The 57,671-nt window shown below is 41.1% G+C and carries 47 protein-coding genes and 1 pseudogene (1 of these 48 running past the window's edge); 13 read left to right on the top strand and 35 right to left on the bottom strand.

The window, feature by feature from the left end:
- The 4 genes from fabZ to purC all read right to left on the bottom strand — a co-directional run.
- Positions 1-177 carry the beginning of a 3-hydroxyacyl-ACP dehydratase FabZ gene (fabZ, locus tag I8752_RS03755; RefSeq protein ID WP_214430992.1) on the bottom strand. 354 nt of this gene lie to the left of the window's left edge, so the window shows 177 of its 531 coding nt (coding positions 1-177); its start codon is at positions 175-177; the stop codon falls past the left edge of the window.
- A 93-nt stretch (positions 178-270) separates the two neighbouring features.
- Positions 271-1,122, bottom strand: coding sequence for a UDP-3-O-acyl-N-acetylglucosamine deacetylase (gene lpxC / locus I8752_RS03750; protein WP_214430991.1), 852 nt, complete (start codon positions 1,120-1,122; stop codon positions 271-273).
- Between the two features lie 261 nt (positions 1,123-1,383).
- A complete protein-coding gene (locus I8752_RS03745) occupies positions 1,384-3,843 on the bottom strand; it encodes a BamA/TamA family outer membrane protein (protein ID WP_214430990.1) in 2,460 nt (819 codons plus the stop codon).
- A gap of 271 nt (positions 3,844-4,114) precedes the next feature.
- The gene (gene purC / locus I8752_RS03740; protein ID WP_214430989.1) at positions 4,115-4,852 is read right to left on the bottom strand and encodes a phosphoribosylaminoimidazolesuccinocarboxamide synthase; all 738 of its coding nucleotides are present in this window, start codon (positions 4,850-4,852) and stop codon (positions 4,115-4,117) included.
- 658 nt (positions 4,853-5,510) lie between these two features.
- On the opposite strand from purC, the gene I8752_RS03735 reads away from it, so the two are divergent.
- Positions 5,511-5,774, top strand: a complete 264-nt coding sequence (locus tag I8752_RS03735) for a DUF7219 family protein (protein WP_214430988.1) — start codon at positions 5,511-5,513, stop codon at positions 5,772-5,774.
- A 51-nt stretch (positions 5,775-5,825) separates the two neighbouring features.
- Here the strand turns inward: I8752_RS03735 and I8752_RS03730 are convergent, their stop codons facing one another.
- The 5 genes from I8752_RS03730 to I8752_RS03710 all read right to left on the bottom strand — a co-directional run bounded on the left by I8752_RS03730 (position 5,826) and on the right by I8752_RS03710 (position 12,463).
- On the bottom strand, positions 5,826-8,429 hold the full coding sequence (locus I8752_RS03730; RefSeq protein WP_214430987.1) for a GAF domain-containing protein: 2,604 nt from the start codon (positions 8,427-8,429) through the stop codon (positions 5,826-5,828).
- A 334-nt stretch (positions 8,430-8,763) separates the two neighbouring features.
- Entirely contained in the window at positions 8,764-9,900 is a 1,137-nt protein-coding gene (locus I8752_RS03725) for a glycosyltransferase family 4 protein (RefSeq protein WP_214430986.1), read from the bottom strand.
- 6 nt (positions 9,901-9,906) lie between these two features.
- The gene (locus I8752_RS03720) at positions 9,907-10,551 is read right to left on the bottom strand and encodes a DUF4291 domain-containing protein (protein ID WP_214430985.1); all 645 of its coding nucleotides are present in this window, start codon (positions 10,549-10,551) and stop codon (positions 9,907-9,909) included.
- A gap of 105 nt (positions 10,552-10,656) precedes the next feature.
- Positions 10,657-11,811 carry an NAD-dependent epimerase/dehydratase family protein gene (locus I8752_RS03715; RefSeq protein WP_214430984.1) on the bottom strand — a complete coding sequence of 385 codons (1,155 nt, stop codon included), beginning with the start codon at positions 11,809-11,811 and terminating at the stop codon, positions 10,657-10,659.
- A gap of 127 nt (positions 11,812-11,938) precedes the next feature.
- On the bottom strand, positions 11,939-12,463 hold the full coding sequence (locus I8752_RS03710; RefSeq protein ID WP_318780809.1) for a hypothetical protein: 525 nt from the start codon (positions 12,461-12,463) through the stop codon (positions 11,939-11,941).
- 262 nt (positions 12,464-12,725) lie between these two features.
- On the opposite strand from I8752_RS03710, the gene I8752_RS03705 reads away from it, so the two are divergent.
- The 3 genes from I8752_RS03705 (at position 12,726) to I8752_RS03695 (ending at position 15,168) form a co-directional block, all read left to right on the top strand.
- Positions 12,726-13,073, top strand: a complete 348-nt coding sequence (locus I8752_RS03705) for a hypothetical protein (protein WP_214430982.1) — start codon at positions 12,726-12,728, stop codon at positions 13,071-13,073.
- Positions 13,074-13,165: 92 nt separating this feature from the next.
- Positions 13,166-14,677: a stress-responsive protein Ycf46 gene (ycf46, locus tag I8752_RS03700; RefSeq protein WP_214430981.1), complete on the top strand. Its 1,512-nt coding sequence runs from the start codon at positions 13,166-13,168 to the stop codon at positions 14,675-14,677.
- A 140-nt stretch (positions 14,678-14,817) separates the two neighbouring features.
- On the top strand, positions 14,818-15,168 hold the full coding sequence (locus tag I8752_RS03695; protein ID WP_015136553.1) for a DUF1257 domain-containing protein: 351 nt from the start codon (positions 14,818-14,820) through the stop codon (positions 15,166-15,168).
- Positions 15,169-15,601: 433 nt separating this feature from the next.
- On the opposite strand, the gene I8752_RS03690 is transcribed toward I8752_RS03695, so the two are convergent.
- From I8752_RS03690 to lepB, 10 genes are all read right to left on the bottom strand, one after another.
- Positions 15,602-16,207 (bottom strand): Uma2 family endonuclease, encoded by a 606-nt coding sequence (locus I8752_RS03690; RefSeq protein ID WP_214430980.1) that lies wholly within the window; start codon positions 16,205-16,207, stop codon positions 15,602-15,604.
- Between the two features lie 660 nt (positions 16,208-16,867).
- Positions 16,868-18,487, bottom strand: a complete 1,620-nt coding sequence (locus I8752_RS03685) for an ArnT family glycosyltransferase (RefSeq protein ID WP_214430979.1) — start codon at positions 18,485-18,487, stop codon at positions 16,868-16,870.
- A gap of 572 nt (positions 18,488-19,059) precedes the next feature.
- Complete coding sequence (locus I8752_RS03680; protein WP_214430978.1) at positions 19,060-20,010, bottom strand: class I SAM-dependent methyltransferase; 951 nt, start codon at positions 20,008-20,010, stop codon at positions 19,060-19,062.
- Between the two features lie 125 nt (positions 20,011-20,135).
- On the bottom strand, positions 20,136-21,869 hold the full coding sequence (locus I8752_RS03675; protein ID WP_214430977.1) for a R3H domain-containing nucleic acid-binding protein: 1,734 nt from the start codon (positions 21,867-21,869) through the stop codon (positions 20,136-20,138).
- Positions 21,870-21,909: 40 nt separating this feature from the next.
- Positions 21,910-23,073, bottom strand: a complete 1,164-nt coding sequence (gene ldpA / locus I8752_RS03670) for a circadian clock protein LdpA (RefSeq protein ID WP_214430976.1) — start codon at positions 23,071-23,073, stop codon at positions 21,910-21,912.
- Positions 23,074-23,456: 383 nt separating this feature from the next.
- Positions 23,457-24,902: a hybrid sensor histidine kinase/response regulator gene (locus tag I8752_RS03665; protein WP_214430975.1), complete on the bottom strand. Its 1,446-nt coding sequence runs from the start codon at positions 24,900-24,902 to the stop codon at positions 23,457-23,459.
- A 302-nt stretch (positions 24,903-25,204) separates the two neighbouring features.
- The gene (locus I8752_RS03660; RefSeq protein ID WP_214430974.1) at positions 25,205-27,040 is read right to left on the bottom strand and encodes a two-component system response regulator; all 1,836 of its coding nucleotides are present in this window, start codon (positions 27,038-27,040) and stop codon (positions 25,205-25,207) included.
- A 164-nt stretch (positions 27,041-27,204) separates the two neighbouring features.
- Complete coding sequence (locus I8752_RS03655; RefSeq protein WP_214430973.1) at positions 27,205-27,438, bottom strand: hypothetical protein; 234 nt, start codon at positions 27,436-27,438, stop codon at positions 27,205-27,207.
- A gap of 560 nt (positions 27,439-27,998) precedes the next feature.
- Positions 27,999-28,817 carry an MOSC domain-containing protein gene (locus I8752_RS03650; protein WP_214430972.1) on the bottom strand — a complete coding sequence of 273 codons (819 nt, stop codon included), beginning with the start codon at positions 28,815-28,817 and terminating at the stop codon, positions 27,999-28,001.
- A 111-nt stretch (positions 28,818-28,928) separates the two neighbouring features.
- Positions 28,929-29,570: a signal peptidase I gene (lepB, locus tag I8752_RS03645; RefSeq protein ID WP_214430971.1), complete on the bottom strand. Its 642-nt coding sequence runs from the start codon at positions 29,568-29,570 to the stop codon at positions 28,929-28,931.
- A gap of 242 nt (positions 29,571-29,812) precedes the next feature.
- Between lepB and I8752_RS03640 the strand changes: the two genes are divergently transcribed.
- Positions 29,813-31,132: a dihydroorotase gene (locus I8752_RS03640; protein ID WP_214430970.1), complete on the top strand. Its 1,320-nt coding sequence runs from the start codon at positions 29,813-29,815 to the stop codon at positions 31,130-31,132.
- Positions 31,133-31,443: 311 nt separating this feature from the next.
- On the top strand, positions 31,444-31,671 hold the full coding sequence (locus tag I8752_RS03635; RefSeq protein ID WP_214430969.1) for a hypothetical protein: 228 nt from the start codon (positions 31,444-31,446) through the stop codon (positions 31,669-31,671).
- A gap of 41 nt (positions 31,672-31,712) precedes the next feature.
- Here I8752_RS03635 and I8752_RS03630 read toward each other — a convergent pair whose 3' ends face one another.
- From I8752_RS03630 to I8752_RS03615, 4 genes and pseudogenes are all read right to left on the bottom strand, one after another.
- Positions 31,713-34,025 (bottom strand): alpha-glucosidase, encoded by a 2,313-nt coding sequence (locus I8752_RS03630; protein ID WP_214430968.1) that lies wholly within the window; start codon positions 34,023-34,025, stop codon positions 31,713-31,715.
- 227 nt (positions 34,026-34,252) lie between these two features.
- Positions 34,253-35,608: a UDP-N-acetylmuramoyl-tripeptide--D-alanyl-D-alanine ligase gene (locus I8752_RS03625; protein ID WP_214430967.1), complete on the bottom strand. Its 1,356-nt coding sequence runs from the start codon at positions 35,606-35,608 to the stop codon at positions 34,253-34,255.
- A 328-nt stretch (positions 35,609-35,936) separates the two neighbouring features.
- Positions 35,937-36,335, bottom strand: a pseudogene (locus I8752_RS03620) (tellurite resistance TerB family protein).
- A 175-nt stretch (positions 36,336-36,510) separates the two neighbouring features.
- A complete protein-coding gene (locus tag I8752_RS03615) occupies positions 36,511-36,648 on the bottom strand; it encodes a hypothetical protein (protein ID WP_214430966.1) in 138 nt (45 codons plus the stop codon).
- Between the two features lie 279 nt (positions 36,649-36,927).
- Between I8752_RS03615 and I8752_RS03610 the strand changes: the two genes are divergently transcribed.
- Complete coding sequence (locus tag I8752_RS03610) at positions 36,928-37,464, top strand: GNAT family N-acetyltransferase (RefSeq protein WP_214430965.1); 537 nt, start codon at positions 36,928-36,930, stop codon at positions 37,462-37,464.
- A 193-nt stretch (positions 37,465-37,657) separates the two neighbouring features.
- Here I8752_RS03610 and I8752_RS03605 read toward each other — a convergent pair whose 3' ends face one another.
- The 3 genes from I8752_RS03605 to I8752_RS03595 form a co-directional block, all read right to left on the bottom strand.
- Positions 37,658-38,128: a BON domain-containing protein gene (locus I8752_RS03605; protein ID WP_214430964.1), complete on the bottom strand. Its 471-nt coding sequence runs from the start codon at positions 38,126-38,128 to the stop codon at positions 37,658-37,660.
- A gap of 242 nt (positions 38,129-38,370) precedes the next feature.
- Complete coding sequence (locus I8752_RS03600; RefSeq protein ID WP_214430963.1) at positions 38,371-39,255, bottom strand: hypothetical protein; 885 nt, start codon at positions 39,253-39,255, stop codon at positions 38,371-38,373.
- Positions 39,256-39,303: 48 nt separating this feature from the next.
- Positions 39,304-39,582 carry a GlsB/YeaQ/YmgE family stress response membrane protein gene (locus tag I8752_RS03595; protein ID WP_214430962.1) on the bottom strand — a complete coding sequence of 93 codons (279 nt, stop codon included), beginning with the start codon at positions 39,580-39,582 and terminating at the stop codon, positions 39,304-39,306.
- 707 nt (positions 39,583-40,289) lie between these two features.
- On the opposite strand from I8752_RS03595, the gene I8752_RS03590 reads away from it, so the two are divergent.
- Complete coding sequence (locus tag I8752_RS03590) at positions 40,290-40,472, top strand: CsbD family protein (RefSeq protein ID WP_214430961.1); 183 nt, start codon at positions 40,290-40,292, stop codon at positions 40,470-40,472.
- Positions 40,473-40,785: 313 nt separating this feature from the next.
- On the opposite strand, the gene I8752_RS03585 is transcribed toward I8752_RS03590, so the two are convergent.
- Positions 40,786-41,916 carry a sensor histidine kinase gene (locus tag I8752_RS03585; RefSeq protein WP_214430960.1) on the bottom strand — a complete coding sequence of 377 codons (1,131 nt, stop codon included), beginning with the start codon at positions 41,914-41,916 and terminating at the stop codon, positions 40,786-40,788.
- 303 nt (positions 41,917-42,219) lie between these two features.
- Between I8752_RS03585 and I8752_RS03580 the strand changes: the two genes are divergently transcribed.
- On the top strand, positions 42,220-42,933 hold the full coding sequence (locus I8752_RS03580; protein WP_214430959.1) for a response regulator: 714 nt from the start codon (positions 42,220-42,222) through the stop codon (positions 42,931-42,933).
- 167 nt (positions 42,934-43,100) lie between these two features.
- On the opposite strand, the gene I8752_RS03575 is transcribed toward I8752_RS03580, so the two are convergent.
- Positions 43,101-43,313 carry a hypothetical protein gene (locus I8752_RS03575; protein ID WP_214430958.1) on the bottom strand — a complete coding sequence of 71 codons (213 nt, stop codon included), beginning with the start codon at positions 43,311-43,313 and terminating at the stop codon, positions 43,101-43,103.
- A gap of 535 nt (positions 43,314-43,848) precedes the next feature.
- On the opposite strand from I8752_RS03575, the gene I8752_RS03570 reads away from it, so the two are divergent.
- Positions 43,849-45,960: an SPFH domain-containing protein gene (locus I8752_RS03570; RefSeq protein ID WP_214430957.1), complete on the top strand. Its 2,112-nt coding sequence runs from the start codon at positions 43,849-43,851 to the stop codon at positions 45,958-45,960.
- A 49-nt stretch (positions 45,961-46,009) separates the two neighbouring features.
- Positions 46,010-47,761 (top strand): serine/threonine-protein kinase, encoded by a 1,752-nt coding sequence (locus I8752_RS03565; RefSeq protein WP_214430956.1) that lies wholly within the window; start codon positions 46,010-46,012, stop codon positions 47,759-47,761.
- Positions 47,762-47,771: 10 nt separating this feature from the next.
- Here the strand turns inward: I8752_RS03565 and I8752_RS03560 are convergent, their stop codons facing one another.
- The 5 genes from I8752_RS03560 to I8752_RS03540 all read right to left on the bottom strand — a co-directional run bounded on the left by I8752_RS03560 (position 47,772) and on the right by I8752_RS03540 (position 51,306).
- Positions 47,772-48,071 (bottom strand): 30S ribosomal protein PSRP-3, encoded by a 300-nt coding sequence (locus tag I8752_RS03560; RefSeq protein ID WP_045870192.1) that lies wholly within the window; start codon positions 48,069-48,071, stop codon positions 47,772-47,774.
- Between the two features lie 30 nt (positions 48,072-48,101).
- Positions 48,102-48,446: a hypothetical protein gene (locus I8752_RS03555; protein ID WP_214430955.1), complete on the bottom strand. Its 345-nt coding sequence runs from the start codon at positions 48,444-48,446 to the stop codon at positions 48,102-48,104.
- Positions 48,409-49,083 carry a DUF2834 domain-containing protein gene (locus I8752_RS03550; protein WP_214430954.1) on the bottom strand — a complete coding sequence of 225 codons (675 nt, stop codon included), beginning with the start codon at positions 49,081-49,083 and terminating at the stop codon, positions 48,409-48,411. Before I8752_RS03550 ends, I8752_RS03555 begins: the two co-directional genes overlap by 38 nt.
- 357 nt (positions 49,084-49,440) lie before the next feature.
- A complete protein-coding gene (gene hrcA, locus I8752_RS03545; RefSeq protein ID WP_214430953.1) occupies positions 49,441-50,517 on the bottom strand; it encodes a heat-inducible transcriptional repressor HrcA in 1,077 nt (358 codons plus the stop codon).
- A 429-nt stretch (positions 50,518-50,946) separates the two neighbouring features.
- Positions 50,947-51,306 carry a rhodanese-like domain-containing protein gene (locus tag I8752_RS03540; RefSeq protein ID WP_214430952.1) on the bottom strand — a complete coding sequence of 120 codons (360 nt, stop codon included), beginning with the start codon at positions 51,304-51,306 and terminating at the stop codon, positions 50,947-50,949.
- A 183-nt stretch (positions 51,307-51,489) separates the two neighbouring features.
- On the opposite strand from I8752_RS03540, the gene I8752_RS03535 reads away from it, so the two are divergent.
- Positions 51,490-53,154: a DUF3352 domain-containing protein gene (locus I8752_RS03535; protein ID WP_214430951.1), complete on the top strand. Its 1,665-nt coding sequence runs from the start codon at positions 51,490-51,492 to the stop codon at positions 53,152-53,154.
- A gap of 402 nt (positions 53,155-53,556) precedes the next feature.
- Positions 53,557-54,045, top strand: a complete 489-nt coding sequence (locus I8752_RS03530) for a hypothetical protein (RefSeq protein WP_214430950.1) — start codon at positions 53,557-53,559, stop codon at positions 54,043-54,045.
- 70 nt (positions 54,046-54,115) lie between these two features.
- Here I8752_RS03530 and I8752_RS03525 read toward each other — a convergent pair whose 3' ends face one another.
- Both I8752_RS03525 and I8752_RS03520 read right to left on the bottom strand, forming a co-directional pair.
- Complete coding sequence (locus I8752_RS03525; RefSeq protein ID WP_214430949.1) at positions 54,116-56,179, bottom strand: ATP-binding protein; 2,064 nt, start codon at positions 56,177-56,179, stop codon at positions 54,116-54,118.
- A gap of 163 nt (positions 56,180-56,342) precedes the next feature.
- Positions 56,343-57,608, bottom strand: a complete 1,266-nt coding sequence (locus tag I8752_RS03520; RefSeq protein WP_214430948.1) for a DUF4255 domain-containing protein — start codon at positions 57,606-57,608, stop codon at positions 56,343-56,345.
- Positions 57,609-57,671: the final 63 nt, after the last annotated feature.

Raw genomic sequence — 57,671 nt, 5'->3', positions numbered from 1 at the left:
GTCAATTATTTTGTCTACAAGTAAAAATGGATAACGGTGGGGTAGTAGTCGCTGAATTTCTTCCGATGTGAGAGTAGTTTTGACCTCGGATGTGGTTTTAGTCTCATTAGTAGCCTGTTGTTCGTCAGATGTAGGAGCAGTAGTATCAGTATTATTTACTTGGGTAAGGATTGACATGGGCAGTGTGGTTTTTTGAATCTGGGATTTAAAGTAGTTGTACGCTGAAACCTTTAATCATCTTGGATTTTAAATTAAATCCAAATCCAAAATCTAAAATCCAGAATCTAAAATTTTCTGGGCCAGTTGAATATGTAAATTATGGCTGGCTTTGTACGCTAAGAAATGAGCCTGAGGAAAAGTTCCCAATAAACTCAAATCTCCTACTAAATCCAAGATTTTATGACGGACTGGCTCATTTGCAAATCTTAATGGTGGATTTACCCAACCTTCAGGGCCGCAAACGAGTGCATTATCCAAACTGCCACCTTTAATTAATCCTGTTTTTTGTAAGTATTCAATTTGATGCAGTAAACCAAAAGTACGGGCGGGAGCAATTTCCGTAGCAAAGCTAGCAGCAGCTTTTTCTAGCTCGGCAGGAAGCGACCAACTATGCCATTGATTACCAATAGCGGACAGATCGAAGTCGATACCGTAACTAAAGCGAGTTTCCGTTGCTGGGAGGGCACAAACAAAGGCATCGTCTTGATAGATCCATATCGGCTCTTTAACAGCCAAGTTTCTTTGGCTGTTAGTAACTGGTTGTGAGACTAAGCCAACTTGAGCGATGCTGGCTGTCCACACTTGTGCCGAACCATCTATAAGTGGTAATTCAGGGCCATCAATTTCAATGCGGGCGTTATCCACACCCATACCTACTAGCGCTGCCAATAAATGCTCTACTGTGCGAACATATGTCTCACCTTTACCTAACTGAGTTGAAAGAACAGTCTGGTTTACTGCCGCAACTTGGGCTGGAATTATCGGTAAATCCGGCAAATCCACCCGCACAAAGTAGCGTCCGCTTCCAGCATCAGCTGGTAATATCCGCACATGGGTATTGACACCGCTATGCAGTCCCACTCCAGTTGCGGCGATTTCCGCTGCTATAGTGTGCTGTTGCATGAGTGAAAAGTAAGTATATTTAGATTTGTATCATTCATGTGAAGTTTTGGCAAAGCCCCTGATTAGTCAATGGTCAGTTGTCAGTCGTCAGTCGTCAGTTGTCAGTAGCAAATAACGCCTAATGTGAATTAAAAAAGTCTCTTTTTCCATAAGGGTTTCAAGACTTGTTAAAAATCTTGGTTTTGGAACCATCGACGAATTTACAAGGATTTCATCACTCAATTCACATTACACATAAATAATTACTGACAACTGACAATGTTAAAACCTTTCACCAATACCAAAGTTAATGCGGCTATCACCGTCATCGTTGATACCATAGTCAATGCGAATAGGGCCTAATGGTGACTGTACGCGCACCCCTAGACCATAGCCGTAGCCTGTACCATTTTTTTCTAACAATCGGGCTGCTTCAGTACTGGTTCCTAGGTCGCTGCCCACATCAAAGAATAGTGCGCCACTGACGACTGAGAAAACTGGGAAGCGATACTCGACAGATGCTTGTACATAACTGCGTCCGCTACTTAATGCACCTTCTTCATAACCCCGAACGGAGTTGCTACCACCGAGGGTAAAGGCTTCGTAGGGAGGCAAGTCACCAAGGATAGTTCCTCCTTGCAAGTTAAATGCCAGGGTTTGTGGCCCTTTGCCGAGTCGAATAAAGTTGACAGGGAAATATTGACTGTAACTACCTCGCAATCTGGTAAGCAAAATGTTACCTGTTCCTATGGGTACTGACTGATCGACACCGAAGCGGAGATAAGAACCGTTGGTGGGTTGCAAAGGATTGTTGCGGCGATCGCGTTGTGCCCCCAATTGCAATAGCAGTAAATCGTCTTCGCCTTCCCCAGAAAAGCTGAGGTCGATTGGTTGTCCCCTAACAATATTTCCGTTATCATCAAGAATCGCTCCCTGTTTTCTGATGTTGCCATCGGCATCGCGGGTGGAAACTCTTTGATATTGCAAACCTGCTGAAGCTGTCCATTCGGATCTTTCGTAGGGATTGCCGGAAAGAGGACGAGTAAAAGTGACACCGCCACCTAGACGCAGAACGCGGGGGCGATCGCCTTCATCTGTCTGTCCGACTCGATAAGTTCTAATATCCTCGTCTTGACCGTCAAAAATCAACGAAATGGAACTGCGACGGAAAACATTAGTTGTGTAAGAAGTTCGGTAGCGATCGCCTGCAATCCAAGGGTCGGTAAATCGCAAATCAAATAGTAGTTCCCGCTGTCCTACTTGTAACTCTGCTCCTAGTTTTTGGTTTCTACCATTGAGGTTTTGCTGCTGGTAGCTAACAGTACCAAACAGTCCGCTGGCAGAACTAATACCAGCACCGGCGGCGATGGAACCACTGCTGCGTTCAGCCACATTTACGACCACATCCACCTTACTAGGGTCAGTACCAGGATCGAGGGAGACATTTACATCTTCAAATAATCCCAGTCCATACACTCGCTGTAGGTCTTTTTGGACTGTGTTGCGGTTGAATACTTGTCCTGGCTTTAACTCTAATTCTCGTTTAATAATATACTCTTGTGTCCGACCCCGAATTGGTCGTCCCTTTTCGTCTGTTTCCTGGCCTTCTTTATTGCGGAACCGGACTTTGATGTTTTCTACTACCCCTTCTGCTACTTGCAAGGTAACAACTCCATTTGGAGAGACTTGCGGCGCTCCAATCACGTTTGCCAGTACGTAACCTTGGTCTTGATAGCGCTTAGTTAACTGCTTAATACCTTCCTGTAAGTCACGCAAGTTGAGGATTTTACCATACTGGTTGCGGAAGACTTCATCTGTGGTTGTAGCAGGAAGTACGGAAGCAACACCAGTGCCAGGATTTGCTTGCACTTCCACTTTTGTCAGCACGGGGTTGGGTTGGACAATAAAGCTGACTCGCACTCCTAAAGGAGTATCTTCTGGCACTGCCTGGACGTTGGAGAAGAAACCAGTACCAAATATGGCATTAATGTCTTCTTGCAGCTGGGAACGGGTTGTTGTCCGTCCTGGTTGAGTGCGAATTACTTGGTAAACTTGGTTCTCCAGTTCCGTTGGTAGTTGTCCTGTCTGAGGTCTAACTAATACTTCCGACACCAGTACGCGGGGTTCTTCCGCTTCTGGGGTAGCATTTGGAGATTCCTGACTGGGAAAAGTTCCAGGTGTTGTTCCAGGCGTTGGTTGTCCGGTTGCTGGGGGTGAAATCTGGGGAGTGGAGTTAGGCTGTTGTTGAACTGGAGCGTTTGGGGTTGTTGTTCCAGGCGTTGGTTGTCCGGTTGCTGGGGGTGAAATTTGCGGAGTGGAGTTAGGTTGTTGTTGAACTGGAGTGTTCGGGGTTGTTGTCCCAGGCGTTTTTTGCTCAGTAGGTGAGGGCAAAGTTTCGGGAGTGGAAGTTGGAGGATTTAGGATTGTCCCCGGATTTTGTGCAGTTGTAGGAATTGTTAAAGTGGGCAGTATTTTGGCTGTTGTTGCTGACTTACCAGGGATAACTCCCAATACTTTGAACTGAGTATCCTCAAGGGTTTTAACCTCTGTTGATTGAGAAGGAGATTTGTCAATCTCGTTAGCTAAATTTTGACTGGTATTCTTTTCTAGCTGCTGATTTGTCGCGGCTGTGAAAACTGCTGTTTGTTTTAGACTGTCGGCGGTTTGTGCATTTGCACTCAGCGAACCACCTAAAGGCGCTGTAATTGCTACAGCCGCCATCAATACGGGAGATAAACGCATTTTATTTACATTCCTCTTCACATCCACACACCATCACAAACTAGTAATTAGTCAGTGGTCAGTAGTCAGTGGTTAGACAGTTCGGTTTTAAAGGTTTCCTTTATGAGCATACGAAGGAGCGTCACCCGTTCGGCAAAGCTGTTCTCGTTCGACGAAGTCTTCCCGTTCGCGTAGCGTCTCCGTTAGGAGAAGGGTAGAGTAGGCTCAGTAGCAAATGACAACTGACAACTGACAACTGACGATTCACACGAGTTTAATTTATTTTGCCCACTTAATTTTGACTTTCTACTGCTTGTAGTACTCTTTGTAAAACCTCCTGGTAAGCATCTTCTACATTTCCTAAATCTCGGCGGAAGCGGTCTTTATCCATTACCCGGCGGTTTGGGTCTGCTTCTGCTGTGTTCCACAAACGGCAAGTGTCGGGGCTTATTTCATCTGCTAAAAGCAACTGCTGTTGTGAGTCCAAACCAAATTCTAGTTTGAAGTCTACTAAGGTAATGCCACACTGCCACCAAAAACTAATGAGAAATTTGTTGATTTGCAATGCAAGATTGGTAATTGCATCTACTTGTTCCGCAGTGGCTAGTTCCAACAACAGCAGGCGATCGCGTGTTAATAGCGGATCGCCTAATGGGTCATTTTTGTAATAGAACTCTACCAAAGGCGGTTGCAAAATTGTACCTACTGCTAATCCTGTCTGCTGACACAGACTACCAGCAGCAATATTTCTCACAACTACTTCTAACGGCAAAATCTTGACTGACTTGACCCGCATTTGATTTGGGGACGGGCTGTCAATATAGTGAGTTTTTATACCATTTAATTCCAATTGTTTAAATAGCTGGCTGGAAATGCTACAATTAATTTGTCCCTTGCCGAGAATAGTACCGCGCTTTTGGGCGTTGAAGGCAGTGGCATCATCTTTAAAATCAGCTAGCAAGACTTCCGGATCGTCTGTGGTATAAAGAATTTTTGCTTTGCCTTCGTATAACTTAGAATGAACAGACATGGTGGGAAGTTAAGTTTTAAGCGATGGACAGCTTTTGTCTTTCGGGCTTAACCATTTTATCTTTAGTTATTCAAGATTGGCCATTAGAAGCTAATCAGCCATCAGATCGCAGTAACTAAAGTGACAAAAAAATCACAATCAAGCTCTCACTGATGACAGAAGACAATTACTTTTCACATGTGCTAGGGTGTTAGCAATGTAGTTTTTGACGATTTAATGTAAAAATTTTTACTTAATAAACTGCAATATTAGTTTGATAAGTATATTTAAGTACTAAAATTTTGGCAGTTTTGGACTAAGTAAATTTAATTACAATCTAAATTTCATAAATTATTAAATATACTGAAAATCGCAAGGAAAGCCAAATTTTGGGTCTTTTCAGTTTTACAAACATATTATTTGTCAGGCTTACTATAAAAGCATTTCTCAATTTATCCTCTGGTCTCAAAGTTCAGAATAAATTGATTTCTGGACAAACAATATTGAAGAGGATATCAAAAATTTATATCTCTGCTAGTCTAACAAAAGCGTTTGAGGAAAACGATTGCGTTTTTAATGAATGTAAAGAAACGTTTCTGTTTGCGAGGAGAGAGATAAGGCTAGCTAGTGGTTCAGCTTCAGAGATAAAAAGGTAAGGGATTAAATAAGTGGGGAAAAAATGGTAAACAAAGATGATTTTCTCTATCCTCGTGGTCGTTACTACGGTCAAGTAAAGCCAGAGAACTTGGTATTCAATGCAAATCTCCAGGAATTTGCCCAGCGAGTGAGTTACGTTTGTAACTTAGAAACAGGTGGGAAAATATCACCAGATGAAGCTTACGAACAAATAAAGGGTCTGTGGAAACAGTTAAAACACACGAAAAAAGAACTAAAAATTGGTGAAAATCCCTTTCAAGCAAGTGATGGCGACGCTGAAATTTGAGAAAGACTCAAGGATAAAACTTCACAAGAAAATTTTCTACTTCTCTAGAGACTATTTAGCTATTAGTGTCCAACCACCATCCCAGGAGTCTGGAGGTGGTATTTGTTGGTGATTATAAGCGCGTTCTAGGTGAATGTTAACAGCTTGGTCTGTAGGTCGAATGCGTTTAGCAGCTGCAAAACAAGCGATCGCTTGTGAGAAATTGCGGGATAAATAAGCAGTACGTCCAGCATGGTAATGGGATAAAAACTCTTGCGTGCTTGCATCTAGGGGAGTAGTGCGATCGCCAATTAATTCATAGATATTCACTGCTTGATGTTTACCTTTTACCCGAATTTTATCTAACTGACGTACCCAAATTAAATCGCTGCATAGCTGGTAAGTAAACTCGCTCAAAATAATATCGCAGCCGTATTCCTTAGTAACTCCTTCCAAACGGGAACTTAAATTGACACTATCCCCAATGACGGTATAATCCATACGCTTGTGGGAACCAATATTGCCTGAAACCACTTCCCCAGAACTAATTCCAATACCTATATGGATTTGGGGTTGCGCTTGCACGATGCGACGTTGATTAAATTCTGCCAAACGTTGGCGCATATCTAACGCTGACTGCACCGCCCTCCAAGCATGATTTTCTGTCAGTGGTAGGGGCGCACCAAACACTGCCATTAAGGCATCACCGATAAACTTATCTAGCGTACCTTCGTAGTTAAAAACTGCCTCCACCATTGTTTCAAAATATTGGTTTAGCAGTGATACCACCTCAGCAGCACCGAGATTTTCCGTAAGTGTGGTGTAACCTCGAATATCAGAAAATAAAATAGTAACTTCCTTACGTTCGCCCACCAATAAGGCATCCTCACCCAGTACCATAACCTGCTCGGCAACATGGGGAGTTAGGTAACGGTACATGGTATTTTTCATCCGCTTTTCCTGGCTGATGTCTTCTAAAACTACTAAACCGCCCCGCACTCCACCTTCTGGGTTCGTAAGAGGATTAACAGTTAGATTGATACTGCGTTCTAATTTTTGCACCCGACTAGAGGTGAGAAATTCTGACTGGGGAGTAAGAGATAGATTCCAGGGAATAAAAATATCTGGATCTGTGCGCGATCGCACCGCCAGAATTAAGTGCTGATTGCTGAGTAGGGGAGATGAGGAAGATAATTCTTCACTTCTAACTTTTAACTCCTCACTCTTGACTTGATAAAGTCCCACCAGCAAATTTTGCTCTGGGACATAATGCTTTGCCCCAGTTTTTAAACTATCCTCCAAACGCATTTGTAAATTTTCAATTGGTATAACTTCCCAAACGAAACGACCTATTAAATTTTGTTCCCATATTATCTTGTTACTTTTGATGTAAACTTCAACCGCTGAACAACCTAATAAAGCTAATGCTGCATCATTAATTGTGACAATCCTTCCTACCATATCTGTAGAGATAACTGCATCGGACAGACTTTGTAAAATATCTTTTTGATACTGTTTTTCTATCAGCACATTTTCAAACAGACGAGCATTTTCTAAAGCAATACCTGCTTGAATATTAAAAGCTCGCATAAACTCTTCATCAGAGGTTGTAAAACTCCCTTGATGTTTATTAATTAACTGTGTTACGCCAATTAATTCATTTGCCGAATTAAATACGGGCAAACATAATATATTACGAGTTAAATAGCCAGTTCTTCTATCTGTAGTTGGGTCAAAACGTGGGTCTTTATAAGCATCAGGAACATTCAGCGCTTCACCTGTAGAAGCTACATAGCCAGCAATACCACGGTTAGCTGGCATTCTGATTTCCATCATATTTTTACCATCTACAGCTGCTACTTTTGTCCAAAGTTCGCCCATTTCTTTACGATACAAAAATAGCGTACTACGGTCTGCTTGCATTAAAATTCGGGCTTGCTCCATAACTATTTGCAAAGTTGCTTCTAAATCTAAACTTTGCCCTAGTGTCTGAGTTGCGCGCAAAAGAGCTGCTACACCTCGTTGATTGCGAGCTGCTACATAAAAAGATTGACAGCTTTCTAGAATAATTCCAATAGAAGCGGCAAAGTCACGAAAGCGTTCTTCATCATCATAATTAAATGGAATATCTCCAGCTTTATTTGCTAGTTGTACTACTGCTACAGTTTGGTTTTTACTACTCACAATAGGCATACATAAAAGGTTACGAATTTTGTAGCCCATTTGCTTTTCTAGTTCTGGACTGAAAAGCGGGTGGATAGAAGTTTCAGATATATTTAAATGTTGAGTTGTACTAGCAACATGACCGGGAATACCAACAGTGATAGGAATACGAATTTCTAAAAATTTTTGTGTATTATCTTGGGGAACTTTTGACCAGAGCTGACCTTTGTCATAATCTACTAAAAAAATTGCTGTGTTTTCAGCTTGAAGAATTTGTCCGATTTTGAGTGTAATTGCTTCTAGAACTTGCTCCAACATTGTTTCTAGAGTTTCATTATTAATTAACTCAATCGCTCTCAAAAATTGTTGGAATTCAGCAGTGATGAAGTCAAGTAAACAAACAAATTCGTTAACAGAAAGGTCTTTGACACGACGTAACAAAGCTTGAGTACGATGAACTTGAGTAAGTTCAGTTAATGTAGCCAAGACGCTACCAGGATTGGGAAGAGTCATATTAATTAATAATTCGTAATTTGTAATTCGTAATTGAAATCTAATTAAAAATATGCTTATAAAAGGTAATTTTGAGTTAGAGGATGTTTTAAAAGTTTTGGGCGAATATAATTCGCTACTACACAAACGTAGACGCTTTGCGGCTTCCCGCAGAGTAGTCCACGGAGGTGGATTAAGAAAAAATTATCCGACTGGATTTACAAGTAAGTAAGAACCGCTATAGAAACTCGTGAAAATCAATTTGATGAGTCTGAAAAACCCGATTTCATAAAGAAACCGGGTTTCTAACACCGTTTGTTTAGGCTTGACAGACTACCAAAAATCAAAATCCTATTTAAACTGCTTTTACCAATTGTTCTGAAAACATTACTTTTTGATAGTAATCTTGAAGTTGACTTGTGGCAGCTGCCCATCCCCAACTTTCTGCTTCCCTACGGGCATTTTGACGAATAATTTCTCGTTCTTGTTTCTGCTGTAGGAGGCGGACAGTAGCAGCGATCGCATCTTGAATATCTGCTTTTGGCTCAAAAAGATATCCGTTGACACCTTCTGTCACAATATCAGGAATCCCGCCAGAACGAGCTGCTACTACCGGACAACCGGCTGCCATTGCTTCTAGCAATACTAAGCCTAGTGTTTCTGTCCGAGAAGGAAAGATAAAAGCGTCAGCACTAGCAAAGGCAGAACCTAACTCTTGTCCAATCAGATAGCCGACAAAATGGGTGTTTGTGTCGGCAAAATGTTTTTCTAAGGCTTGGCGGTGCGGGCCATCGCCCACCAATGCCAATCTTGCTTGCGGAATTGCTTCTAAAATTGGTTTGATGCGCTCAATTTCTTTTTCAGCGGAAAGACGACCAACGTAGAGCAGTAAGGGGCTTTCTGGATGATTTTGGGAAAGACGCGATCGCATTTCAATACTAGCTAAGTCAGGATGAAATAATTCTGTATCCACCCCCCTTTGCCATACATGCACTCGTTCAATGCCGTGTGCCGTCAATTCCTCCATCATCGCTGTGGAGGTGCAAAGATTCAATGCTGCTTGATTATGTGCACCTTTGAGTAATTCCCAAAGAACCCCCTCCAACATCCCTAAGCCGTAATGCTGGAGATACTGAGGCAAATGCGTATGGTAAGACGCTACTAAAGGAATCTTCAGAACCTTGCTATAAAAAATCCCAGACAATCCTAAAACTGCTGGGTTCACGACATGAATAATATCTGGCTGAAATTCTTCTAGAGCATAACCAATACTGGGGCGAGGTAGCGCCATTTTTAACTCTGGATACAATGGCAGCGGAAAGCCAGACACACCATAAACTTTAGCTCCTTTGTGTTCTGCGATCCCACCATCAGGGGCAATCACTAACACTTGGTTTCCATGACGCTGTAGATGGTCAACGGTATGGCGTAGGCGTGTCACAATGCCGTCAACCTTGGGCAAAAAGGTTTCGGTGAATAAGGCTATTCTCATAAAAAACTATTCAGTACAGGCAGATAATTGCAGCTTTGTTTGCGTTTCGCTATCAAACCCAGAGTAAACCGTCTCCTGTGGCGTAATCAATTCCGCACAGTCAGAATTAATGTTTTGCCGCTGCTTTTGTACAAAGTCTGAAATGTCCTCAATGTTAACAATCCAATCTCTGGCATAAGCACCTAGAATTTGACCGCGTAAGCCCAACTGAATAGCGCGTCGTTCTAATTTTGCTCCAGATGGGTGATGGTCTGGGTCCCATTGCAGGCGGACTTGTGACTGCTTCAGTTCTCTTTGCCATACACTTTTATCGGGATAAAGTTCTGGAACATAGCTAGAATGAACGGCTTTAGCTAAAATTTCATCAAAAGCCAAACGTTTAATCCAAATAGCCAACACCACCTCTTGTCCGGGTTCTGTACCCCATCCAGAACGGTACATCATCCACAAGAAGTTAGTTTTGATCCAACTCATACGGTCGAAACTGAACTCGCCACCAAAATAACCGTGTTTTGCGGCGAAGTTACCAATAATTGGACGATACGCTTGATAAACAATAATTAACTGGTCGTCATATTGTGCTAAAATATGGCGACCAGTTTTAGGCCAGCGATTTACTTGAGTTAAATAGGGTTCTGTTACCAGCTGCACGCAGAGTTTATACCAATTCGTGATTTGTAATTTCAGAAAGCCAGATTTAATCTAGCTTTCCCTATGCTGGAATCTGTAGCCTTGTTTAGGAAAATTGGTATTACCCTAACTTCTATGCCAAGAGACTTTGGGTAGAATTTGCTTTTTATCAACTCGTTTCTGATACTTGATGGCAAAGTTTAACAGAGAATCGAGTAGAGAATCTGAAAGATAGTGCGGCTGTAAGCCTAAGTCTAGAAGTTTAGTGTTTTTAGCGTTGAAGTAATGTTCTTCTTTTTCGACTCTGGGATTATCTAGGTTATTAATTTCTACATTCAATCCCATCGCGTTCCCGGCTTTTTTCACCATCAATGCCAAGTCACCAACGCTAAATTGTTCGGTAAATTGGTTAAATACTCGGAATTCACCTGATTCGGCTGGGTTGGCGATCGCTATTTCTACACATCGCACTGTATCTCGAATATCTAAGAATCCGCGAGTTTGCCCACCTTTACCGTAGACGGTTAAAGGATGTGCGATCGCTGCTTGAATGCAGAAACGGTTTAGCGCTGTGCCAAATATGCCATCGTAATCAAGGCGGTTAATTAACAGTTCGTCCATTCCCGTTTCTTCGGTTAAGACACCGTACACTACACCTTGGTTTAAGTCTGTAGCCCGCAATCCCCAAATCCGGCAAGCAAAGTGGATATTGTGGCTATCGTGGACTTTACTTAAGTGATACATTGAACCGGGCTGCTTGGGATAAGGCAGGGTATCTTTGCGCCCATTGTGTTCGATTGTGATGTACCCTTCTTCGATGTCAATATTGGGCGTACCGTATTCACCCATTGTTCCCAGTTTCACCAAATGGCAATCTGGAAAATCTTCCCGCATCGCATACAGCAAGTTCAGCGTGCCAACTACGTTGTTCACCTGCGTAAGAACTGCATGTTCGCGGTCAATCATGGAAAATGGAGCCGAACGCTGTTCGCCAAAATGCACTATAGCGTTTGGCTGAAATCGGTCTAAGGTCTTTTTGAGAAATTCGTAGTTAGTAATGTCGCCGACAAACAGATCGATAGATTTACCTGTTAAATCTTGCCAGCGCTGGAGCCGTTGCTGAATTGGTGCGATCGGAGTCAGAGTTTCGATACCCAGTTCATTGTCCCAGTGCCGCCGTACTAAACTATCTAGAATGCCAACTTCATAACCTCGATTGGAAAGGTAAAGTGCAGTTGCCCAACCGCAATACCCATCCCCACCAATAACAAGGACTTTCATCTTTACCAGTTTTTACTCGCTGATAGCTAAATCTATCAGGTTTGTGTACTCTCTCAACCATCAAAAGAAAGAAGAGTGGTTAAGAAGATAGAAGAACAAAGAAGTAGTATTTTCTTGTTCATCTGCCTTATCCTCCTGTTCTAGAAATGCGATATTGCTGGGCAATGTAGTAAAACAAACGGTAATAATCTGGAAAGTCTTTGCTCTGGCTTCGACCTTGCCAACAATATTGGACTTGAGCCTGAGTTAATGTCAGTGTCATAGAACTTACTTGCTGACCGACTTCTACAAACATCACCCCAGATATTCCTTGAACTGTTTGAAAGTTGGGATTTACTGCTTTTTCGCTGTGCTGTTCTTCGGTTAGAGACTTTGGTAACTCATTTACCGCCCATCCTCGTATTTGCACAGAGTCGTTTTCGGGCGACACAAAGGCAATCCCATCATTGTTTTCTGGTGTATTTAAAACAGTCCAGTTGCTGGGATATGGAAACTCAAAACCATAACGAGCATTACTATAAGTATTCCATGTGACATTGGAAGAGTTAAAACCAAGTGCAGAACATCCTGACAGAATCATTAACAGGACGAGCGCTCCGCCAATGCTTTGAGCAATAGTATAAATAATTTGCACCAAACCACATGTTTTCACTATTGCGGATGTAACTGCATTTGTTGGCAAAGTTAATTCTATGAGCAGTTTAGAGACACTTTACTGCGATTTAATTCCCAATGGATCGAATCGAGTAGTCGTTTTATAAATAACTCAGTTTAGCGATCGCATCACTAAACCAAAAGTCGGCTTTGTAAAATTATGTAACAATAAAGCCGTCAAAACGTTTTGCTGTCTTGACAAGTAGAAAGGCAGCCGATAACGTAATATACATACCCGGGTAAGGCCGTCAAAGAGTTATATGCAAGCTAAGCAAAAGGTTACTTTGTATTTGTCGCCAGAACTGCACAGGAAGCTGAAGATTCGTTCGGCAGTTGATTCTGAACCAATGTCGGATCTGGCTGAACGCGCTCTTGTCTTCTACCTGGCTAATTCAGAAATAGTAGAAGAGGTGGAAGCTGCTTCCTTTGGACGAACTCATCGAGTTTATTCCTGTCCAAGTTGTGAAAGTTCTCTGGTTTTGCGCGATGGGGAACTAGTTACTTTAGGTAATCAACCCGGAGTAATCGGTCAAGAGCATCTTTCCATAAATGAAATGGAAAAAGATGAAACCCATCCTAAGGGTGAGGAAGAGTTGGTTCCTTGCTAGATAGGAATTATGGATGAGTGGTTCATAACTTCGGTTGTCGTTACCAACAAAACGATGTCTGTACTGTATAAGGTCTCAAGTAGGTCGATTGTATGAAAGAAGAGCTCAATATTTTAATTCAAGCTCAATACCCTCTAATCTACCTTGTGACCTCCGAGGAAGAGCGGGCAGAGCAAGCAATTTCCACAATTGCTCAAATGTTAAAGCCCCAACGCCGTATATTTGTTTGGACAGTAACTCACGGCATCGTCGAGTATGGTCAGCCGCGGAATGTAACTCAACACAATACTGTTTCTCCAGAGGCAGCTATTGAGTGGATCATTCGGCAGAGAGAACCCGGTATATTTATTCTTAAAGATTTACATCCATTTATTGATGCTCCTGCTACCGCAAGGTCATTGCGCGATGCGATCGCCAGTTTCAAGGGTATGCAAAAGAACATCGTTTTGATGTCACCGATGCAGCAAGTACCTATAGAATTGGAAAAGGAAGTTGTTGTACTCGACTTCAAATTGCCAGATATGTCTGAGTTAAACAAAGTTTTGACTCACCACATAGAGCAAAATCGCGGGCGGCGTTTGACCACAGAGGCGCGAGAAAAACTTCTTCGAGCAGCTTTAGGCTTAACTAAAGATGAAGCTGAGAAAGTGTATCGTAAGGCGCAGGTAACAACAGGGCGTTTAACGGAAGAAGAAGTAGATATAGTTTTATCCGAGAAAAAGCAGCTAATTAGGCGTAATGGTATCTTAGAATACATCGAAGAAGATGAAACCATTGATGCTGTAGGTGGTTTAGAAGAGCTGAAAAAATGGCTCAAGCAACGCTCCAATGCTTTTACAGAAAGGGCTAGAGAGTATGGTCTACCTCAACCAAAGGGAATGTTAATTCTAGGAGTTCCAGGTTGCGGTAAATCGTTAATCGCCAAAACCACATCCCGGTTGTGGGGTTTACCACTGTTGCGCTTGGATATGGGACGAGTTTACGACGGCTCGATGGTGGGTCGAAGTGAAGCCAATCTGCGTAACGCTTTGAAAACAGCAGAATCAATTTCTCCAGCGATTCTGTTTATTGACGAGTTGGATAAATCTTTTGCGGGTAGCACAGGTTCATCCGATTCCGATGGAGGAACTTCAAGTAGAATCTTTGGTTCTTTCCTGACATGGATGCAAGAAAAGAAATCTCCGGTGTTCGTGATGGCAACTGCCAACCGAGTTGAACGCTTGCCTGGAGAATTCTTGAGGAAAGGACGCTTTGATGAAATTTTCTTTGTGGATCTGCCCACTCCTGAAGAACGGCAGGATATTTACAAAATCCACCTAACCAAGCGTCGTGAAGACATCGCTCGTTTTGACTTAGAGCAGTTAGCTAAGATGTCCGACGGCTTTTCTGGGGCAGAAATTGAACAAGCCCTCGTTGCGGCAATGTACGAAGCATTTGCCCAAGATCGCGAGTTCACACAATTAGATATTATTGCTGCGCTTAAGGCGACTTTGCCGCTGTCTCGTACCATGCAAGAACAGGTAACAGCCCTCAGAGATTGGGCTAGACAGCGCGCACGACCCGCAGCATCCTCCGTTGCTGAATATCAGCGAATGGAGTTTTAAAAGCTTTCCTTTGCTAACCCAAGGGGAAAGGCTAGCTCTTAATGCTAGCAGTTACGAAAAAAGCCGCATCATGGTAAGCGCGGCTTCGCCGAAGATAACCGTTGTCGTTTTTCTCAATCTTCTCATTGGAGGAAACCCAAATGTCTCACTTTAGCACTCTGCGTACCAAAATCACCGATGCTGAAATCCTCAAGGCTTCCCTGCGCGACCTAGGTATCAGCGTTAAGACTGAAGCTGATGTACGTGGTTATAACGGTCAGCGCGTTCGTTCTGACATCGTGGCTGTTTTGGAAGGCGAATACGATCTAGGTTGGTCTCGCAACAGCGATGGTTCTTTTGACCTAATCGCTGACCTGTGGGGTGTTGCTAAGAAGCACAACCAAACCGAGTTGATCAACTCCATCAACCAAAAATACGCTGTTAACAAGACCTTGGCTGAAGTAAAACAGCGCGGTCTGCAAAACGCCAATGTCAAATTGGTATTGCAATAGCAATTTCTCTGCGCGTTCCCAAAGCTGCACGGGTTAACCAGATAATTAGCGGTTAGCCCGCTTTTTTATCGGGACTGGGATTTATTTCTCAGTCCTTTTGCAATTTTAACAAGTACACTCTAAATTCAGGTTTGCCAAAGAAACAATAGTTTTTTAGCTTGTTCTCAAGGCTTTATAGCTCGATCCCTTGCAATGAGGAGGAGTAAATGGGGCTTCCCAAAAAAGGGACACGAACAATCTCTGTAGATAAACCAACTTATCAATGGGTTGTTTCACATAGATTTTCCACATATTGTTATGTATATATACAATGGTGTTTTATAAATGTACTTTCTTCTGTAAAATTTCTGAGCTTTGTTGGAGAAATAATAGCTTACAGACTATGAAATAAAAGAAGTGAAAAAATTTACATATTTTTTAAATTTTTGATTTTTTACCAAATCTGACTTAAATCTAAAACAAACCCAGGTAGCAATGGTTCACCGGAAAGAGTTTTAGGGTTATCTAATACTTCAACCGCAGTATTAGGACGATAAATAAAAACTTGGCGTTTTTTTCTATCGATTAACCAACCAAGTTGTGTGCCATTATCGATATATTCTTGCATCTTGTCTTGGAGAATTCGCAAGTTATCACTCTCAGAACGCAATTCAATCACAAACTCAGGACAAATTGGTGCAAATTTTTTTCGCTGTTCTGGTTCAATAGCTTCCCAACGCGTGCGTTTTATCCATGCTGCATCGGGCGATCGCACTGCACCATTAGGTAAAGTAAAGCCAGCACTGGAACCAAACCCCACACCTGTACCATCTTGCTTTGTCCACGCCCACAACTGTCCTATTAAGTTAAAGTTGCGCTCATCAGTTTCGGAACCAGTAGGAGGCATAATTACTAATTCTCCAGCAGCGTTGCGTTCGATGCGAAGATCGCGGTTTAGTTGACAAAACTCGTAAAATTGCTCGTCAGTCATGGCGATCGCAGGTTGCAATTGCAAGACCATTGGTACAATTTCTGTGATTACAACTAAATTTGTGGTCATAAATGATTACGATCCAGATACAGTACAATCCGTTGACTTCTGCTAAGAATGATGGAGTGTAACAGTAGATGCATTAGCGATGAGTACAATTTCTCCTTTGTCGTTTATCGCCCATATTGTAGCTTCTACAATAGTAGCTGGGTAAGTCATAAGATTTTTGCTTACAGCTACACCAGCAAAAGCTCAATATAAACTTACTAACCCCCTGAAGATGGAGTTAGCATACATACCAACAAACTAAGATTTATAGTTATTATTTAAAATTCTGACTTAGATGAAGACTAAGCTTATATCTTTTTATACTAAACCTGTAAAGTTGCTCAATCGTACTGAGTTTCATTTAGCACTAATAGTCATGAATCTTTTTTAACTAGTGTCAGTTACAAAAGTGTCACTCATCAAATGTTCTCTATCGTCCTACAAGAGATATTCTTAATGATGCAAGGAGTGATACCATTTCACCAAATGTTTGTTACAAATTATTCTTGCAATGCTTTTTAACAAGAGTATCTTGCAAATTTTAGATGTTGAATCAAACGAGTGAATTGGTATAGAGTTATACAAATAGCACTTGAGCGAACAAAATTCTCAAGTGCTTTTATGTACGCATTCAATTAAGTTATTGAGTTCGTTTACATCCCTATACCCAGTCCTAACTTTCTACAAACGATTTGTATCTTTGGTAATCAGTTTCCAGCCATCAGCTTGACCAACTAACTTAACTGATTCAAGTTTGAGATTGTTGAAAGCAGATGCATTTAATAGAAAATAGGGTTGGCCGTTGTAGTGCCAATAATATTGCAATTCGCCAATAGAAGCGGGAATGATGGTGCGATCGCTATAAAAGTCTAGCGACGGACGATGATAGGGAAAAGATGTATAAATCTTATTCACCGCTGGATTTGCCTGCGCTATCATAGCTGCTACTGGTTTGACTGGATAAGCTTGCCACAATTCCCAAACCCAGTAGTTAGATTTCATTAATAGCAGTAGTGAAATATAACTTCCCCAAAACAAAATCTTCAAAAATTGCCCGTCGCCTCTTTCTACTAAAATAGCTGCCAAAGTCATAGTCACAGCAGCAGCAGCAAAAATCAATTGTAAGTCGGTTTTTGGCATTGTTCCCCAACTAAAGTAAATGCTACTACCAGAAGCCATCACCGCAAGCAGAGAAAAACTAACTACCCAACCACGAGGATAAGAGGAAAGTAAAGGTAAATTTTCTGTCTCAGCTAACTGAGCACCAAGACCTAAAGCTAAACTAGGGTAAACAGGAAATACGTACCAGGGAAATTTAGTGCCCATCAGGGAAATTAGCACTAGATATACGCAACTCCACACCAGTACGAGTTTTGCCCAGCTAAGATTGCGATTTTCCCAAACCATGCGCCCACTTTGAGGCAAAAATACTAACCAAGGCCATGTCCACTTGAAAATTTCGATGGCGTAGTACCACGGTGGTTGCGAATCACCTTCAACTGCTGTTCCAATTTGGTTTAGGGATGCATTGACAAAACCAGTCTCGATAAAACTGTAACCATAGTGCATTAGTTGCAGACTATACCAACAAGTTGCAGGCAAAATACCAATGAAGATTGCAGTCCACAGATAGTAACTGGTAAGTAATCTTGGTGTATCCCAAAACAAAAATACGATCGCGATCGCACCTAGCAATACACCTAACACGCCTTGAGTCAAGCAAATCAACCCAAAACTCAGGCCAATACCCAGGCAATAACGTAAATCGCGGCGCGATCGCAAAACGCACAACATCATTACTATCAAAAAACTCACTACAGCGCCATCTAACATCGCCAACCTGCCATGACGAACTACAGGCAATGTCGTTAGGTAAATTAAAGCGCTATAAACTGCTGCCCAACGTTGGCGAAATATCTCTCGACCAATGCAATACAGCAAAGGTACAGAAAAAGCTGTTAAAATTGCTCCGGGTAAGCGTGTTGTCCACTCATTCACCCCTCCTAGAGAGTAAGCCCAAGCAATTAGTATATGCATCAGGGGTGGCTTATGATGATAAGGTTCTCCTCCTAACGTTGGGTAAAGCCAACGCAATGAACCTGCTGGGGCATTCCAAATTTCTCTGGCAACGTGTGCCACAGTACCTTCATCCCAATCTCGCAGCGGTAATCCTCCTAGATTGATGCTAAATAGTAATACTGCTGCCACTAACAGCACTACTAGCCATACCCAATCAATCCATTTATCAACTGCGCGATGCTGTTTTTCTAGATGACCCCAAATAAAGCTTCCTTCTTGCATATTCTATGATAATCATTTTACTTGCTGGTTTGATTACATAGAGATCGAAATGAATCTCTAATGTTGCCACCCAGTAACAACATGTGTTCTTTACAATTGCTAAGTTCCAAGGTTAACTCAATTTTCTTCAATCAGCGATAATTATTTTAAAAATTTGTCTAATTTATTTGGAAATTCTTTAACAACTATTGATTGATAAAAATAATACTAAACAAAAGATACTGCATATTGAATGTAGAAAATAAATATGAATGAGAACTTACTTATAAATACTTGAGCAGAATTAATTACACAAAAACCAAGGATAAGTAATTATTTATTGCAATTTTCAGCTTTTATTTACCGAGCTATGGCAAGATTTTAACTTTACACTTCCCAGGAATGCGTATAATTAATTTTGCTAGATCGCTGAGATTTACTTTGATAAAGAAGTTAGTAATACCAAGACAGATTGATAAGTTTACTGAAGTCAGTATCGAAAATTTTCAAGATGATTTATCCGTTTGTAATTGTTGACTTTTGACTGTTGATAATCAACAATTACAAAGGGATATTTTTGATTTGCAAATTGCTTATTCAAGCTTTCTACTAACAATGGTGCGGTGACGGGGGTCGCTGGCAACTGTAATCGGTTCACAAAAACCTACTGCTTGCAATGTTGCTTCAATATCAAATGTGTAGTAGTCATCGCTCCAAGGTTCCGTGCTTTTCATTAAAGTGAAAAGGACAGGTGGTAGATTTTGAATGACAGGCGATCGCGGATTGTTGTCTACTAGTGCTATAAACCCACCTGGCCGTAGCAGTCTTTTCGCTTCAGTGAAAATTTCTTTACTGGCATAGCCTGGAAGTTCGTGAGTGACAAACTGGAGAGTCACCAAATCAAAGGAATTATCTGGAAGTCCTGTATCTTCTGCTTTAGCGTGAAGCCACTGAGATATCTCCCGATTGACATCCCTAGTTCGAGCAACGGCTAGCATATAAGGTGACAAATCTAGACCAACAGTGCGAACTGGATGTCCTTGTTTTTGCTGGTAGTAACGGTGCAACGCTAAGGTAGAGATACCAACTGAGCAGCCAATATCTAAGATATCTTTAACCTGCTGAGGGTCATAAATTGCCAGAACTTCATGAAAACTACCTCTAAGCCTAGCGTGAGCATCTTCCCAAGTCAGGTCTTCTTGAGGCCAGACACGCAATGCCATTGCATAGGTAGCTGACTCTGTTTCAAAAGCAGCTTGCCAGCAAAGGTTGCCTTCGGAGTAAGCATGGAAGGGTACTTTGTAGTAGTCTGGATAAACAATGTGGGAATTAGTAACTTCAGGCAGTAATTGTTTTGCTCCCGATACTTGCAGTGCCTCATAGTTTTTCCGCCAGGGAATACCTTTCTTCTCAGCCGTTTTGATGAGTACTTGCCTCGCCTGGTTTTTCATCAACTTGTATACAGGTTTGGTCTGGATGAGCAGATTAACGAAATTGGAAAGTATGCTCTCACCAGCCCAATCTGGCTTAATCTTATTGTTCATCAGCTTGAAGGAATGAAGCGAAATAACTGCTTATATTTTAAGTTTTAAGCAGTGCAAACCGTTAATTAAGCAGATAAGATTTAGGAGTGCTGAGTACAACAGCACTCAGCACTGGTGCGGCGAGGTTACGCTGGATAGATCCGCAAACGTCGATTTGGTTCTTCCCCAAAACTATGCGACTTGAGTCGATAGTGTTCTACTAACTCATGTTGCATTTTGCGTACTTGGGGAGAACGCGGCAATAACTCAACTGGCTGTCCTTTAGGAATAACGATCTGCTCTACAGCAAGTCTGGCTTCTTCTAGGGCATCAATCTCATCATCGCTGCCACTGTGCAAAAACAGTTGCAGTTCTCGGTCGTCAGCGATTTCAGGGTCATCAATGTTCAGCAAGCGCCGCAAACCACGAGTAATCTGCGGAATCGTGCTGGACTTAATCATGTGAATGGGTACATGACGGGCTTTCGCCATTTGTCTTAATTTGGCATGGTTTTTGACATGCGATCGCAATGCCAAAATTGCATCGGCGCTATCGATATCTTTCGTCAACACTACAGGTAAAGTCAGTACATTGATTACCTGTTCTAGTTGGTGACGGCTAACACCATAGGGATAGATATGCAGCGGCAAATCTTCCCCATTCGGCCCTGCTTGCCTAGTAGTCTGAAAATCAAAGTCTGAATAATTAAAAGATTCATCTAGTAAGCGGTCAAACTCACTAGATCCACTAGTTACCCTTTCCCGCTCTACAGGCAATGGCGGTAATGCTACCATTTGTCCAGATGAGCGCCAGCCGTTAGGTTGCCGCGCTGTAGGTGCATCATCTGCAACTGCAAGGTGTCCGCCGCGACCGTTAACTACAGATAACTGGCGTGTAATTGAGACTTTGCCCTGGTCATCAACGGTTCTCGTTTGGGGACTAGGCTGGCGACCTCTGAGCAGATTATCTACTGTGTCAGCAACGCTTTCGTGTACTACCCAACGCTGCCGTTCTAACATTTCTACAGCTATCTCGAAAGTGGGAGGAGCTTTGCGTTCTAAAACAGTCTTTTGACTGCCACGCCGTCTCGCTTCGTCATCTCCCAGAGTCACAGCTTGGATACCCCCAACTAAATCAGAGAGAGTGGGGTTTTTAATCAAGTTTTCAATCTGGTTCCCGTGGGCAGTACCTACCAATTGCACGCCGCGTTCGGCAATGGTACGAGCAGCTAATGCTTCTAGTTCAGTGCCAATTTCATCAATGACAATGACTTCTGGCATATGGTTTTCTACTGCTTCAATCATCACTTGATGTTGAAGTTCTGGATGAGCCACTTGCATCCGCCTAGCGCGACCAATGGCAGGGTGGGCAACATCGCCATCTCCAGCGATTTCGTTAGAGGTATCGATAATTACCACACGTTTGGATAATTCATCTGCTAATACGCGGGCAATTTCCCTGAGTGCGGTAGTTTTACCCACACCCGGACGACCTAGCATCAGAATTGATTTACCAGTTTCTACTAAATCGCGGATCATGCCAATTGTACCGAATACGGCACGACCTACACGACAAGTCAAGCCAATAATCTTGCCTGTTCGGTTGCGAATAGCACTGATCCGATGCAAAGTTTGCTCAATTCCTGCCCGGTTATCTCCACCAAAGGTTCCAACTCGCTGAATGCAATCATCTATCTGTTCTTGAGTGACTGGTGTTTCGCTCAGATACTCAGCTTGATTGGGAAAGCGAGCCTCTGGGCGACGACCCAAATCCAAGACCACTTCAACTAAACTATCTCGCTTGGGATGATTCTCTAGTACTTGTCGCAGGTCTTGGGGCAAAATATCTAACAATTTTTGGAGATCGTCTGTAATCGTCATGCTTTCTATTGTGACGTTTTTAGAGATAACGAACGAGCGATTAGCGCTCCTGCTGTGACTTGAGCTGGGAAACGAGAGAATGGGCAAGCTCTACGGCTTGCCAAAGTAATACATCGTCTTCTTCCAGGCGGACAGTCGCCTTAACACTAGTGTGACTCACCTCCTTATTCTCTAAGCGATCGAGAATTGATGACAGCAGTACGCGGGCGTAGCTACCGTAAGCAACCCCAGCAATTGAGGAGGGGGGGCAGAGGGCAGGGGGCAGAGGAGAAAAGTTTTCCCCCTTGCTCCCTGCTCCCTGCTCCCTTGCTTCTTTAAGCAGTCCCATTGCTTTTAACTTAGCAACGGTATAGTCATTAGTGCCACCTGCTAACTGCACATATCCCGGTAACTTTGCTGCCAAAACTTTTTGTCCTAATTTCACTGCTGCTAAAGTAGTGCCATCTCCAATATCACCGCTCATGGGACGACCATCAGTTTGCCAAATTAAAACGCTACGATATGACGAAGAAATTAGCTCGTAAATAGCGTGGAGGTAGTCAATCATTCCCTCACCATCAGGACAGCTGATAGCTACTACCTTCAAACGGTCAACCCATTGGGAAATTGTTTGCCACAATAGCTTAAATTCTGCTAAACGCCCTACCTTTGTATGTATTTCTACGGCATCTACTCCCGTTGACATTACCAATGGTGCGATCGCTCCTGGCGTTGACATATATGATTTTGTATAAATTATATCATATGGGCAAACTGGTATACAACGACCGCAGCCATAGCACTTTTGGGATACAACTCCTGAAAAGTCATCTTTTATATGGCTGAATTCGATTGCTTGTGCCGGACAAATCCTTTCACAGGGTCTAGGGCAGTCTACAGGGCACTCAGTAGAATTAAATTCTGCTTTACGAAAATGGGGGTCTTCTCCATCGTTCAAGCTGACCATCAAAAAAGGCAAGTTTCCTTTATAGCCAAAGCCTCGCTCCTGAGCATCGCTAACTAGATACTTGGCCACTTGCAACGCTTCTTGGGCTGCTGCTATTACAGCTGGATCGGCTGCCACATCTATACAGTCAGCGCCGGCCAAGGTGTAGGCTAATGTTAAACTTCTGACCGCAGGTAGATGTTGGAAGCTGGCTCCGCAGATGAGCTTGAACCAGTGACCTTCTTTTAAGGATTGTAAAGGGGCGAACAGATCAGTCACTTCTCTATTATGCTTTTTTGCGACTGAAAATAGTAGTCTTTCTTAGGTAAAAAGTCTTGATTTCTTCATCTTCTATTGTAAGTAGTCTGACTCCTAACTGTTGTGTTCGGCTCTCAGCCTTGTATTTCAAAGATTACGCCATCAGCGTTGAGGGGTATGTATCTTTATTTCTGTATTAATAATTGTAAATTTTATTATTTTTGATTGTCAGTTGTCAGCAGTCAAAGTCCTTCGGGCATCTTACTCGACGAGTCGTTATCGTAGGGGGGAGCCAGCCTCGGAAGCGGCTCTGCCGAGTTGAGAGAACTACCGCGGAAACCCTCTACGTACCCGTCGCTGGCTCACCTTTTCCCTTCTGCAAGGCGAAGCCTTTTCTCTGCTCTTTACATAGGCGGTTCTATGGGAATTGCGATCGCAAATTCTGCTCCTTGTCCCAAGGATGAAGAGTAGGTGATTTGTCCTTGATGTTTTTGTACAACGATTTGGTGACTAATCGACAATCCTAGCCCACTACCTTTGCCCACAGGTTTTGTGGTAAAGAATGGATCGAACAAACGCGACTGTAATGATTTATCTATGCCGATGCCGTTGTCTGCGATCGCTATTTTCACAGTATTAAACTCTGTAAGCTCTGTGCGGATTTGGATTTGTGGATTATGGATTGGCTGTTTCCATTTTTTTTGATATTCTGATGTTTGATAATAAGCTGCTATACGATAACTTGCTCGTAAGTTATCTGTCTGACTAAGTTGAAAGTCAAACCTCTGAGTCGTCTCCATTTCTTCTAAACTTCCGATAGTCGCTATCTGAGCTTCTGATTTTTCTTTATCTATCTCTATTTTCTCCAATGAATCAATAGCATTGTTTAATAGATGCATAAATACCTGATTCAATTCACTAGGATAACAGGTAACTAGGGGCAATTTACCATATTTTTTAACTATGTCAATAGCTGGACGATTTGCTGTTTCCTTAAGCCGATGTTGTAGCATTACTAAAGTATTATCGATGCCTTGATGAATATCTACCGCTTTCATTTCAGCTTCGTCATGCCTTGAGAAGTTTTGCAGCGCTAATACGATTTCTCGAATGCGATCGGCTCCTCTATACATTGCACCCATCAAATCTTCTAGGTCATGAATCACAAAATTTAAATCTATATCGTTAACTATTTTTTGAATTTTGGGAGATGGTTGTGAATATTCCTGTTGATAAACCTCGACGATATTAATTAGTTCCCGCACATATTGATTAGCATATTGCAGGTTGCCATAAATAAAACTAATTGGGTTATTCACTTCATGAGCAATGCCTGCTACCAATTGCCCTAGTGCTACCATCTTTTCATTCTGAATTTGTTGGACTTGGGCTGCTTTTAAGTTATCTAAAGCTTCTTGTAATAAAAAATTTTTTTCTTGAAGTGTAATTTGTAGTGTACGTAAATTTATTTGATTCTCAATTCGCAATAGAACTTCCGTTCCGTGAAAAGGTTTAGTAATATAATCTGCTCCCCCAACATCAAAAGCTTTCACCTTATCGACAACATCATCTAAAGCGCTAATAAAAATTACTGGTACTTCGCAAGTTTTATCATCAGATTTTAATTGCTGACACACTTCATAACCATTCATTTCTGGCATATTAATATCTAGCAAAATTAAGTCGGGTAAAACTATTTGACATGCAGTTAGTGCCATTTTACCGTTTAAAGCTTTGCGAACTTCAAAACCCTGTGCCGTCAACATTGCCGATAAAAGCCGCAAGTTGTCTGGTGTGTCATCAACTACTAAAATATTACCTTTGGAATTGTGAATTTTATTTAAAGACATTTTGAACCAAAAGTTATGTTTATAATTATTAAAAATAACAATGATTTTTAGAAAATATCCCTATGGCTGTTCGCATATTGCATACTAAATATTGAGTAAAGTTTAGATAGAATACTAGAATTGCACCATTTATTTCAAATATTTTCTATTTGAAGTTTTGTAAACTTAAGTTCCCTTCTTACGTAAGTATAATAGATAATATGCGTCTATTATCTAACTAATAGCCGAATCATCAAATCTATTTTTGTCAATTATTAAGTAAGTATTTACTCATATTTTTTGCCTCAAGTGCTACTTGAGAATTACCATTGAGGCACCGAGGCAATCAAATCTAAAACCAGTTTTTGTTCTAAGGGTTTGGAAAACAGATATCCTTGGGCAAAATCACATTTTAAACTTCTCAGTTGTTTTAACTGTTGTTTAGTTTCAACTCCTTCTGCAATCACAGCCATCCCCATTGATTCAGCGATACTAATCATGGCTGGTACTAATCCCATATTTTCTTGATTATCCTGCATCCGTTTGACAAATGATTTATCAATTTTGAGTGCGTTTAGAGGAAAACTATGCAGATAACTCAAAGATGAATATCCTGTACCGAAATCATCCATAATTAACTTAATTTTTCGGGCTTTTAATTCCTGAAAAATTGTTTTAACTACATGGGTATTTTCCATGATGACACTCTCGGTAATTTCCAATTCTAAACAAGCTGGATTCACTTGAGTGTCATGAAGAATCTGGTCAATTTGTGCTGTTAAATTTGCTTGATAAAATAATCTTGCGCTTAAATTAACGCTAATAGTTAAGTTGTCTGATGTCGCTGGGTGATGTTGCCAAATACTTAGCTGACGGCAGGCTGACTGTAATACCCATATATTAATCGGATTAATCAAGCCCGTTTCTTCTGCCACCGGAATAAATTCTATAGGAGAAATCAGACCGCGAATCGGATGCTGCCAGCGCACAAGTGCTTCAAATCCAGAAATTCTACCTGTAGCCAGAGAAATAATTGGCTGATAATAAACGAGAAATTCTTGTCGATCAACAGCTCTACGTAAGTCATTTTCTAGTTCTAAAAGTTGGATAGCTTCTTGATACATTGCTGGGTCAAAAACATGATATCTGGCTCTCCCTAGAGATTTAGCACGATACATTGCTGTATCAGCATCCCGCAGTAAATATTCTGGTTTCTCGTAGTCTTGATTACCCCAATTAATGCCAATACTGGCATTCATAAATACATCATATCTGGATAATTTAAAAGTGAGTGATAATTGCTGCAAAATGTTTTCAGCAATTTTAATTGCTGAGTTTATATCTGGAAGATTTTCTAAGAGAATGCCAAATTCATCACCACCTAATCGAGCTAAAGTATCGACTGGTGTCAAGCAATTTTGTAGGCGGCGGGCAATGGCAACGAGTAATTCATCTCCTACTAAATGACCCAGAGAATCATTAATAACTTTGAAGCGATCGCAGTCTAAAAAGAGTACGGCAAACTGATAAGTAGATTCTTGTTTTGCACAATGTAGAGCTTTTGCTAATCGCCTAATAAATAAGACTCGATTCGGTAAATTAGTTAGTGAATCATGCAATGCTATATCTAACAATTGACTTTGCAGCTGTCGCCGGGAAGTAATTTCTCCTTGGAGTTTTTGCAGAGCTTTTTCTAGTTCCCAAGTCCGTTGTTTTACCCTTTGTTCTAATTCAGCATTTAATGTCAATATTTCTAGCCTTGCTGTCCTTAAAGCCAGTTGGTTTTGCACGCGCACTAAAACTTCTTCAAACTCAAACGGTTTAGTAATATAATCTATCCCTCCGATTTTAAAGGCTTTTACCTTGTCGAAAACATCATCTAAAGCACTAATAAAAATTATTGGAATATCCGCCGTGAGATCCCAGGCTTTAAAACGCTGACAAACCTCATAACCGTCTACTTCCGGCATCATAATGTCGAGTAAAATTAGATCTGGTAATACTGTTTGACAAGCACTCAAAGCCATTTGCCAGTTTAAAGCCTTGCGAACGTTGTATCCTTCTCTAGTCAGGAGTGAAGATAAAACTCGCAGGTTGTCTGCCATATCGTCAATTATTAAAATATCTTGTTTATTAGGGTCTAACCGCTTGTAATTCATTCTGCATCTGTTCTCGTCAGTTCCATAATTTTCTCAAACTGATAGTTATTTGCTAAATCCTTGAAAAATCGGAAAATTTGATTTTTATCTAACGCAATGTGCTGAATTAACCCTAAAATTCAGTCGTCACTGCAACTTGCTGCTGCATAACCTCATTTTTGGAGCTAATCAGGCGACATCTGCAATAAATCCCTCAGAATTTCAACTTTGCTAGCCATTGTTTGTGTTTTTAGATTGACAGTTGCTGTATTAATTGTTTCTCCTCTGCTGATATATTTTACACCTAGATATTGGCTGACTGTTTTCAGTAATATTTCTTGTATAAATGGTTTACGAATTAAATCATCGCAACCAGTTGATAAAATTGTCTGGCGGATGAAAATTATATGTGCTGCCATATCATTTATTGAAAGATCGCTTCTTGAGCGTTTGCGGCTTCTCGCACTGCAAAGCCAAGTTGTCTCAGCATTTTCACTAAAAATAAACGATTATTTGCAACATTCTTAATTACCAAGATGCAGTATTATTGTTGCTCTGGTGCTAAAGAAAGGCGATCGCAGATTTCATTGTATAAGTCAGTAGCAAGCTTTTTAACTACTTTCTGTCCATAAAAATATTTTTGGTATATTTTAATACTTAAGAACCTATACACAACTACTCCTCAAGCTTTGTTATAACACCTGAATTTGCTACCCCGCTCGTGGCAACATGTCGATGTCTATGAATACACTCAAGGCAAGATATATTCATATTCTTTAACAAAGATATTCGATTCTAGAATAGTTGTCATTGATTTGAGAATGCAAAATTCATGAGTTACATCACGAATGATGAAAGAGAAATAAGCATTTAAAATTTGGTAGACCTGAGTAAATCGCCAGTCACTACAATAGAGGGAACAATCAGAATTAATAATTTTTTTTATTTTTTACTATTCAGTTTTTAATCTTAATAAATATTAACTTTTTGACGGCAATATTTCTATTTTGTCGCCAATTTGCAAAGTTTTACCAGCTTCTGATGTAGATAATCGCGTATTCACGCTCAAGCGATAAAAGTGATTAAAGTGGGATGACGATACCCAACTTGGCAAAGTTGCTTGCCGCTTTTGCACAAATATTTTTTGAAAGTTTGGGTAAGCTTCTCCAGAGTTAGGATTGCGTGTTGGAACTATACAACGCTGACAGGGGTTGACTCCAAAAAAGCACACATTTCCGATTTGAAAGGAGAGAAGATCGCCTTGTTCGCTGAATAATCGATCCTCCCAAAACGGCTCTACACCGCCAATTTCAATGTTGGCACGCATCCGACGGCGGATTTCATCGACACTTGAACCAGGAAACCAAGAGGCTACTTCTATCAGAGATGCTGTACTAATAACCGTTGGCCCTGGTGAATTGCGATCGTCGGGAAAGCCCATCAAAGAGTTTTGCTCTAACATGACAGCAAACCCAAAAAAATCACTTAAAGTTGCTGCTAATGCTTGGCGTTCTTTATCTAGATGAAAAACTTGTTGTGATTTTTGGCTTGGGATTTGCAGCGAGATAGTTCTATCTGAAATACCAAACTGCGATGTCCCAAAAGAGCTTGCGTAAAATGCTCGTAGTAAATGGATTTTCTCGTTGCTCTTGCCATTGACAAATTTACCTTGTTTGTTAATAATGGCAAACTCGCGGTCATACTCTAAAGCACCACTGGCGAGAACTTTAGCTTGCTCTACTTCCACGCCATCCAGTGACTTAATCGGGTAAAGTAAAATTTTAGCTAAGTACGGCATGACGAGACAGAATATGGGGAATAGAGGGATAAGGGGGATAAAGGAGTAGGGAAAAAATAAATCGCTCTTAACTTCTAACTCCTAACTCCTAACTCAGCACTTAGCACTAAACTATGGGTACAGTGGCGACTTGTCAATTTCTCCGATGTGATTTAGAGGCCAAAAGCGAAGTACAGCCCGACCGATAATATTTTCACGAGGAACAATACCCCAGCAACGACTATCATAGCTACTGTTACGGTTGTCACCTAAGACCAGGTATGAATTGGGGGGTATAGTCTCAGGTTTTGCTAAGTAAGGCGGCTGCTGTCCTGAAGTGCAAACATCAATTACTGTACGCTGCTGAGAACTAAGATATTTATCTTCTTGGAGAGGTTTTTTATTGATATAAACTTTCCCATTTCTGAGTTCTACCGTCTCTCCTGGTAAACCAATTACACGTTTAATAAAAGCATCTTGGTATTGTTCTTTTTGTAACTCTGCTGTAGGCGAAAAGACTACAATATCTCCTCGCTCTGGTTGAGCAAACTTATACTTCAATTTGTCAACAATAATTTTATCTGCCTCCCACTGGTTTGGAGTTCCGTGCAGAGTAGGTTCCATAGAGCCAGAAGGAATCCAACGAGCTTCAGCAACAAAGGTACGAATGCCTAGAGCTAGAACAATACTTAATACAACTGTTCTGCCTAGCTCTGCGATCCAGGAATTATCGGGTTGTTGACTAGAGTTGTTATCAGACACTTGATTTTGCATGAAATTACTGTAATAAGGAAAAAGGCAGGTAATGGAACTCGCTCAGGGAGACTTTACTTGTTAATTTTAACGGCAGGAAGATGATTTGCTGGTTGTCGGTATTTTGTTATGCAGATTCATAAGTTAAAAATAAACTTTTTTTTCACGACCTGCAAAAATTTATTACGAAAAGTGCGACTAAGTTTAACCTAAAAGCATAGTTATCCATAAATCATAGTTGTTGTCTAAACGTTGTTAACTCCATGCTGTCTTCACAAAGTTTACTGATTCGCCACGCTCGCATTATCCTACCTAACGGTGAATTGATGGTAGGCGATGTGCTGATATCCGATCGCCAAATAGTTGAAGTTGCACCGATAATCTCCACTGCAACGGCAACCACAGAAATTGACGCACAAGGGTTAACTTTGTTGCCAGGAGTTATTGACCCGCAGGTGCATTTCCGGGAACCAGGACTAGAACACAAGGAGGACTTATTTACTGCCAGTTGTGCCTGTGCTAAAGGTGGAGTCACTTCCTTTCTGGAAATGCCCAACACCCGCCCTTTAACTACTAACCAAGAAGCTTTAGACGACAAGTTACAACGTGCCTCTAATAAATGCTTGGTTAATTATGGCTTTTTTATTGGCGCAACTGCCGAGAATCTACCAGATTTGCTCTCAGCACAGCCGACACCAGGAATTAAAATTTTTATGGGGTCGATGCACGGTCAGTTGCTAGTCGATGGAGAAGCAACACTCGAAGCTATTTTTGCTCGTGGCAATCGCTTAATTGCCGTTCATGCCGAAGATCAAGCTAGAATTAACCAACGCCGTCAAGAATTTGCCGGCATTCACGATCCGGCAGTTCACTCCCAGATTCAAGATAATCAAGCTGCCCTTTTGGCAACGAAACTAGCATTAAAACTTTCTCAAAAATACCAACGTCGGCTGCATATTCTGCACATGTCCACAGCCGAAGAAGCAGAGTTGCTGCGTCAAAATAAACCGAGTTGGGTGACAGCAGAAGTGACACCACAGCATTTGTTATTGAATACCAGTGCTTACGAAAAGATTGGTACTTTAGCACAAATGAATCCGCCTTTGCGATCGCCCCACGATAATCAAGTTCTTTGGCAAGCTTTGCGAGATGGCGTAATTGATTTCATTGCCACAGACCACGCACCGCATACTTTGGCAGAAAAAGCTCAAGAATATCCCAATACTCCCTCTGGGATGCCTGGAGTGGAAACTTCTCTAGCTTTAATGTTAACTGCGGCTGACCAAGGACAGTGTACTGTTGCCCAAGTTGTCAACTGGATGTCAACATCTGTAGCTAAAGCTTACGGTATTCCCAATAAAGGTGCGATCGCTCCTGGTTACGATGCTGATTTAGTACTGGTAGATTTGAATACTTACCGTCCAGTTCGGCGCGAGGAGTTGTTAACAAAGTGCGGTTGGAGTCCTTTTGAAGGTTGGAACCTTACAGGATGGGCTGTAACTACCATTGTTGGTGGTGAGATTGTTTATAACAAAGGCCAGTTAAATACAGATGTGCGCGGACAAGCTTTGACTTTTTTGTAGTCAATTAGACCTCTAAATAATCAAGATGGTGTAGGGGTGGGGAGCTACGCCACATTTTAGTGGAGCGGAATTAATTATGACTGTAACTTGACAATTACCTCCTAATCTCAAATTGACGGATGAGGAATTTGAACTTCTTGTTGCATGGCTTTTACCTTCTTATGTTTAACCCGAACTCAGGTTAGTTACTTCAAAGCTTTGAGCTATCAACACTGTCCCAAAGGGTGCAATTCATCAATACATTAATTATGTGGTGGGGATGAATCAGGCAATAGGCGATCGCGCGTGTTGGAGGGGAAGTTGATGCTAATTTGCCTATCAGTAGTTTAGATGAACTCCCACAAACTCATGTTGCACGACGCAACTTGAAAAATAGTATCCTCCATCGTTGTTTGAGTTGTTTTCGTCGTGGGTTTTTAGTGATTAAGGCTGCTGTTCTCAAACATCTTCCATTACCCCAAGGTAGTTTTTTCCCTGAACCTTGGCCAACCTTAACTCCACAAATGAATGTCTTTCAAATCACCCTCTCTAGTGCCTGATTTTTAATTCCCTACCGTTGAAAGCTTTGCTCCCCTGCCTCCTATGGCGTGTTAAGTAAATTTTTTACCTTCAGAGTCTCCACAACTGATTCAGCTGCTTGAGACCCTTGGCGATAAAATACAGCAGGTTGTCCGAGGGGAGCGGGTACTTTTTGCCGTATACCTATTGTCATGCTATATGTCTTGCCACTCCACAAGTGAACCCACTCGCCAGCCGGAAAATATACGTTGACCTTCTTTTTCCCTGGCTTCAGCACTGGTGCTACTAAGAACTCGCTCCCTAAGAGAAACTGTTCTTCAAGTTGATACACATTCGGATCGTCAGGATAATGCAAAATCAGGTGGCGAAGCATGGGATATCCTTTTTTTGCTGCTTCTGCCATTAACTGTTGGCGATATCCAGCCAGCGCGGCATAAACTTTCGCCCAATAACTGAAAGTTGCCAGGGTATCTTTATCTGTATAAAATTGAACGTTTTTATCTGGCTGATTGCCTTCGTGGGTGCGGAATACGGGAGTGAAAGCGTTCAGTTCCATCCAGCGATAAAGTAATTCCCGCGATCGCCTAAATCCCACGCCGATAGCTTCCAGAATCGGGTTAGCAATACTTGTATAGCCACCAATATCGCTGTGGTTGATACTCAATCCAGAAAAACCACCAGCGATCGCACCTTTGACAGCACTCACTATGCCATCGTTCTTACCCCAAGTAGTGTTCTGGTCTCCTAACCACATACATGTGCTGTGAGATGGAGTTTTCAAAAATCCAGCTCGATTGAAAAACCAAGCGTCGCCTTCTTTACCTGCTTCTTGAATCGCTTCTCGGTTTAGACTTACCCAATCAACGGGATATTGGTTGTGATAAAGTAGCCCAGATTCATCGCTAGCATAAATTCCCTCAAAGGGTGCTGCTTCGGCAAAGTCAGCCATCCAAAATTTCGCGCCTTTGCCTAGCACTTCTTCTTTAAGGACATTTTTAAACCATTTACGAGCATCTGGATTAGTTAAATCGAGCAAAGCTGCCGAAAAGTCGGTACTTTCGATGAGATACGGTTCGCCTTGATTTTTCTTGACGACAAAGCCTTGTTGTAAGGCTTCTGTATAGAGATTACGCTGTTGCAGGTTGGATTTGTGCGGGCGATCGACTAGAAAGGGATTGACATATACTCCAACCGCAATTTTTGCTTGTGCTAAGTCACTTACCAACTGCTGCCAACCTGGATAAACAGTTTCATCGAGTTGCCAGTTCCACCACAATTGTTTTCCCGCGATTGTGCGGCGTTGACCGACCCAATCTTGCGACCAAAATCCGGCAATGGGGGTGTCGAGTTCGCGCAACTGCGACCACACTTGCCTAACTAGCTGCGTACCTCCTTGCATACCTACCACTGCCCCATTATTCAACCAATCGGGAAGCGGTGACATCCGTCCTACATGGTTGGTGTAAAGTTCAATAATATCTAGGGGTGTCTCACCGCAAAGAATTCGCCCTTGCATACAACTAGATGAAACTCGGATAGTTGCAATTTGCGGATCGCGCAAGTTGAAAATTGAGGGTTCGGTGTTATTCAAAAATATCGATCGCCCCTTGTTGGTTACAAAATAGGGGATAGGGGCATAACTGGAAAATCTATTACCAGCAACACCTAAAAGATTCAAGGTTTTGGGGCCGCGATCGCCACGACCAATTCCTCCCTCCTCGCAAATGATTGGTATCCATTGTCCTTTGCAGTCGATTTGAGAAAATTGCTCTCCAAAACCGTAAAAGTGTTCGTCTGGGGAGGTGATGAATTGCAACTGCGTCTCATTGACATTTCCATCGCCAATTTGTAGTTGAAAATCAAGTTCTTTTAACCCAATAGTTCGCAATGTTAAGACATATTGGGGTTCGTCACTAGTATTTTGGCGATTTTGGAGACGACCATGAATCAGCAAAGTATCGCCTTCTTGCTTAATTGCGTCAACAATTTGATCGCTAAACTCTGCTTGTTTTTGTTCGTCAATTTCTATAGAACCTCGTTCCTCAGTAATAGTGAGGCTGACATCACCTCCACTGATAAAACTCTGACCTGGGGATGTCTGCCATATCACTTTTGCTTGGTTACTTTGATGGACAATCTTTAAACAAGGCTGTTTTGTATCGCTACCTTGCCAATCTATTGTAAATTCTCCTAATTGAAAGCTTTGACTGGGTACAGATGTCGAAATATTACCAAGTGAAATCAATTTCCAACGACTCAGCTTTTTCAGCGGTTCAGTTAGCAGTCTCAACAGCCGCTTCAGCGCCCAACCGTTACAAGCAATAGTGTATTGCGGGTATGTAACTGGGTATAAAGATTGCCAAGGAGCTTTCATTAGTTCTGAGGATTAAAACTAATTAGTTAATATAACCACCCAAGTGCAACCAATCTACGTACATTTAATAGTCTGATACAAATAGGCAGAGTTTTAAAAGTTTTGGGCGGCTAGAAGTCGCTACTACACAAGCAAAGTCCGCGGAGGCGGACTAATACAAAATCAAGGAAACCCACGCAAATGGGTTTTGTCTGTGTAGCCGCGACTTCTAGTCGCCAAGGCTTTTCTTAACTGGAAAATTCTGCTCGAAACTGATTGACAACGCGATCTAATCCGACTGAATGAGCTGCCTTGAACAATAAGCGATCGCCCTCTCGAACAAATGTCTTTAATCTGGCAACCAAATCGGCATGAGTGGTAAAGCATTCAGAAGGAATTCCTTCAGCACTCAGCGCGATCGCTTCGGCATCTTGTCCGTCTACTAATACCAACAAACCGTCTAATTGCAAGTTTCGCACTGTTTCGCCAACTTTTTGGTGCAACTGCTGCGATCGCTCTCCCAATTCTTTCATTGCACCTAACACGGCAATTTTACGCTTTCCGGGCGTGTCTGCCAATAACTGTAACGCCGCTAGCATTGCTTCTGGTGCAGCATTATACGTCTCATCTAAGATTAATACATCATTAGGTAAGGCAAACTGCTGCGATCGACCTGTAGGCATATTCACAGTCACACCGCTTTTGAGGGTTGACCAATCAATTTCCAGCACCTTTGCCACAGCTAAAGCTGCTAAGAAATTCGTAGCGTTGTGCCGACCTGGTAGGGGTAAAGGTAGCTGCATTCCGCCTACGTCAACAGTTTCGTTATCAATCAATTTTCCTTGGATATCGCCACCAGACAAACCATAAGTCAAAACTTTTCCTGACCAAACTTTCTTTGCCGTGGCCATTAACAGAGAATTGTCATGGTTGAGAATAGCTACACTATCCTTGGGCATTTCTGCCAATAATTCGCATTTAGCCTCTGCGATCGCTGCTTCAGAACCCAATAACTCAATATGTGCCGTTCCCACATTGGTAATTACTCCAATGGTAGGACGCGCTATTTGCGTTAGTTCGGCAATTTGTCCCTTTCCCCGCATCGCCATTTCGATTACAGCGTAGTCATGTTCGGCATTGAGTTCTAGGAGGGTTTTCGGGACACCAATTTCGTTATTGAAATTGCCATAAGTTTTGTGAACTCGCCCATGAGTTGCTAAGACAGCGGCGATCAGTTCCTTGGTTGTGGTTTTCCCCACGGAACCCGTTATCCCAATCACGGGAATATCAAAGCGATCGCGCCACCATCTGCCGATTTTTTGATATGCCTCTAAGGTATTTTTGACCTGTAATGCAGGCAATCCGGGATTGTTGTAATCATAATCAACGATGGCAGCTAAAGCACCTTTGGCGAACGCTGCGGGAACAAACTCGTGTCCATCAAATTTTTCACCCCGTAAAGCTAAAAATACTTCACCTGGCTTTAATATCCGGCTATCTGTTTGTATCCCACTAGTTACTTGTGCTAACGCAGCTTCAGATAAGTTTACAGGTTGAGCTAAAAGAACTTCAATTAGTTGAGATAGGGTAGCAGACCAATTCATAAAAGTTGATATTTGTAAAGTCAAATTATAGATTTTCTGGTGTTAGTACAGGTAATCCGACTAATTCTTGTCAGAAAATATCAAGTATAGCCGTAGCCAGTAGTGTTAGGACATCAACAAACGATCGAGCCTAGCACAAAAAGACTTTTCACCCAGTCCCCAGTCCCCAGCTATCCTAGGGTTGATATTTTACAGATTGGGGTGCGATTGCGATCGCAATTATCCTAAAAGTATTGCCAAAGAAGTTGAGCTTCTTTGGCACACTTAGTTTCTATAATACATATAGCTGAATTATGCTGAAAATTTGTTCTCTACTATAACCCTACCCCTAGTTTTTGATTGACATCACTTGCACGATTTGTAGTGCTATCTCACTGGAAATACCCAAAGCCTGGTACAGGTCGTTTAAAAAGTTTTGTTCTTCTTCTGTTACAGTACCATCGGCTAACACTAAGTCTGTAGCTACTGCAAAAGCTATTTCTCGCAAGTCGTGGGGTAGAGATTCTTTGGCTGCATTAAACAAAGTACAGCCTACCCATTACATCATTAGAATAACTTCTAAAAAGCTTCATTCGAGATAGCGCAGCAGAGATTCCCCGCGCTTCTTCATCTGCAAGATATCCATCTGAGGCTATAGCTGCCAAGGTAATAGCGGCAAAGCTTCTGCTGGACTGAATAATTCTTGGGCTGGTTTTTGCTTGCCCAATACTGTATCAAATAAACCCATTGTAGTTGGCTCCTGGATTTGAGTCTCATTAGCGGTACAGTTCCCTTGACGTTTCTTTACTTCAGGTAATACTGCAACGCTGTGAGACTTTGTTGGTTTAGTGTTCACAGGATTGCTTCGCAGCGAACACTTGCACTCCATGCTTAAGGCAAAAAGCACACCACCAGGGCTTAATTTAGCGTTCTCCTGTCTTTTCAATCGTTTCGATGACTGCCAAACCTATACCAGAAAATGCCATTAGCAGCACTGCTGATAACAAGAAGGCGTTGGTAAGCATCCGGAGGGCATCGTCAAAGAAAATGTAGGTGGTCATTGCTTCACCTTTTTAACTCTATGCTGCTAGTACTTTTTGTTTCTTCACACGCTGAGTGAATAATTCCCGTGAAGAATCTCCTAGCATTAGCATCTTAACAAAACTTTAGCTCTTTCATAAGACTAGTAAGATTTTTATTTCTGAAGATTTGATGAATTTTCATTAGATTGGGTTGCAGCCAATACAGAAAAAGCTTTGATGTAAAAATTCAAGTGTTCCAAATCGCCGCAATTTAACTTAAAATCTAAGTTTTACAAAATACATTGCTGAAAAAGCGTTATGAAACTCTTAAATTTAACCATATCCACGAAACGCTTATTATTGCAGTCTATTTCACTGGCATACAAAGAAGTGATTTTTAGAGAATTTACGGAGGAAATTACTACTTACATGCATCCACGCTCACCTCAAAATATTTCCGAAACGGAATTATTTCTTAGTGCATCTCTATCAAATATGCAAAATGGCGACGAACTGGTGGTAGCAATCTTAGATAAAGATTCTCAAGAGTTTTTGGGGTGTAGTGGTATACATAAGCTTAATAGTAAACATCCAGAACTAGGTATTTGGCTAAAAAAATCGGCACACGGTAATGGTTATGGGTTAGAGACTATTACTGCCCTCAAAGAATGGGCTGAGAGTAACTTAGATTACGAGTATCTTATCTATCCTGTAGATCGAGCAAATATCCGCAGTCGCAAAATCCCAGAAAGGCTTGGCGGACAAATTTATCGAGAATACGAACAGATAAATTTAAGCGGGAAAATATTATATTTAGTAGAGTATAGAATTTTTAAGAAAGCATTTATAAAATGAAAAAAAGTAGAAATTCGCCCTATCTACACTTTTTTCAATAATGCAACCCGATCCTACAGTCTCCAGTTCCTTTTTTGGGCACGAAACAAACTCAAAGAAAAAGGATAGAAAATTCTTTATCTTTTCTATCCTCCAATACCCGATTCCTAATTTGTAGTCTGACGCTCAAATCAACAAAAGTATAATTCTCTAGTTATTTTTTTTCAGTTTTAGCCGCAGCTACCGTAGCTTTAATCTCCACACCTTGAACACCTTTAATTTCTTTCGTTAGGTTAGCAATTTTATCGTATTGCTGCTGAGTAGGAACAGTTCCTGATACTGTTACTACACCATTTTTTGTTTCGACAACCAGCGCACTAGCAGGTATGTTTGCTTCTAATTTACTACGAACCTCACTGGCAACATCTTTATCGGATCTTTTTTCTGCTGCGCCTGCATTAAAAGTATTGTTGCGTTGTTCTCTCGCGCGAATATCTTCATTGAGTTGTTTTCGACGAGTTTCGCTGGTTGCATCTTGTTTAGCATCTTTAGCCTCTTCAGCACTCGGCGTTTTCACTTCATCTTGGGTAGAATTTGGAGCTACACTAGAAGTTTTAGCATCATTACAAGCGGCTACACTAAACAACAAAATGCCACTAGCTAAAAAAGTAGCTATTTTTTTCATAATTTACCTTCCTGCATTTAAGATTACTTAATAATTGATGGTAAGTAAGCAAATAATATTGCTATTACAAAGCTTCTGTTTGCTCCATAACTCCAACAATAGCGTGCTTAGTTTTATTCAACGAGAAGGAGACATGCTTTGTGCCGAGCAACTAGCGACTTTATTTCTCTTTTAATCAACTTAGTTTACTCTTTGTAAGCACTGCTTCCGCGATGTTAAATTTCGGACTTACAAATAGTTCTTTAAGCATTTCTGCTACTTACTTGAAACTTATTAATAGCCGTATTAACAACCAACGGAACATAGATATGAAAATCTTCAACCCTGTTAGCTTCTAAAATAGTTTTTGCCGCAGCAATTTGAAGATCGGTTCCACTAAGGACTACCAAATAACTGCCAGGAGTCAGACGACACTTATAATGTCTTGCAATATGTTCGGGCATTCCTAAGTTAGTTAAGTCATCATTACTAATGACATTCAGATTACTAAGATTGTCATTAATAAGTGTTTCTTTAATAAATAAAGAAACTTGACTTATAGGATAACCAGCTTCTTTTAATTCAGTAAGTGCTTGTTCGGTATGTTGCCGTCGAGCGAAAATACCAGCTGCATTTTTATAGCGGTATGCTAAGGATGTGGATACTTTATAAACTCCCCATCGTTGAATACCAAACTGTCTAAGTATTCTTTCTGCAATACGAATCTCTTGAGCTCCACTTACTATCACTAAATAGTAGAAACTTTTAGAGACTAAATCGCTGTAGACTTTCGCCTCATCTTCAGGAATACCTAGACCTATCAATGCACCAGCTAGACTGCCTGCGGCTGCACCAACAGCGCCGCCAGCTAGAGATGTTGCAATTGCTGTTGCTTCCGCACCCGCAAACATTATCGGGCCAACACCAGGAACCGATAAAAAACCTAAACCAACCAACAGGCTATCTAAACTACCTAAAGTAAAGCCAGTAATTGCTCCAGCTAATGCTTCTTCGTCAACCTTGTTGCGTGCAACTACAGATACTTTATCCATCGGAAAGTCAGCTACTTTTAGCTCAGAAAGCGCTAATTCTACATCCGAACTTCTAGCAAAAACTCCTACCGATCTTTGCTGTACTCCTTTTTCCATTTCTCTGTAGTTTTTCTTTATATACTATTGTTAATTAATTTGAGGTTATTACACAGCCCGTCTAGTAAATAAACCCCAAAGAAAAATCAACAACATAGCACCAAGAACGGAAAAGATAATACTTCCAATAGATAAAGCGCCTACTGATGCTGCTGCCGCTGCCCCACTACCTAACAAAACCTGACCGAGATAACCACCTACTAAAGCTCCCAAAATTCCTAGAACAATAGTGGCTATAATGCCGCCTCCTTGATGTCCGGGATAAAATGCTTTAGCTAATGCGCCTGCAATTAGACCTAAAACTACCCAAGCAATTATGTTACCCATATCAATCACTCCTTTGTGTAGTTTTCTGTTCTTGATAAGTACATATTAAAATTTGATTCTGATATTTATAATCTATCCGACGAACTAATATTAAAAATCTTTAGATTATAGATAGCGTTCAAAGCCTCACCTAGAGATTCAATACTAGTATTGAATCTCTAGGTGAGTGTTACTGTTTTAAATATGCTTTTTTACAGACTGATTTCCTATCAAGTTCTGTATAAAGCAAAAACTAGACAACTCGACTATTGCCTATTTCAAATGAATATATTCTCTTAGTTGCAAGAGTCTATGTAGTGGGGCACACCCCAAAGCAGAGTCTTTGCTTTTTAATATATGTATTCAGACTACTAGATGCTGTCATTTTCTATGTGCATCTGTTTAAATATTATGGCTATGACTGATATGGTGCTTACTGACCTCAGCTATATAAATTATCAGCTTTCTACTCTTGGTGATGTCTATCCATAGTCATAAAGCAGTTTATCTTTTGGTATAGCCAGAGAAGTATTTATCTCTATCTAGAGATTGGTATTTGAATCTAAAAGATAAGTTTAGATTTGAATAAACTACATATCATGGATAACAAAAATTGATAAATTATGTTCTCCAGATAGAATGCAAATAAAAAATAAACGAATAATCTATAAATGTTAGATGGCTCAAAAAGCCTTTAGTAAATACATCGAAAGTAAACAGGAGAAAATATGAGTCTTGAAGATAGAGCAAAAGCTGTAGCTAAAAATGTTGAAGGTAAAATTCAAGAAGTAGTTGGCGATATTACTGGCAATCCAAATGACAAGGCTGAAGGTCAAGCCAAGCAAGCAGAATCTCAAGTTCGTCACACTGCCGAAAATATTAAAGATGAAGTTAAGAAGACTCTGGATTAATCAGGTTTAAATATTTAGAAAAAAGTTGATGAGTTTATCTCTAATTTTTCCTAAATAAATTCCTTTTACCAGGATTTTCTAATAAACTCAGCGAAACCACTTCCTTATAAATGCCACTCTTACAACTCTGCAAAAGATAGTAACGCAGTGGCTTTTCTCTATTTAATTTATAGCTGATGAACCAGAGAATTACTCTAAACAAGGTTCGTAGTTGCAAAAATTCAGGTCTGTCTACAGACTCTGTCTAGTATTCGTAGTCAAAATCTCCGAATGCTGTTTTATTTAATTTTACCATTCATTAAACTAAATATTCTTAAGATTTTGTTGTTAAACTAGCAGTATTTATCGGCAAAGCGATCGTAAATGTACTGCCATAACCTAGTTCAGATTTGACTTTAATTGAACCCTGATGTGCCTCAATTATATATCGAGATAAATATAGCCCTAAGCCACTTCCAGAACCCTGATGTTTACCAGGACGAAAACGTTCAAATAATAATACTTGGTCTTGTTGAGAAATTCCAGAACCTGTATCTTCAATTTCAATGAGTACATCATTGTCAGCTAAATTTAAGCGAACATCAATATAACCTTTTTCTGTAAATTTAATTGCATTGCCGATGATGTTTGTAAACACTCGTCGCAATTCTACGCGATCGCCCATTATAGTACTGTTTATTTCTTGCTTGTAATTTATCTGCTCTGCCATCCCAAATTTTAAAATTAGTCCTTTTTCTTCCGCCAGCGGTTTTAATTGTTGAATAACCTCATTAACTAATTCTTGAATATTACATGGAGAAATGTTTAAGTATTTACAACCAGCTTCATGTCTATAAACTTCTAACAATGTATTCACCATTGTCAGCAAATCCGTATTGCTGCCAATCATAGTATGAATTATTTCGATTAATTCTGGTGTAACTGCACAAAACATTCCTTCTCCCATCAACTTTAATACCCGATTTGCTGCTACAAGAGGGGTTCGCAAATCATGAGTGAACCGCGAAACAAAATCTTCCCGCAGACTCGCCATGTGGTCGCGTTCGTCTATACTATGTTTGAGGCGCAAAAGCGATCGCACTCGTGCTTGTAACTCATCTGGATCGAATGGTTTACGAATAAAGTCATCAGCTCCTGCATCCAGTCCTTCTACAACACTAGACTGAACGTGAGCGGTAATTAGCAGAATCGGAATGTATGGAAGTGCCTTATTTTGCCGGACGCGGTGAGTAAATTCATACCCATCTAATTCTGGCATCATCACATCTAGAAGTATTAAATCCGGTCGAAACTCGTCAACTAGACTTAAAGCAGTTTTACTATCTTCGACCAAGTTAATTTCGTAATCTTCTTCTTGTAAAATAGCCGCTAGTAGTAGCAAATTGTCATAAACGTCATCAACAACCAAAATTCTGTCTTTTTTAGCAAATTTAGTTGAAACCATAGTTAATTCGATCGCAAGGAAAATATTTTATTTAATTACCGTTTCATCCATCTCCAGCCTAACCCCTAAGATTTAAGTCTTTAAAAAATAAAGTCTATCTTGCGAGTCCATACAAATGTACTAAACGTTAGAGTTTATCGTTCTCAATCGTTATCCCATTACAGTAGAGTTTTTTTATCACTTATGATAGATGTAGTCTGCTAAAAAAATACTAAATATCTACCTCTTGGTATAAACTTCCAAATAGAGGGGTAAAGTATTTTATTGTGTACTTTAGAGAGATTCGGGTAGAGGTAACCGGCCATGAGTGAGATAAGGGTCGTTGTGATTGAAGACCACAACCTTACTAGAATAGGCTTAAGGGCTGCTTTACAAACCGAAGCAGAAATCAAAATTGTTGGCGAAGCCGCTAATGCAACGGATGGGTTGCAGCTTCTAAAGGCGCTGAAGCCGGATGTTGCCACTATCGACATTGGCTTGCCTGACATGGATGGCATCGAACTAACACGCCAGTACAGGCAATGCCAGCAAGAGAATCCTGAATATACAACCAAATTGCTAATTTTAACCATGCAGAATAGCGAGGAAGCTGTGTTAGCTGCTTTTGGGGCGGGAGCAGATTCTTATTGCATGAAGGATATTGAAAGTGAAAAATTAGTGGATGCAGTCAAAACTACTTATACAGGTAGTCCTTGGATAGACCCAGCGATCGCAGATATTGTACTCCGGCAAGTCCGCCAAGAAAATGTTAGTTCGAGGGTAAGTACAAAAAGGGTGATGATTGAAGGGCTTGACCCAGAACTTGAGAAAACCATAGAAACCTGTGCCTTGACTCAACGCGAAACAGAAGTTTTAGAGTTGATTGTTGCCGGATGTGACAATGCAGAAATTGCCAACAAACTTTACTTAACTGTCGGCACTGTCAAAACCCATGTTCGAGGTATTCTCGGTAAACTCTGTGTTGCCGACCGCACCCAAGCTGCTGTCCGTGCTTTGCGGGCTGGTATAGTACATTGAATTGCCTGTCTTTGTGACTTTGTGGTTGAAAATAAATTTTATTTACCACAAAGACGAGGACAGCCAGATATCAAGTTTCCAAACTTACTTCCTACCCTACGGGAAGGCGTTCCGCCTACAACGGAGTCGCTTCCCAAGTGGAACACTTGCCGTGGAGTTCCCTAAAATCAGATTTCGTCTACTAAACTCATCAATGCTTGAAATTCAGGGTCTTGCATCTCGAATAATTGATATTTTAACTTTGACAATTGGCTCTGTAATGCTTCAGCCACATAAAACATATTAGATTCTTGTGCTATTTTTAGTTGATTTTCTTTAACTTTAATTTGTCGAAGCAAGTTGTTTTCAACATCAGTTGCATCGTAATTTTGAGCAATCATAGTTTTACACCTATTACAAATCTAAGCTGGTGAAATTCAATTGACTGCCTACGTATTATTCCACACTTGTATCAACTTTTAAAAAGTTAATATGTCTTTACATTTATAGAGAATACATGTACCCCAAGCGGTGAGGTAGTTGCAGACAAGCACGGTTTGCATCGGTTGCTAATTGCCGTTAGCGTAACCTTGACAACGTTCGCGTAGCGTCTTTCTTTGGGAGAAGGAGCATCACCCGAAGGGCTTGTCGTTAGACAAGGAATTAAACAAAGTTCTTCCCCCTTCTGTTTAACCTAGGACTTACGCAATAACTCTCTGAAACTCTTATAACTTCGTGCCCTTTGCGCCCTTTGCGGTTCGTTTTTTCATAATTTTGCGTAGTCCTTTAACCTTTACCCCGCCCAAAGGTCTTTGATTCCTAACTCCTGACTCAACATATAATTTTGCGAACAAAATTACACTAAGTTTAAGAAATCTCGCCCAGCCAAAGTGAAGTGTTAACTTAGGTAATTAGTTGCCCAGAAGGGCACAAATTATGAAAAACTTTTCATCTTTCCTTGGTAAGCGCAAACAAAATAAATTAACTCATTTGGCAACATCTTTAATAGCAACATTGGCGCTAGCGGGCACTGTTAATTCCGCCAATGCTACTACTCAAAAAACACCTATTGCCAAAGAAATTAACTCAGTATCAGTTCAACTAAGTCAGACACAACCAAGCACCACTCAGTTAGCAACCAGCAAAATTCCATATCAAGCGATGCAACTGTCACCTTGGGGACTCGTTCCCGTTGTTTTAGTTGGCGGTTTAGTCATCTTTGTCCCCCTGTTCTTTGGTGGGTTGGTAGTTATCGGCGAACGTGAAGTTGGCATTGTGGTCAGAAAATTTACTCTTTCTGGGCGCGGACTTCCAGCCGACCGACTCATTGCCCTGAACGGCGAAGCTGGCTTGCAGGCTGACACTCTGGCTCCTGGTTGGCACTGGGGTTACTGGCCTTGGCAGTACTCGGTTCGTAAAGAGTTGGTAGTGGTTGTCCCCCAAGGTGAAATCGCCCTAATTGTCGCAGCAGACGGTGCATCCAATCCACCAGAGCGGATCTTGGGTAAAATCATTGATTGTGACAATTTCCAAGATGCTCGAAAATTTCTCACCCAAGGTGGTGAAAAAGGTCGGCAGATGGGTTTTCTCACAGCTGGTACTTATCGCATCAACACTGCCTTATTTAAAGTAATTGTTGCAGCCAATGCGACTGCTCATGGCATGAGTCCCGAACAATTGCGGGTGTATAGCGTTGCATCGGACAAAGTTGGCATTGTTACTACCTTGGATGGCGTGCCAATTTCTGGTGGTGAAATCGCTGGCCCTGTAATTCAAGGACACGATAACTTCCAGAATGGTCAGAAATTTCTGGATGGACGCGGGCGACGCGGCTTACAAGAGCAAATTCTACTATCTGGTTCTTGGAACCTAAATCCTTGGTTCGTCAGTGTCGAACAAGTCCCAATGACAGAAATTCCCATTGGCTATGTAGGCGTGGTGATTTCCTTTGTGGGTAAAGCTCAAGAAGATGTCAGCGGTGCTGCTTTCACTCACGGTAACTTAGTGAATCCCGGACATAAAGGCGTGTGGGTTGAACCTCTGTATCCTGGCAAACACCCACTGAACACGCGCATCATGAAAGTGGAATTAGTGCCGACTATAAATATAGTGTTGAACTGGTCGGGTCGTACTGAACGGCACAAATATGACGCTAATTTAGAAGCTTTGACCGTGCGTTCTAAAGATGGGTTTGCCTTCGATTTGGAAGTGTCGCAAATCATCCATGTTGGCGCTTTGGATGCTCCGAAGGTGATTTCCCGTGTTGGCGCAATGCAAAATTTAGTGGATAACGTGCTGGAGCCAAGCATCGGTAATTACTTCCGCAACTCAGCTCAAGATTACACAGTGTTAGACTTTTTGAATGCTCGCAGCGAGCGGCAAACAGAAGCATCTGAGTATATTAAAACCGCACTGCGGGCTTATGATGTGCAAGCAATTGATACCCTGATTGGCGATATTCAGCCACCTGCATCGTTAATGCAGACACAGACAGACCGCAAAATCGCCGAAGAGCAACGCAAGACTTATGAAGTCCAGCAGATGGCGCAAACGCAACGGCAACAACTTGTGCGAGAGACAGCGTTGGCTGAGATTCAACAAGAAATGGTGAAATCAGAGCAAAGCGTACACATTGCTGACTTGAAAGCGCAAGCGCAAATCAAGCAGGCAAATGGTGAAGCAGAAGGTATAAAACTGCGAGCAATTGGTGAAGCTGAAGGGATTCGGGCTACAGGTAATGCCAAAGCTGAAACCTACCGTGCTGGTGTGGAAGCTTTGGGTTCATCTGGTTATACAGCAATGCAAATTATGCAGATTATAGGCGATCGCAATGTCCGCCTTATCCCTGATGTTCTCGTCGGTGGCAGCAATGGTAGCACCAATGGCTTAGTAGATGGTCTACTATCGATGATCTTATGGAATCAAACAGTTAAGCCAGGCGAAACTACACCAACGCCTTTGTATCCACAACCAGTGGTTCCCAAAGCACCACCAGCGTCGTCAAATGGTTCTACTCCGTTAGTTGTGGAATTTCCAACAGACAAGTAGAGAGCCGTCGTAGCGCGTCTCTACCAAAAAATTAGGCATCGGTAGGGAAATGCTGTTACAAGAACGTTATCGTTTAATCAAACTAATTGGTAAAGGGGGATTCTGCACAACCTTCCTCGCTGTAGATGAGGGTCAGTTTCCCCCAATTCCTTGTGTAATTCAAGAATTCTCTTTGGCAAATCAAAAGCTGGAATTCTTGGGGCAAAAAGCACAGCTTCTCAAGGAATTAGGAAAACATCCCCAAATTCCTAACTTAGTAGCTTCTTTTCCACAAAATCAGTATTTTTATTTAGTACAAGAATTTATCGAAGGCAACAATTTAGCTCAAGTAATTGAGGAAGAAGGTGCTTTCAATGAAACTCAGATTTGGCAACTTTTAGAAGATGTATTACCAGTTATTAAATATATTAGCGATCGCAATGCCATCCACCGCGATATTAAACCCCAGAATATCATTCGTTCGCCAAAACAAGAGAATTTTATCTTAGTTGATTTTGGCACTGCAAAAATCGTGACCGAATTAGACCAACTAATAAGTGAAAACAGCATTGGCAGTCCAGAATATGCTGCACCAGAGCAAACAAAGGGAAAGGCAGTTTTCGCTAGCGACCTTTATAGTTTGGGTGTAACTTGTATTTATCTATTAACCCAGATTTCTCCTTTTGATTTATTTGATATTGCTAATAATTGCTGGGTTTGGCAACAATATCTTACTAATAGAGTCAGCGATCGCCTAACACAAATACTTGACAAATTGCTACAAAATACTGTTAGCGATCGCTTTCAATCAGCCGATGCAGTCATGGAGGCGATGGGTATAGAATTAAAAGTTAAAAATTTAAAATGTAAAATTCCAAAATTGCCGTGGCAGTGCTTGCATACTTATTCTCAGTGTTTGAGTAGCGTTAATACTTTGTCAATAAGTCCCGACAGTAATATTTTAGCTAGTGGGAGTGATGACAAAATTATTAGATTATGGGATTTAAATAGGAGAAAACTTTTTGCTAACTTGTCGGGACATTCCCAAGCAATAACATCAGTTGCTTTTAATCCAAATGGAGAAATTCTGGCAACTGCTAGCGATGATAAAACTATTAAATTATGGGAACTTAAGACATTTAAAGAAATATTTACCTTACGCGGACATTCACATACGGTAAAATCAATTGCTTTTAGTCCTGACGGGCAGATTCTCGCTAGTGGCAGTTGGGATAAGAATATCAAACTCTGGAATGTAAATACTGGTGCAGAAATTTGCACTCTGACAGGACATCAATTACAAATAAGTTCCGTGGCTTTTAGTCCCCAAGGACAGCTTTTAGCTAGTGCTAGTTTCGATCGAACAATTCGCTTGTGGCAGTTAGCTGCTATTGAAACAGCCCAGGGAGAATTGCCAAACCGCCCATGCTATACCTTATCAGGCATCCTTTCGGGTCATACACGGGCGGTTTTAACAATCGCTTTTAGTCCAGATGGCAAAGTTTTGGCAACAGGCAGCGATGATAACACTATTAAATTGTGGGAGGTCAACACTGGTCGGTTGATTAGCACAATGTTTGGTCATTCCTGGTCAGTGGTAGCAATAGCTTTCACTGTGGATGGCGAAACGTTAATAAGTGCAAGTTGGGATAAGACAGTTAAACTTTGGAGAGTAAGCACAAAAGAAGAAATTGCTACCCTCTGCGGTCATGGAGACTCAGTATCTGCCGTTGCAGTGAGCCAAGTTGCACAACTGATTGCTAGTGGCAGCAGGGACAAGACCATTAAACTGTGGCAACTTGTAGAACAGCAAGGAAGCTAACTGTGCGATATCAAGCACTACCAGTGAAGGCAACTTCTGGAAATTTTAACTGCGCTTCCGCCATCGGGCGGTTTCTGCCTTCTTCTTGCCAGTAGTTAATCACTTCTGTTGCTTTATTAAGCAACTCGACGCGATCTAAATCGCTAATCCAGTGTTTGGACTCTAATTCCTTTTTTAACTCTTCCCAGGCATCATTTCTGGGCCAGAAAAAGTACTTAGTCAAAGGACTAGTGCCTTTGCCTACAACTTGATCGACTGCTAGGGCAACGTTCTCGTCTAACCACAGAATTTTTAAAATGAACTTGGTCAATCACACCTCCGGGAAATAACCGGGCATTACTTAACTAAGATTGCGATCGCTTATTTTAACGCAATACCTCACCCGATGGCTAATAGCAAGTTGCGCTCTTTGAGCATAACTTACGGAAACACTTGGCGAAAGGGTAAGGGGAAAAGGAATTAAATCAAGTTCTCCCCCTTGCCCTTCTGCCTTGAAAAAGGGTGTAGGGTGTGGGGTGTAGGGTGTAGGGAATATTCCTTTTTCATGCATAGTGATGAAAATTTTTTCATTGGGACTGCCTTCTGACTCTTGTACAGACGCGTAGACGCTCGTAAGAGCGGCTTCTCGTAAGAGTATAATCGCGTCTCTACGACAACTGTTGCTGACTAGATATAGCTTTTGCATCCCCTTCTAGTAAAGGTGGACGCACGCATAAATAAATCAAAGGCCCGAAGAGTGGAATCAAGGCTATTAACCAGAACAACTGCGGATTTTTCCAATCGCGACGCGCCATATCATCTTCTAGTAATGCTGGAAATAATAGGCAAAGTAGACAAAAATCTAAGCTCATGACATGAATAAAGCGATTAGTTTGCCACTGCTGCACAAAATTTCCCCAATCTCCTCCTTGTAAACCAAAGGCAACTAAGATAACTGAGGCTACAGTCAAGATAAAGCCAGTTATGCGAGAATCTAGCAGCTTGAGAAAGATATTTTTATTACCAATAAACTTTTTATTTGGTTCTCTTAATGCTAGGTACGGTAACACAGCAAACGCACCAACCGCGAAAGAAGTGGTAGCAAAAGGCCAAACAGGTATTTTTTGTCCTCTGCCATCAATGAAAACTACTGCACTGTAGACTAGAGGCCAGATGCCCATGAGGTTGAACAGTGCTATAATCAGCGGATCAATGCCTTGCCACTGACCAATGGACAAGTTTTTAATCAACTCAAATGTACCAGGCTGTTCGGAAGGGGCAAACACAAAAGCATAGACAATAAGGCCCAGCCATATCACCCCAAAGGTAATTTTTCTCAGCATCAATAATTAAAAAACTTAAAAACCAATTTATTTTAACGTTGTAAAGTCTTTAATAATTTCTTTGCTCACCAATAAATATGGTATTAGGAGTTATATCAATTCTCTTAAATACGGCAATAGATTCAAGCCTGGAAACCTAGAAATAGACTTTCTTGATTACAAATTGGTATTAAGAATCAGAAGGAATACAAAGCTTTAGGTTTGTCCAAAAATTAGGAAAACTCTATCTATTCAAAGACGGAGTTTGATTAGAGAAAAATTTTACTGGTTTCGTCTCTAATAAATCAAGGTCACAAACCAGTAGTCATTTACTAGTCAGATAAAAATCCGCTTATCTCCTGTACGGGCGTTCCTGACTTAACTGAAAGCTTCCGAGAGATAATCAGCAGCAGCAGTTACAACTGCGATCGCACTTTCGTAGTCTAAGCGCGTTGGCCCTAGAACACCTACACTCCCGACTGGCACAGAACCTCGGCGATAAGTGGAAGAAATTAAGGTACAGGTACGTATCGGTTCTAGTGGGTTTTCTGCACCAATGCGAACCGTTACCCTTGACTTACCAGTTTCTTCAATCTCTGGTTCATCAAAGATTAACGGCCACAATTGGTCTTGTTCTTCTTCTAACAGATGAATCAGCGTTTGTACTTGCTGTAATTGAGAAAATTCTGGCTGACGCAAAACTTCTGCCACACCCCGAACCATAATTTGTGTAGCAGCAGGTACGATAGTCCGACGAGTTAATTCTGCAACCGAATTTTTCAAAAATTCCCCATAGCGTTGGAATTCTCGATCTAATTGACTCCAGTCTAAGCTGGCTAATTCCAACAAACTTCGCCCTCGCAAATGGCTATTCAAAAAGTTAGAAACAATTTGCAACTCGCGATCGATTACTTCTGGATCTGGTTGTTTTTCTTCCTGTGGTGGCGGCAAATCCATCAACTTGGAATGGGTTTCATAACTATCTGTCACCACAATCAACACAATCCGTCCCGCTTCAATTTGCACCAATTGCAGATGTCGCAAAATTGCTGTAGTGGTTTGCGGCATGGTAATCAAGCTAATGCACCCACTCAAGGTTGCTAAGATTTGGGCAGCCCCTTGCAATAGAGATTCTAAACTCCAATCTTCCCAATGCAGGCGGTTTTGTAGTGCCAGTTCCACCTCTTTTGCTAAAACTTCTGAAGGTGTAATCAACTGGTCAACATAAATGCGATAACCTGAGTCTGAAGGTACTCTGCCAGCAGAGGTATGCGGTTGGTAAAGTAACCCAGATTTTTCTAACACACCCATTACATTGCGAATTGTCGCTGAACTAACACCCAGATTGTACTCCTCAACTAAAGCTTTTGAACCAACAGGCTCTGCCGTAGCGATATAGTGACGTACCGTTGCCCAAAGTATATGCTGTTGTCGATTTGTCAACTGAACTTCCATAGGGTATGTTTTGCTGTAGGCAAATTTTTATCAAACTTGAAAAAAATTTGAGACTTGAAACGAAAAAGATTAATAATAGTTAATTAAAACAGTAGAATATTTAGTTATATATCTAATTACTATAATACGGCTTAAAATTGCTATTTCATCAAGCTTCACTTTTGTCAGCAAAATCACTGCTGTAATTTACAAAGTATTTAATGTTTGTTTAAGTAATTTCGCACATTATATAAATGTATATTGTATCTTAATATACTAGTTTTTTTGGCTGCTTCAGATATACGTGCAATAAAGTAATTCTGCATATGAACAGAGTCATCAGCTTTTTAAGCGAAACTTTTATCTTTGCGATGTTGTATTAAGAGTAGCATTGTTCGTATGAAAGCGTCAGTCCCTAACGAACAATGCTATGAACTATGAGACGATGAGCTAATATTGCGGAACTGAAGGGTCAACTAAAAGTGAATAAGCATCTATACCGCCCGCAATATTTTTAACATTTGTAAAGCCTTGAGCAACTAACCACTGACACATCTGGGCAGAACGGACACCGTGATGACATAGCACAAGAGTTTCAACATGAGGATTGAACATTGTTGGTACTTCATCGCCCCATTGGACAAATTCACTCAGAGGTAGATTGACAAAGCCCTCAAGGCTGGCGATCGCTAATTCTTGTGGTTCTCGCACATCGACTAACTGAATACTTGTATCATTAGAAGCTAGCTTTTGTGCCAGTTCTTCTACACTAATTTGAGTAATGGGTGGATCGAAAGATTTCCCAGTCATAAGGTTTTTGTAGACAATCCTATATTATTTATGGTGGCAGAAAATCTGTACCCTAGCACGAGCATTTCTTAAAGATGATTATTGAATGTTGGTCTGGAGTTAATCTGTAACTTTTATGCCTAATAACTTATGAAGTTCAAATTTTCAAACTTCATCCTTTATCCTTAAATACTTTTTTCTAGTATGTCTAATGTGAATAGGCAACGCTCATTCCTCGGTTTTGTCGTAGCTGGTGCGATCGCCCTACTAGTAATTGTTATCTTCGGCTTTTACTGGTTTTTCGTCAAAAGTCCAGTTAACTTGACTGCCTCTAGTTCTCAACCTGGTGCTACCATATTTGTATCTAAACTTGCACCTGTCATGGTATCTTTGCTGACAAATCCCGACAGTTTGCAGGCTTTGGAACGTGAAGGAGAATTATCTAAACTCAAAACCAGTTTCTTGGCTAAGAGTGGCATAGATTACAAACAAGATATTCAACCTTGGCTAGGAAATGAAATTACACTAGCTGTCACAACTTTAGACATGGATCGCGATTTGGAAAATGGCAAACAGCCAGGATATCTAATGGCGTTAGCAACCAATAAACCAGATAAAAGCCGCGAATTTGTAGAGTTATTGTTTTCTAAACGGGTGTTAGCTGGAGCTAATCTAACTGTAGAACAATACGAAGGAGCGAAACTGCTCTACGACAATTCGCGATCGCAACAAGATTCACTCGCTGGCGCAGTTGTTGATGGCTTTGTCTTGTTTGCTAACGATCCGAAAGTACTGCGAGACGCAATTAATAACGTCCAAGCACCCGATCTAAATTTAAACAGTTTCTCTCAATATCAAAAAGCTGCTCAAAAACTGCCCAAAGGCTCTATAGCATTAGCTTTCCTCAATCTTCCTACTGTAGCACAATGGCAAGGATTAGAACTGTCACAACCAAATTACAACAGCGAAATTATTTCCTTGTCATTAAATCCTAAAGGTGTTTTAGCAGAAACTAGTTTTTTAACTTCATCGGCAATTGTTCCGCCATCACCATTACTATCTAAACCGGTGGAGGCACTGAAATATATTCCAGTGTCGGCAGGTTTGGCAATTTCTGGTGCGAATTTGAACGATTTAAGTAACAGCAATTTAGCTCAACTCTGGGCACAAGTAAAAACAGCTATATCTGGTTCTGGGACAGATGTAATTTCTAGATTAGTACAACCTTTAGCAGATATCCAAAAAAGTAAAGGCATTGACTTGCAAGAGGATATCTTTAGCTGGGTAAAAGGAGAATACGCCATAGCATTGTTACCTCGTGAGGATAAAATAACTCCCGATTGGCTGTTTGCAGTGGAAAAATTAGAGGATGTAGCAGCAGGCATTTCTCGCTTAGATGCGATCGCTTCGGCAAATGGACTTAGTACGAATTCTTTGAACCTAGACAAGCAAAAAATCTTTGCTTGGACAGAGTTAAAACCTACTGTTAAACAAAGCGATGCTAAAGACCGATCGTTATATAGCATTGAGGCAAAAGTACAGGGAGTACATACAACTCTGGACAATTATGAAATTTTCGCCTCCAACTTGGAAACGCTAAATGAAGTTATTACAGTCAAAGAAAATTCATTAAATAACAATCGGAGTTTCCAAAATAGTATCGCTGCTATTCCCCAACCCAACCAAGGATATCTTTATCTCGACTGGAAAAAAAGTCAACCTTTGTTAGAGCGTCAGTTACCTGTTTTGAAGTTGTTAGAAGTAGTAGGCAAACCGTTTTTCAATAATCTGCGATCGCTAACAGTCAGTAGTTATGGTAGCGAACCAGAATCAATCAAAAATGGTCTTTTCTTTCAGTTCTATCAATAGTTTTTGTATCTTTGAATTATAAAAATTCTGTAGGGTGTAATAGTTAAGTGTAACGCATAATTTCTCTTTTATTTAGTGCGTTAATCCTTTACCGAAAGCATCCTACATTATTTTTTGCAGTTTAAATTAGTTAGCATGTTTGACCCATATACAGCGTTTTTCAGGTAAATGAGGTACACGGGTAGGGGCGCTGTTACGTTCACCGTTACAATTATCTTGTAAAAGTTTAGTAAAATTTAGAAGAAAAATGTAAAAACTTTGCTTTGGTTTTCACTTATCTTGCTTTCCAAATTATTAGTTGTGGCACATTATAATGTGGTACAAAAACCAGAATTTATGAGATTTGTTTGACTAGAATATGTATATATCATTACTATTTTAAAAGCCCGATGGAGGGCTATTATGAAATATTCTCGTCTCCTACCTTATTTTCGAGGCGGTTGGTTATTAGCTGTATTTGCTGTTGTAAATGCTACACCTGTAATAGCAGAGACATCAAATTTTGGTGCATTCAACCTATCGCCAGGTTTTGAGCTAGTTAAGGGAAAAGTTGCAGGTTACACGGGTGGTTCTTACCCTTTGTCTGCTATGAGTAACCGCGATCGCGAGCGAAAAGTTTGTATTGGCTTTGCCGATCCCAAACCAGACCACATTATGATTTTAGAGAAAGACTTTTCTCACCTAAAAATATTAGTCAACAGCCGGGGCTACGATACGACTTTACTCATTCAAGGGCCAGACGAAAACAATATTCGCTGTGGTGATGACACTGGAAAGAAGAAAGACGCTAGCGTTGACGATCGCGATTGGAAAAAAGGAACCTATCGCATTTGGGTAGGAACTTTTAATCCTGGAGTGGAACGTAAGTACACTTTGACTGTGCAGCAATAGCGAGGGTAATGGGGATAACAGAACTGGGGGAGCAAGGGGTAGTTTACATGACCATTGAAAAATAATTGGTTCAAATCCACCCTTTTACTTCTGCATCTGTCAGGGGTCGTTCTAACTTAGCGTACTCGCTCTTAGCTGCCTGTAAGATATGTTTCATCTCGACTGATTCTCCAGCATCGGCTGCTAAAAAAGCAGCATTCAGAGCAATGTTGCGAATATTACCGCCAGATACATTTAACTTTGCCAACTTGCTGGGGTCTAAATCTTGGGTTGGTGTTTGAGAGGGAAAAATCCGCTGCCAAATCTCGGTGCGCTGGTTGGCATCGGGGAAGGGGAACTGAACAATAAATCGAATCCGGCGCAGAAATGCTTGATCTAACGAAGCTTTTAAATTGGTGGTAAGAATTGCTAAACCCCGATAGGATTCCATGCGTTGTAGCAAATAGCCTACTTCAATATTGGCATGGCGATCGTGACTGTCTTTGACTTCGCTACGCTTGCCGAATAAAGCATCTGCTTCATCAAAAAGTAAAATCGCTCCTCCAGTTTCGGCTGCATCAAATACCCGTCGCAAGTTTTTCTCTGTTTCGCCAATGTACTTGCTAACAACTGAACTCAAATCAATGCGGTACAAATCTAGGCGTAATTCCTGGGCAATTACTTCTGCTGCCATTGTCTTACCAGTACCGCTAGCACCGGCAAATAAGGCGCTAATACCTAAACCTCGTCCTCCTTTATTGCCAAATCCCCATTGCTCGTATACTTTTGCCCGTTGGCGCACATGAGCAGTAATATCCCGTAAAACTTGACGCTGTGCTTCTGGCAAGACTAATTCATCCCAGGTAGCACCTATTTCAATCGGTTGAGCCAATTCATCTAAACGCGGACGAGCTTGCGAACGGCAGGTATCCCACAATAGAGTGCTGAGTGAAGAGACGCGAATCGCGTCTGTACAGGAGTTGGAAGTAGAGACGCGAATCGCGTCTGTACAAGAGTTAGATGCTTCAAGTTCTAATTCTCCCCCAGCCTCCCCAGCTCTCCCTGCTCCTCTTACTCCCCATCTCCCCCTCGCTTCACTACAAACTGTGTAAATTGTCGAGGCGCTGAGGCTGAAGTGAGATACTAAGATATCTACGTGTCCGTTGAGGCTGGTGGCTGCTTTACCTAAAGCATCTTGCCAGATTGCACGTTGTTCGGTGGTGCTGGGTTTGGGAACTTCAATGTTAATTAAAAGACGTTGGAGCGATCGTCGTCGATCTCGACTGGTAATAATTAAAGGACTGGAGATATTTTCAATTAAATGAGCGATCGCATTTTCTTTAACTGGCTCTGTACTATCCACTTCATCGCAATCGAGTAACAAAGCGCTGTTATTTAGAATGGCTTCGCGTTCCCACAGGCGTAACAAGTCATTCATCTCGTTGTTGCGGAGGCTGGTAATCGCCCCAGCAGATATTAGGTGTAAATTAAGGTTGAGTAATTTACAGGCTGTAGATGCGATCGCTCTTTTACTAGTTACTTCATTTCCACATAATTGGATTACTGGCAATTCTCCACTTTTATTTGCGTCCGTCCAAGTTGTTGCCAGTTGTTTGGCTAGCTGCAAATGGGATGGTACATTATTTGCATTGGGCATTTTTACAGGCTTTACAATATTCTGCAACCTTGGATCTAAATCATTTAAACCTATAAGATAATGCAACACCCGTTCGTCAATTCTGAGTGGGCTGAGATTCAGAGCAGAACCTTCCGCAATTTGAATTAACTGCCAGCGTCGTAAAGGTGCATTAGGTGTGAAAGCGCTCCAATGAGGTTGCGGTAACGCTGCGATCGCCAGCATAAAAGTGGGATAAGGTTGGGTAATACCAGTTTTAGTATTGGCACATAAAAAGCCCCAATTTGGATCTAATTCCATACCCGCGCACAGTAACAACACATTGCGCTCAAAATCTGTTAAACCAAAAGTATTACAAAGAGTGTTGAGTGCATTATTAGTGCTGAGTGTTGGTGTGATATTTTTTCGTTCTTCGTTTGTCGCCATTAATGCATTGCGAACTACACCTAGCGCGTTCATCAAATAATTATAGTTAGCTTCTTGCCATTCATAATTTTGAATTAATAACTCATTTTTCATAAAGTTTTTTTAGCAAATGAATAATTACATCAGCTATAAGTCTTTTAACCAATGACTAATAATACCAATTCGTAATTCGTAATTCAGAAAGTCAGATATGGCATGGCTTTGAGGGTTTGAATGTGTTGCCTCATTTTAGAGAATTGGTATAATTCTTAGGCAATTACGAAATCACTACTACAGGACCGATATACTGCTCGAATGTCGCACTGTTTGGATCTGTATCGACTGTAAAAAGACTTTCTGCACCATCTACGAGTAGGCGGACTAGATAAGTTCCTGGCAAACAATCACTAATAGCAAAGGTAATAGAGTGAGAATTGCCACGTCGATGCTTGGTTTGATCGCAAGAATATCCTGCAAATTGTGCAAGTGAAAGTTCGGTGAGTAACAAAGTTACTTGCTGGGCTTTATCAATGGTGAAATTGACTAATACTGTAATTTCAGCCGATCGCGTGTCATTACCCCTCCCCTGTAAATTAGATACTGTAACTTCCTGAATAGTAGGGCGTAACAAAATGGGCACGACATTTGAACTAACACGTTGCTGGGGATGAATTACTTGTATACTCTGGACACCCGCCCGCAAAGATTCTACAGGTATAGAGAAGAGATCCAAAGTTATTTGTCTGTCGGTTACATTTTGTGGGGTTACTTTGACATCACCGATGCGTACTTGGATATTGTCTGCACTTAACTTGTTACCTTGAATTAGCAAGGTGCTGGTAGCAAGAATTAAGGGTGTTGCTGTTAGCTGTGTTTGCCAAAGATTAGTTTTTTCTTCTAGTACTTTGATTTGGGCGATCGCTGGTTGATATGGCGTAACATGACGTTGAAGATTGCGTACAGGCAAAGGTTTTTTGGCTATCTCGCCGCTGTCGATTAAGATCACACTCACTTTATAAGCCAGTGATAGAGAATAAGGAGTCTGAAAAAATACAGACCAAATTTTAGATATTTCTTCGACATTCAAATCAACGGGGGAAATTGCGATCGTCTCAACTTGTTCGGCTAAGTTAGAATCTGCCAAAAATGTAAAAGTTGAGTCTGCTACAGTCTCCCGAATCATTTCTTGGGTAACAATGGATTTGCTATTTAAAGTGCGGATAATGCTACCGATCAAGCGCTGTGGTTCTAGCTCTACCTCGTTACCGTAACAACTTAGCAAATAATAGAGATCCAAACCTGTTTGCGATCGCTTGGTATATTTATCATCTGAGTAGCGTTGTCTTAAATCAGCGCTGCGCCAAGCGTTGTTCTGCAAAATATCGTAAAGATAAATATTAACTCCAACTTCAGGCGAAGCACCATTCAAGCGATCGGGTCTAACGGTTGTCACCCTCGCACCATCCACATCTACTTGTACGCTAGCTTGCAATGCTCTTTGTAGAGTTGCAGTTAAAGTGGCGATGGCTAAATAATTACTCATTGGTCATTAGTCGAATGGCACAAAGATAAGGGTGTAGGGGTGTAGGGGTGTAGGGGTGTAAGT

Origin of the sequence: Dendronalium phyllosphericum CENA369 (assembly GCF_016056275.1) — a bacterium.
GTDB lineage: Bacteria > Cyanobacteriota > Cyanobacteriia > Cyanobacteriales > Nostocaceae > Dendronalium > Dendronalium phyllosphericum.
This window is presented reverse-complemented; position numbering and strand designations above follow the sequence as displayed.

What these genes read in the sequence shown, in the direction of transcription:
- I8752_RS03585 (WP_214430960.1), bottom strand. Translation starts at nt 41,916, where the DNA reads ATGGTTTCAACTAAATTTGCTAAAAAAGACAGAATTTTGGTTGTTGAT.
- I8752_RS03575 (WP_214430958.1), bottom strand. Translation starts at nt 43,313, where the DNA reads ATGATTGCTCAAAATTACGATGCAACTGATGTTGAAAACAACTTGCTT.
- I8752_RS03745 (WP_214430990.1), bottom strand. Translation starts at nt 3,843, where the DNA reads ATGCGTTTATCTCCCGTATTGATGGCGGCTGTAGCAATTACAGCGCCT.
- ycf46 (WP_214430981.1), top strand. Translation starts at nt 13,166, where the DNA reads ATGAAAGAAGAGCTCAATATTTTAATTCAAGCTCAATACCCTCTAATC.
- I8752_RS03640 (WP_214430970.1), top strand. Translation starts at nt 29,813, where the DNA reads ATGCTGTCTTCACAAAGTTTACTGATTCGCCACGCTCGCATTATCCTA.
- lepB (WP_214430971.1), bottom strand. Translation starts at nt 29,570, where the DNA reads ATGCAAAATCAAGTGTCTGATAACAACTCTAGTCAACAACCCGATAAT.
- I8752_RS03595 (WP_214430962.1), bottom strand. Translation starts at nt 39,582, where the DNA reads ATGGGTAACATAATTGCTTGGGTAGTTTTAGGTCTAATTGCAGGCGCA.
- I8752_RS03730 (WP_214430987.1), bottom strand. Translation starts at nt 8,429, where the DNA reads ATGACTCTTCCCAATCCTGGTAGCGTCTTGGCTACATTAACTGAACTT.
- I8752_RS03650 (WP_214430972.1), bottom strand. Translation starts at nt 28,817, where the DNA reads ATGCCGTACTTAGCTAAAATTTTACTTTACCCGATTAAGTCACTGGAT.
- I8752_RS03680 (WP_214430978.1), bottom strand. Translation starts at nt 20,010, where the DNA reads ATGAACAATAAGATTAAGCCAGATTGGGCTGGTGAGAGCATACTTTCC.
- I8752_RS03590 (WP_214430961.1), top strand. Translation starts at nt 40,290, where the DNA reads ATGAGTCTTGAAGATAGAGCAAAAGCTGTAGCTAAAAATGTTGAAGGT.
- I8752_RS03655 (WP_214430973.1), bottom strand. Translation starts at nt 27,438, where the DNA reads ATGGCAGCACATATAATTTTCATCCGCCAGACAATTTTATCAACTGGT.
- I8752_RS03735 (WP_214430988.1), top strand. Translation starts at nt 5,511, where the DNA reads ATGGTAAACAAAGATGATTTTCTCTATCCTCGTGGTCGTTACTACGGT.
- I8752_RS03615 (WP_214430966.1), bottom strand. Translation starts at nt 36,648, where the DNA reads ATGACCACCTACATTTTCTTTGACGATGCCCTCCGGATGCTTACCAAC.
- lpxC (WP_214430991.1), bottom strand. Translation starts at nt 1,122, where the DNA reads ATGCAACAGCACACTATAGCAGCGGAAATCGCCGCAACTGGAGTGGGA.
- I8752_RS03550 (WP_214430954.1), bottom strand. Translation starts at nt 49,083, where the DNA reads ATGCTGAGAAAAATTACCTTTGGGGTGATATGGCTGGGCCTTATTGTC.
- I8752_RS03690 (WP_214430980.1), bottom strand. Translation starts at nt 16,207, where the DNA reads ATGACCACAAATTTAGTTGTAATCACAGAAATTGTACCAATGGTCTTG.
- I8752_RS03540 (WP_214430952.1), bottom strand. Translation starts at nt 51,306, where the DNA reads ATGACTGGGAAATCTTTCGATCCACCCATTACTCAAATTAGTGTAGAA.
- I8752_RS03725 (WP_214430986.1), bottom strand. Translation starts at nt 9,900, where the DNA reads ATGAGAATAGCCTTATTCACCGAAACCTTTTTGCCCAAGGTTGACGGC.
- I8752_RS03660 (WP_214430974.1), bottom strand. Translation starts at nt 27,040, where the DNA reads ATGAATTACAAGCGGTTAGACCCTAATAAACAAGATATTTTAATAATT.
- I8752_RS03665 (WP_214430975.1), bottom strand. Translation starts at nt 24,902, where the DNA reads ATGTCTTTAAATAAAATTCACAATTCCAAAGGTAATATTTTAGTAGTT.
- I8752_RS03555 (WP_214430955.1), bottom strand. Translation starts at nt 48,446, where the DNA reads ATGCAAAAGCTATATCTAGTCAGCAACAGTTGTCGTAGAGACGCGATT.
- I8752_RS03565 (WP_214430956.1), top strand. Translation starts at nt 46,010, where the DNA reads ATGCTGTTACAAGAACGTTATCGTTTAATCAAACTAATTGGTAAAGGG.
- I8752_RS03695 (WP_015136553.1), top strand. Translation starts at nt 14,818, where the DNA reads ATGTCTCACTTTAGCACTCTGCGTACCAAAATCACCGATGCTGAAATC.
- I8752_RS03570 (WP_214430957.1), top strand. Translation starts at nt 43,849, where the DNA reads ATGAAAAACTTTTCATCTTTCCTTGGTAAGCGCAAACAAAATAAATTA.
- I8752_RS03605 (WP_214430964.1), bottom strand. Translation starts at nt 38,128, where the DNA reads ATGAAAAAAATAGCTACTTTTTTAGCTAGTGGCATTTTGTTGTTTAGT.
- I8752_RS03675 (WP_214430977.1), bottom strand. Translation starts at nt 21,869, where the DNA reads ATGACGATTACAGACGATCTCCAAAAATTGTTAGATATTTTGCCCCAA.
- I8752_RS03705 (WP_214430982.1), top strand. Translation starts at nt 12,726, where the DNA reads ATGCAAGCTAAGCAAAAGGTTACTTTGTATTTGTCGCCAGAACTGCAC.
- I8752_RS03630 (WP_214430968.1), bottom strand. Translation starts at nt 34,025, where the DNA reads ATGAAAGCTCCTTGGCAATCTTTATACCCAGTTACATACCCGCAATAC.
- I8752_RS03715 (WP_214430984.1), bottom strand. Translation starts at nt 11,811, where the DNA reads ATGAAAGTCCTTGTTATTGGTGGGGATGGGTATTGCGGTTGGGCAACT.
- I8752_RS03600 (WP_214430963.1), bottom strand. Translation starts at nt 39,255, where the DNA reads ATGGAAAAAGGAGTACAGCAAAGATCGGTAGGAGTTTTTGCTAGAAGT.
- I8752_RS03625 (WP_214430967.1), bottom strand. Translation starts at nt 35,608, where the DNA reads ATGAATTGGTCTGCTACCCTATCTCAACTAATTGAAGTTCTTTTAGCT.
- I8752_RS03525 (WP_214430949.1), bottom strand. Translation starts at nt 56,179, where the DNA reads ATGAAAAATGAGTTATTAATTCAAAATTATGAATGGCAAGAAGCTAAC.
- I8752_RS03530 (WP_214430950.1), top strand. Translation starts at nt 53,557, where the DNA reads ATGAAATATTCTCGTCTCCTACCTTATTTTCGAGGCGGTTGGTTATTA.
- I8752_RS03610 (WP_214430965.1), top strand. Translation starts at nt 36,928, where the DNA reads ATGAAACTCTTAAATTTAACCATATCCACGAAACGCTTATTATTGCAG.
- I8752_RS03685 (WP_214430979.1), bottom strand. Translation starts at nt 18,487, where the DNA reads ATGCAAGAAGGAAGCTTTATTTGGGGTCATCTAGAAAAACAGCATCGC.
- I8752_RS03580 (WP_214430959.1), top strand. Translation starts at nt 42,220, where the DNA reads ATGAGTGAGATAAGGGTCGTTGTGATTGAAGACCACAACCTTACTAGA.
- I8752_RS03535 (WP_214430951.1), top strand. Translation starts at nt 51,490, where the DNA reads ATGTCTAATGTGAATAGGCAACGCTCATTCCTCGGTTTTGTCGTAGCT.
- I8752_RS03520 (WP_214430948.1), bottom strand. Translation starts at nt 57,608, where the DNA reads ATGAGTAATTATTTAGCCATCGCCACTTTAACTGCAACTCTACAAAGA.
- purC (WP_214430989.1), bottom strand. Translation starts at nt 4,852, where the DNA reads ATGTCTGTTCATTCTAAGTTATACGAAGGCAAAGCAAAAATTCTTTAT.
- hrcA (WP_214430953.1), bottom strand. Translation starts at nt 50,517, where the DNA reads ATGGAAGTTCAGTTGACAAATCGACAACAGCATATACTTTGGGCAACG.